Annotated in this window: 47 protein-coding genes and 2 pseudogenes (1 of these 49 cut by a window edge); 32 read left to right on the top strand and 17 right to left on the bottom strand. The window is 69.8% G+C overall.

The features are described from left to right. Window positions 1-300: the 3' end of a threonine ammonia-lyase gene (gene ilvA, locus ACGFU7_RS03595; RefSeq protein ID WP_393691949.1), read on the top strand. The gene continues 930 nt to the left of window position 1, outside the view; only the last 300 of its 1,230 coding nucleotides appear in the window; its start codon lies off the left edge, out of view; its stop codon occupies window positions 298-300. A gap of 131 nt (window positions 301-431) precedes the next feature. Here ilvA and greA read toward each other — a convergent pair whose 3' ends face one another. Together greA and ACGFU7_RS03585 are read right to left on the bottom strand one after the other, a co-directional pair. Then, the gene (gene greA, locus ACGFU7_RS03590) at window positions 432-929 is read right to left on the bottom strand and encodes a transcription elongation factor GreA (protein WP_393691947.1); all 498 of its coding nucleotides are present in this window, start codon (window positions 927-929) and stop codon (window positions 432-434) included. 183 nt (window positions 930-1,112) lie between these two features. Next, window positions 1,113-1,529: a DUF4307 domain-containing protein gene (locus tag ACGFU7_RS03585; protein WP_393691945.1), complete on the bottom strand. Its 417-nt coding sequence runs from the start codon at window positions 1,527-1,529 to the stop codon at window positions 1,113-1,115. 152 nt (window positions 1,530-1,681) lie between these two features. Here ACGFU7_RS03585 and mca point away from each other — a divergent pair, with 152 nt between their 5' ends. Together mca and ACGFU7_RS03575 are read left to right on the top strand one after the other, a co-directional pair. Continuing rightward, the gene (mca, locus tag ACGFU7_RS03580; RefSeq protein ID WP_393691943.1) at window positions 1,682-2,563 is read left to right on the top strand and encodes a mycothiol conjugate amidase Mca; all 882 of its coding nucleotides are present in this window, start codon (window positions 1,682-1,684) and stop codon (window positions 2,561-2,563) included. Window position 2,564: 1 nt separating this feature from the next. Next, window positions 2,565-2,804, top strand: coding sequence for a hypothetical protein (locus ACGFU7_RS03575; protein ID WP_393691941.1), 240 nt, complete (start codon window positions 2,565-2,567; stop codon window positions 2,802-2,804). A gap of 89 nt (window positions 2,805-2,893) precedes the next feature. Here the strand turns inward: ACGFU7_RS03575 and ACGFU7_RS03570 are convergent, their stop codons facing one another. Further along, complete coding sequence (locus ACGFU7_RS03570; protein ID WP_393691939.1) at window positions 2,894-6,193, bottom strand: tetratricopeptide repeat protein; 3,300 nt, start codon at window positions 6,191-6,193, stop codon at window positions 2,894-2,896. 125 nt (window positions 6,194-6,318) lie between these two features. Here ACGFU7_RS03570 and ACGFU7_RS03565 point away from each other — a divergent pair, with 125 nt between their 5' ends. Further along, window positions 6,319-8,349, top strand: a complete 2,031-nt coding sequence (locus ACGFU7_RS03565) for a thioredoxin domain-containing protein (RefSeq protein WP_393691937.1) — start codon at window positions 6,319-6,321, stop codon at window positions 8,347-8,349. A gap of 37 nt (window positions 8,350-8,386) precedes the next feature. On the opposite strand, the gene ACGFU7_RS03560 is transcribed toward ACGFU7_RS03565, so the two are convergent. The 3 genes from ACGFU7_RS03560 to ACGFU7_RS03550 all read right to left on the bottom strand — a co-directional run bounded on the left by ACGFU7_RS03560 (window position 8,387) and on the right by ACGFU7_RS03550 (window position 11,397). Then, window positions 8,387-9,019 carry a TetR/AcrR family transcriptional regulator gene (locus tag ACGFU7_RS03560; RefSeq protein WP_393691935.1) on the bottom strand — a complete coding sequence of 211 codons (633 nt, stop codon included), beginning with the start codon at window positions 9,017-9,019 and terminating at the stop codon, window positions 8,387-8,389. 11 nt (window positions 9,020-9,030) lie between these two features. Beyond that, window positions 9,031-10,548: an MFS transporter gene (locus ACGFU7_RS03555; protein ID WP_393691933.1), complete on the bottom strand. Its 1,518-nt coding sequence runs from the start codon at window positions 10,546-10,548 to the stop codon at window positions 9,031-9,033. Window positions 10,549-10,698: 150 nt separating this feature from the next. After that, window positions 10,699-11,397, bottom strand: a complete 699-nt coding sequence (locus ACGFU7_RS03550) for a hemolysin III family protein (protein ID WP_393691931.1) — start codon at window positions 11,395-11,397, stop codon at window positions 10,699-10,701. A gap of 213 nt (window positions 11,398-11,610) precedes the next feature. On the opposite strand from ACGFU7_RS03550, the gene ACGFU7_RS03545 reads away from it, so the two are divergent. Both ACGFU7_RS03545 and ACGFU7_RS03540 read left to right on the top strand, forming a co-directional pair. Then, window positions 11,611-13,437, top strand: coding sequence for a phosphoenolpyruvate carboxykinase (GTP) (locus ACGFU7_RS03545; RefSeq protein WP_393691929.1), 1,827 nt, complete (start codon window positions 11,611-11,613; stop codon window positions 13,435-13,437). A gap of 229 nt (window positions 13,438-13,666) precedes the next feature. Further along, entirely contained in the window at window positions 13,667-13,855 is a 189-nt protein-coding gene (locus ACGFU7_RS03540) for a hypothetical protein (protein WP_393691927.1), read from the top strand. Window positions 13,856-13,903: 48 nt separating this feature from the next. Here the strand turns inward: ACGFU7_RS03540 and ACGFU7_RS03535 are convergent, their stop codons facing one another. From ACGFU7_RS03535 to ACGFU7_RS03515, 5 genes are all read right to left on the bottom strand, one after another. Further along, window positions 13,904-14,314, bottom strand: coding sequence for a hypothetical protein (locus tag ACGFU7_RS03535; RefSeq protein WP_393691925.1), 411 nt, complete (start codon window positions 14,312-14,314; stop codon window positions 13,904-13,906). Window positions 14,315-14,414: 100 nt separating this feature from the next. Further along, window positions 14,415-15,626, bottom strand: a complete 1,212-nt coding sequence (locus ACGFU7_RS03530) for a pyridoxal phosphate-dependent aminotransferase (RefSeq protein WP_393691923.1) — start codon at window positions 15,624-15,626, stop codon at window positions 14,415-14,417. A 265-nt stretch (window positions 15,627-15,891) separates the two neighbouring features. Continuing rightward, on the bottom strand, window positions 15,892-16,749 hold the full coding sequence (locus tag ACGFU7_RS03525; protein ID WP_393691922.1) for an arylamine N-acetyltransferase: 858 nt from the start codon (window positions 16,747-16,749) through the stop codon (window positions 15,892-15,894). Between the two features lie 98 nt (window positions 16,750-16,847). Beyond that, window positions 16,848-17,594, bottom strand: coding sequence for a two-component system response regulator (locus tag ACGFU7_RS03520; protein ID WP_393691921.1), 747 nt, complete (start codon window positions 17,592-17,594; stop codon window positions 16,848-16,850). Continuing rightward, on the bottom strand, window positions 17,591-21,925 hold the full coding sequence (locus ACGFU7_RS03515) for a HAMP domain-containing protein (RefSeq protein WP_393691920.1): 4,335 nt from the start codon (window positions 21,923-21,925) through the stop codon (window positions 17,591-17,593). The genes ACGFU7_RS03520 and ACGFU7_RS03515 overlap by 4 nt, the downstream gene beginning before the upstream one ends. Before the next feature lie 119 nt (window positions 21,926-22,044). Between ACGFU7_RS03515 and ACGFU7_RS03510 the strand changes: the two genes are divergently transcribed. Continuing rightward, window positions 22,045-23,919, top strand: coding sequence for a SpoIIE family protein phosphatase (locus ACGFU7_RS03510; protein WP_393691919.1), 1,875 nt, complete (start codon window positions 22,045-22,047; stop codon window positions 23,917-23,919). A 63-nt stretch (window positions 23,920-23,982) separates the two neighbouring features. Here the strand turns inward: ACGFU7_RS03510 and ACGFU7_RS03505 are convergent. Further along, window positions 23,983-24,254, bottom strand: a pseudogene (locus ACGFU7_RS03505) (hypothetical protein); the annotation flags it as partial. Between ACGFU7_RS03505 and ACGFU7_RS03500 the strand changes: the two are divergent. The 4 genes and pseudogenes from ACGFU7_RS03500 (at window position 24,164) to ACGFU7_RS03485 (ending at window position 27,212) form a co-directional block, all read left to right on the top strand. Continuing rightward, window positions 24,164-24,838, top strand: coding sequence for a class I SAM-dependent methyltransferase (locus ACGFU7_RS03500; RefSeq protein ID WP_393691918.1), 675 nt, complete (start codon window positions 24,164-24,166; stop codon window positions 24,836-24,838). The pseudogene ACGFU7_RS03505 and the gene ACGFU7_RS03500 overlap by 91 nt on opposite strands. 108 nt (window positions 24,839-24,946) lie before the next feature. Further along, window positions 24,947-25,347 (top strand): annotated as a pseudogene (locus ACGFU7_RS03495) (DUF3626 domain-containing protein); the annotation flags it as partial. Next, entirely contained in the window at window positions 25,332-26,198 is an 867-nt protein-coding gene (locus ACGFU7_RS03490; protein ID WP_393691917.1) for a GyrI-like domain-containing protein, read from the top strand. The pseudogene ACGFU7_RS03495 and the gene ACGFU7_RS03490, both read left to right, overlap by 16 nt. A 153-nt stretch (window positions 26,199-26,351) precedes the next feature. Beyond that, the gene (locus tag ACGFU7_RS03485; protein ID WP_393691915.1) at window positions 26,352-27,212 is read left to right on the top strand and encodes a serine protease; all 861 of its coding nucleotides are present in this window, start codon (window positions 26,352-26,354) and stop codon (window positions 27,210-27,212) included. Window positions 27,213-27,277: 65 nt separating this feature from the next. On the opposite strand, the gene ACGFU7_RS03480 is transcribed toward ACGFU7_RS03485, so the two are convergent. Further along, on the bottom strand, window positions 27,278-28,099 hold the full coding sequence (locus tag ACGFU7_RS03480; RefSeq protein WP_393691913.1) for a TetR/AcrR family transcriptional regulator: 822 nt from the start codon (window positions 28,097-28,099) through the stop codon (window positions 27,278-27,280). Window positions 28,100-28,190: 91 nt separating this feature from the next. On the opposite strand from ACGFU7_RS03480, the gene ACGFU7_RS03475 reads away from it, so the two are divergent. Continuing rightward, window positions 28,191-29,042, top strand: coding sequence for a siderophore-interacting protein (locus tag ACGFU7_RS03475; RefSeq protein ID WP_393691911.1), 852 nt, complete (start codon window positions 28,191-28,193; stop codon window positions 29,040-29,042). 167 nt (window positions 29,043-29,209) lie between these two features. On the opposite strand, the gene ACGFU7_RS03470 is transcribed toward ACGFU7_RS03475, so the two are convergent. Next, window positions 29,210-30,835, bottom strand: coding sequence for an amidohydrolase family protein (locus ACGFU7_RS03470; protein ID WP_393691909.1), 1,626 nt, complete (start codon window positions 30,833-30,835; stop codon window positions 29,210-29,212). An 87-nt stretch (window positions 30,836-30,922) separates the two neighbouring features. Further along, the gene (locus ACGFU7_RS03465; RefSeq protein WP_393691907.1) at window positions 30,923-32,260 is read right to left on the bottom strand and encodes an alanine racemase; all 1,338 of its coding nucleotides are present in this window, start codon (window positions 32,258-32,260) and stop codon (window positions 30,923-30,925) included. A 126-nt stretch (window positions 32,261-32,386) separates the two neighbouring features. Between ACGFU7_RS03465 and ACGFU7_RS03460 the strand changes: the two genes are divergently transcribed. From ACGFU7_RS03460 to ACGFU7_RS03445, 4 genes are all read left to right on the top strand, one after another. Beyond that, window positions 32,387-33,523, top strand: coding sequence for a sugar kinase (locus ACGFU7_RS03460; protein ID WP_393691905.1), 1,137 nt, complete (start codon window positions 32,387-32,389; stop codon window positions 33,521-33,523). Beyond that, the gene (locus ACGFU7_RS03455; protein WP_393691903.1) at window positions 33,520-34,278 is read left to right on the top strand and encodes an IclR family transcriptional regulator; all 759 of its coding nucleotides are present in this window, start codon (window positions 33,520-33,522) and stop codon (window positions 34,276-34,278) included. The genes ACGFU7_RS03460 and ACGFU7_RS03455 overlap by 4 nt, the downstream gene beginning before the upstream one ends. A gap of 6 nt (window positions 34,279-34,284) precedes the next feature. Next, entirely contained in the window at window positions 34,285-34,704 is a 420-nt protein-coding gene (locus ACGFU7_RS03450) for a RidA family protein (RefSeq protein ID WP_393691902.1), read from the top strand. Between the two features lie 126 nt (window positions 34,705-34,830). Further along, window positions 34,831-36,306, top strand: a complete 1,476-nt coding sequence (locus tag ACGFU7_RS03445) for a GntP family permease (protein ID WP_393691900.1) — start codon at window positions 34,831-34,833, stop codon at window positions 36,304-36,306. A gap of 136 nt (window positions 36,307-36,442) precedes the next feature. Here ACGFU7_RS03445 and ACGFU7_RS03440 read toward each other — a convergent pair whose 3' ends face one another. After that, window positions 36,443-39,142: a tetratricopeptide repeat protein gene (locus ACGFU7_RS03440; protein ID WP_393691898.1), complete on the bottom strand. Its 2,700-nt coding sequence runs from the start codon at window positions 39,140-39,142 to the stop codon at window positions 36,443-36,445. Window positions 39,143-39,430: 288 nt separating this feature from the next. Here ACGFU7_RS03440 and ACGFU7_RS03435 point away from each other — a divergent pair, with 288 nt between their 5' ends. Continuing rightward, on the top strand, window positions 39,431-42,094 hold the full coding sequence (locus ACGFU7_RS03435) for an ATP-binding protein (RefSeq protein WP_393691896.1): 2,664 nt from the start codon (window positions 39,431-39,433) through the stop codon (window positions 42,092-42,094). Between the two features lie 66 nt (window positions 42,095-42,160). On the opposite strand, the gene ACGFU7_RS03430 is transcribed toward ACGFU7_RS03435, so the two are convergent. After that, window positions 42,161-43,897: a chitinase gene (locus ACGFU7_RS03430; RefSeq protein ID WP_393691894.1), complete on the bottom strand. Its 1,737-nt coding sequence runs from the start codon at window positions 43,895-43,897 to the stop codon at window positions 42,161-42,163. Between the two features lie 705 nt (window positions 43,898-44,602). Here ACGFU7_RS03430 and ACGFU7_RS03425 point away from each other — a divergent pair. The 15 genes from ACGFU7_RS03425 to ACGFU7_RS03355 all read left to right on the top strand — a co-directional run bounded on the left by ACGFU7_RS03425 (window position 44,603) and on the right by ACGFU7_RS03355 (window position 57,341). Then, entirely contained in the window at window positions 44,603-45,469 is an 867-nt protein-coding gene (locus ACGFU7_RS03425; protein WP_393691892.1) for a hypothetical protein, read from the top strand. A gap of 75 nt (window positions 45,470-45,544) precedes the next feature. Continuing rightward, complete coding sequence (cpaB, locus tag ACGFU7_RS03420) at window positions 45,545-46,252, top strand: Flp pilus assembly protein CpaB (protein WP_393691890.1); 708 nt, start codon at window positions 45,545-45,547, stop codon at window positions 46,250-46,252. A gap of 7 nt (window positions 46,253-46,259) precedes the next feature. Then, on the top strand, window positions 46,260-47,564 hold the full coding sequence (locus ACGFU7_RS03415) for a CpaE family protein (RefSeq protein WP_393691888.1): 1,305 nt from the start codon (window positions 46,260-46,262) through the stop codon (window positions 47,562-47,564). Window positions 47,565-47,567: 3 nt separating this feature from the next. Beyond that, entirely contained in the window at window positions 47,568-48,053 is a 486-nt protein-coding gene (locus ACGFU7_RS03410; protein ID WP_393691886.1) for a TadE family protein, read from the top strand. A 3-nt stretch (window positions 48,054-48,056) separates the two neighbouring features. Then, window positions 48,057-48,458 carry a TadE/TadG family type IV pilus assembly protein gene (locus ACGFU7_RS03405; protein ID WP_393691884.1) on the top strand — a complete coding sequence of 134 codons (402 nt, stop codon included), beginning with the start codon at window positions 48,057-48,059 and terminating at the stop codon, window positions 48,456-48,458. Window positions 48,459-48,527: 69 nt separating this feature from the next. Continuing rightward, window positions 48,528-49,865 carry a CpaF family protein gene (locus tag ACGFU7_RS03400; protein WP_393691882.1) on the top strand — a complete coding sequence of 446 codons (1,338 nt, stop codon included), beginning with the start codon at window positions 48,528-48,530 and terminating at the stop codon, window positions 49,863-49,865. A gap of 9 nt (window positions 49,866-49,874) precedes the next feature. Beyond that, window positions 49,875-50,813, top strand: coding sequence for a type II secretion system F family protein (locus ACGFU7_RS03395; RefSeq protein ID WP_393691880.1), 939 nt, complete (start codon window positions 49,875-49,877; stop codon window positions 50,811-50,813). Window positions 50,814-50,827: 14 nt separating this feature from the next. After that, window positions 50,828-51,715 carry a DUF5936 domain-containing protein gene (locus tag ACGFU7_RS03390; protein ID WP_393692837.1) on the top strand — a complete coding sequence of 296 codons (888 nt, stop codon included), beginning with the start codon at window positions 50,828-50,830 and terminating at the stop codon, window positions 51,713-51,715. A gap of 51 nt (window positions 51,716-51,766) precedes the next feature. Further along, complete coding sequence (locus tag ACGFU7_RS03385; protein WP_393691878.1) at window positions 51,767-53,071, top strand: sensor histidine kinase; 1,305 nt, start codon at window positions 51,767-51,769, stop codon at window positions 53,069-53,071. 52 nt (window positions 53,072-53,123) lie between these two features. Beyond that, entirely contained in the window at window positions 53,124-54,227 is a 1,104-nt protein-coding gene (locus ACGFU7_RS03380; RefSeq protein WP_393691876.1) for a response regulator, read from the top strand. A 245-nt stretch (window positions 54,228-54,472) separates the two neighbouring features. Further along, window positions 54,473-54,706: a hypothetical protein gene (locus ACGFU7_RS03375; RefSeq protein ID WP_393691874.1), complete on the top strand. Its 234-nt coding sequence runs from the start codon at window positions 54,473-54,475 to the stop codon at window positions 54,704-54,706. Beyond that, window positions 54,703-55,308 carry a pilus assembly protein TadG-related protein gene (locus ACGFU7_RS03370; protein WP_393691872.1) on the top strand — a complete coding sequence of 202 codons (606 nt, stop codon included), beginning with the start codon at window positions 54,703-54,705 and terminating at the stop codon, window positions 55,306-55,308. The genes ACGFU7_RS03375 and ACGFU7_RS03370 overlap by 4 nt, the downstream gene beginning before the upstream one ends. Window positions 55,309-55,339: 31 nt before the next feature. Beyond that, the gene (locus ACGFU7_RS03365; protein ID WP_393691870.1) at window positions 55,340-55,957 is read left to right on the top strand and encodes a hypothetical protein; all 618 of its coding nucleotides are present in this window, start codon (window positions 55,340-55,342) and stop codon (window positions 55,955-55,957) included. Between the two features lie 8 nt (window positions 55,958-55,965). Then, window positions 55,966-56,616, top strand: coding sequence for an OmpA family protein (locus ACGFU7_RS03360; protein ID WP_393691868.1), 651 nt, complete (start codon window positions 55,966-55,968; stop codon window positions 56,614-56,616). A 197-nt stretch (window positions 56,617-56,813) separates the two neighbouring features. Then, on the top strand, window positions 56,814-57,341 hold the full coding sequence (locus ACGFU7_RS03355) for a TnsA-like heteromeric transposase endonuclease subunit (protein WP_393691866.1): 528 nt from the start codon (window positions 56,814-56,816) through the stop codon (window positions 57,339-57,341). Window positions 57,342-57,364: the final 23 nt, after the last annotated feature.

Genomic DNA, 57,364 nt, shown 5'->3' with positions numbered 1-57,364 from the left:
TCGGGCGGCAACGTGGACCCGCTGCTGATGCAGCGCATCCTGACCCACGGCATGGTGGCGGCCGGCCGCTATCTGAGCCTGCGGCTGCGGCTGACCGACCGCCCCGGCGCGCTGGCCACGCTGCTGGCCGTGCTCTCGGTGGTCGACGCCAACGTTCTCGACATCGGCCATGTGCGGACCGATCCCCGGCTCGGGCTCACCGAGGTCGAGGTGGAGCTGCAGCTGGAGACGAAGGGCCCGGAGCACTGCGATGAGGTCTCGGCGGCGCTGCACGACGCGGGCTATCTGGTGATGAGCTGACCCTCCCGCGGTACGCGTGTGTCGCGATGTGCTGCGTTCGCGATGCGCTGCGTTACGGTGCCGGCGCCGCCCGGCACGCGGGAAGCCTCCGGCCCGACGGGCCGGAGGCTTCCCGCGTCAGTGGTGTGGGATCAGCCCGCGTAGGGCTTCGCCGTGAGGATCTTCACGGTGGCCGTCTTGCCGTTCGGCAGCTCGTACGCGGCGTCCTCGCCCATCTTCTTGCCGTTCACGCCGGTGCCGAGCGGCGACTGCGGGGAGTACGTCTCGATGTCCGAGCTCGCGTACTCGCGGGAGGCGAGAAGGAAGGTCATCGTGTCGTCCGGGTCGCCGTCGAAGGCGATCGTCACCACCATGCCGGGCTCGACCACGCCGTCGTCGGCAGGTGCCTCGCCGACCTTCGCGTGCTCCAGGAGCTGGGTGAGCTGGCGCACCCGCAACTCCATCTTGCCCTGCTCCTCCTTGGCCGCGTGGTACCCGCCATTTTCCCGGAGGTCACCCTCCTCACGGGCCGCCGCGATCTTTACGGAGATTTCCGTGCGCGCGGGACCAGACAGGTACTCCAGCTCGGCCTTGAGCTGGTTGTACGCCTCCTGCGTGAGCCAGGTGACGTTTTCGCTGGTCTGGGTCACAGGGTGCTCCTCGTCGGTACTGGGAATACAAAGCATCGCCCTACCCGTAAGCATGTGCCTTCACGGGTGGGCGAAACCACGAGCCTAACAATTCGCCGGGAAAAGGGGGAGAAGGTAAACCGTCAGAACTGCGTATGTGCAGGTCAGTGCCTGCAACAGCGATTCAGCGTCGGCGTGCGGCGGTCAATGTGCCGCCCCGCCGTCGTCGGTACAGCCCAGCAGCTCGACGTTGGTCGCCCTGGCTGTCGTACGCAGCGACAGGACGCGGTCGATACGGTCCGTGCGGTCGTCGAAGCGGAAGTCCTTGCGGGCCACGTCGCTGCCGTCCTCGTGCTGCGAGCGCAGCGTGCAGTAGCCCTTGGCGTCTGTGTCCTTGCGCACTTCCAGGTGCACATCGACCCGCTCGTCCGAGACGACCTTGAACTTGATCACCTCGGCGCTGATGCCCTGGCCGCCGACGTAGTCGTAACCGATCCAGCCGATGACCCCGAGAAGAGCGACGCCCAGCACCGAACCGATGATCTTGAGCTTGCGGTCCGCGCGCCGGTCCGCGGAGCGGCCGTAGCGGTTCTCCGGAAGCGCTTCGCGCACCGCAGCCATGATCGTTCCTCCCGTACCGGGGATCGAGGAATTTTCCACCCCCCGGTTCGGTCACTATAGAAGCCTCCCACCCGCCACCCGACCGCCACCCCGAACCGACGTCCCTTCGGGACGACACCTGTCAATGGCGTCCAATTAACGAGGATCGAGTCTTGACTGAGCAGCTGCGACTGATGGCCGTTCACGCCCACCCCGACGACGAGTCGAGCAAGGGCGCGGCCACCATGGCCAAGTATGTGTCCGAGGGGGTGGACGTGCTGGTCGTGACCTGCACGGGAGGCGAGCGCGGCTCCATCCTCAACCCGAAGCTCCAGGGCGACGCGTACATCGAGGAGAACATCCACGAGGTGCGCAGGAAGGAGATGGACGAGGCCCGGGAGATCCTGGGCGTCAAGCAGGAGTGGCTCGGCTTCGTCGACTCGGGGCTGCCCGAGGGCGACCCGCTGCCGCCGCTGCCCGAGGGCTGCTTCGCGCTGGAGGACGAGGAGAAGGCCGCGGCCCGTCTCGTCCGCAGCATCCGTGCGTTCCGGCCGCAGGTCATCACGACGTACGACGAGAACGGCGGGTACCCGCACCCCGACCACATCATGACCCACAAGATCACGATGATCGCGTTCGACGGTGCGTCGGACGCCGAGACGTTCCCCGAGTCGGAGTTCGGTCCGGCCTGGCAGCCGCAGAAGCTCTACTACAACCAGGGCTTCAACCGGCCGCGCACGGTGGCGCTCCACGAGGCCCTGCTGGCCCGTGGCCTGGAGTCCCCGTACGGCGAGTGGCTGAAGCGCTGGAAGGAGTTCGAGCGCGACGAACGCACGCTGACCACGCATGTTCCGTGCGCGGACTTCTTCGAGGTCCGTGACAAGGCGCTGATCGCGCACGCGACGCAGATCGACCCCGACGGCGGCTGGTTCCGGGTCCCGATGGACATCCAGAAGGAGGTCTGGCCGACCGAGGAGTACGAGCTGGTGAAGTCTCTCGTCGATACCTCCCTCCCCGAGAGCGACCTCTTCGCGGGCATCCGCGACAATGCCTGATATGTACGCGACCCAGGCACTGACCCATCTCGTCCCTCTCGCCAAGGAGGTCGACGACAACAAGGTGACCCCCGGCGTTCTCGGCTTCATCGTCTTCGCGGCGCTCGCCGCGGGCGTCTGGCTGCTGATGAAGTCCATGAACCGCCACATGGGCAAGGTCGACTTCGAGGAGGCCCCGGACCCGGAGGCGGCGTCCGGTGGCGCCGTTGCCGCGGGTGCGGGGGCCGCGAAGCGGAAGTAGGCGCGGGGGCGGGTACCGGGGCGTCCGGTACCCGCCTCTCGCCTGGCGCTGGACACGGCGGTTGTGCCCGGCCGGTGTCAAGGATGTCCTCAATCGCCGGACGGGCCGGTTGTGGCCGGCGAAGCCGGATGTGGCCGGACCGCTACGCCCATGACCTCCCGTGCGTGGCGTGTGGGCGTCATGCCCAGGCGCCACGCCTGCCAGCCGTCCTCCAGGTCCACGCCGCGGTTCAGCACCACGGTGAACGCCTCCGCGCAGTCCTCCAGCTTGCCGTCGCGCGTCGGGTGACCGGCCCGGAGCAGGTCGGCCAGTTCCTGCTGGGCCACCGCCGTGCCCACCTCGCTGCCGCCCGGTGACGCGTACGGCAGCAGCGTGCAGCGCAGGAAGCGGGCCCAGTCCGCGCCCCGCGTGTCGCCGTAGGAGTCGAAGAGCTCCGCCGCCTCGCCGCACAGCTCCAGCGCCTGCGGTGCGCGGTTGTTGCCCGCGTCGATCAGGGCCAGCTCCAGGCACGTCCAGGCCTCGCCGTGGGCGACCCCGATGCGCCGGAAGTCGGCCCGGGCGTCGGCCAGGAGCTGGCGGGCGAAGCCGGAGTTGCGGAGGTTTCCGGTCTGCGCGGCCCGCTGGTCGCGGGTGACCCGGCCCGAGTGGTGCCGGGCGCACGCCAGCCCGTACGTGTCACGCATCCGGGAGAACATCGTCCGGGCCCGCTCCAGCTGCCGCACCGCCTGGTCGGTTTCGCCGCTCTCCTCCAGAGCCTGGCCCAGGTAGTACAGCGTCCACGCCTCGCCGCGCGCGTCCTCGTTGTCGCGGTGCCGGGCCAGGGCCTGGTTCAGCTGCTCGACCGCCGGGGCCGGGTCGCCGTCCAGCAGCCGGGCGCGGGCCAGCTGGGTCAGCGCCCACGCCTCACCGCGCTCGTCGCGGGTACGCCCGTACAGGTCCAGGGCCGTACGCAGCGCCTCCTCCGCCCGCTCCACATCGCCCATCCGCAGCAGGGTCTGGCCCAGCTGGAACCGCGTCCACGCCTCGCCGTGCAGCGACTCGCCCTCCCGGTGCAGGGCCAGCGCGGTGTCCAGGAGGGTCAGCGCCTGGGCCAGGTGCGCCCGGTCGCGTTCGACGGCGGCCAGGGCGTGCATCGACCAGGCCCGGTCCTCGGCCTGCTCCTCGGAGGACTGCAGCTCGATCGCCTCGCGCAGCCGCGCCGCCGCCTCGGTCAGATTGCCCTGGTGGTGCAGGGTGATGCCGAGCGAGCAGAGCGCCAGCGCCGTACCCGCCTCGTTCTGCGCCTCGCGGTACAGCCCGACGACCGACGACAGTGTGGTGCGGGCCTTGTCCAGCTCGCCGAGCTGACGGGCCGCGATGCCGGTACGCCACTGCACGGACCGCTCCAGCAGCCCCTTGTCCACGGCCTGCGTCAACTCGCTGATCTCGCCCAGACGGTAGAGGTCGCCGCGCAGCAGGCAGTAGTCGCACAGCGCGCCCAGGAGATCCAGTACGGCCCCCTGATCGACGCCCTCCGCGTGCCGCAGCGCCGACGTGATGAAGCTCGACTCGTCGTCCAGCCAGCGCAGCGCCGAGTCCAGCGAACCGAACCCGTGCGAGCCGAACTGCCCGGCCCGGGTGGACATCTTGCCGTCCACCATGCGGATCACGGCACCGGCCAGCTCCGCGTAGTTCTGGATCAGCCGCTCCTGGGCCGCGGTGCGGTCCGCCGCCGTCTCCTCGTCCCGCAGCCGGGCCAGGGCGAAGCCCCGTACGAGATCGTGCAGCCGGTAGCGAGAGCCCCGCACATGGTCCAGGAGCCCCGCCCCGGCCAGGGCCGTCAGCAGCCGCTCGGCCTCCTGCTCGTCGGCCGAGAGCAGCGCGGCCGCCGCCGCGGCGCCCAGGCTGGCCCGCCCGGCCAGCGCGAGCCTGCGCAGCAGCCGCCGCGCCTGCTCGGACTGGTCGGTGTAGCGCAGCCACAGCGCCCGCTCGACCGGTGCGACCGGGCCGTACGCGGCGAGGTCGGTGGCGAGCGTGCTCCGGGTACGTGGACCGAGCGAGGAGCCCGCTATGCGCAGCGCCAGCGGCAGCCCGCCGCACAGCTCGGCGACCGTGTCCGTCGACTGGGAGTCGTACGGCCCCTCTTCCCCGGCCTGCGCCGCCTCGCGCAGCAGCTCCTCCGCGCCCGCCGCGTCCAGTGCGCCGACCGGCAGCTGATGGACCCGGGCCGGGATGTCGGCGGGCAGCTCCAGGGGCTCGCGGGCGGTGACGAGGACGAGGCTGTCGGAACGCTCGGGGATCAGCGTGCGGACCTGCTCCGCGTCGCCGGCGTCGTCCAGGACGATCGTCACGGGGGTGCCGGTCAGATGCTGGTGGTACAGCTCGCTCAGCCGCCGCACCTGCTGCTCGGCCAAGGCCCCTGGCCGAGCGCTCGATCCCGCCCGGCCGGAGGAGACCCCCTCTCGGAACAGCAGCTGCTCGCGGGGCGCGCCCAGCCGGTTCAGCAGATGCAGCAGCGCGTCACGCGTAGGCAGCGGGGTCTCCCCGGCCACATCGCCGCGCAGGTCCACCACGCAGGCGCCCCGGAACTGGTCCTTCAGGCTGCGCGCCGCCCGTACCGCGAGCGTGGTGCGCCCGGCGCCGGGCGCACCGTGCAGGACGACGACGGTCGGCTTGGTCTCCGTCGACGCACGGCCCTCCCGCACCCACTGCGCGATCTGCGCCAGCTCGGCCCGCCGCCCGGCGAACGGCCCCTCGGCGGCGGGCAGATGACCGAACGACTGCTCAAGCAGCGCGCGCATGCGGGCCGCTGCGCTGCGGTCCCCGCCGCGCAGCGACGGGGCGGTCCGCGACTGCGCGGGGATCTTCTTCGCCGGTGTGCGCGAGGAGGCGGTGAGCATCCGCTGCTGGTCGAGGAACGGGCGGATGCCCCGTACCTCCAGCGCCGCCAGCCACTGCAGCCGCAGCTGTTCGGCGCCGCCCGGCTGCCCGAGCGCACCCGCGCGCCGGTGGGCGGCGGGCCAGTGCGATGCGGTGACCTTGGCGACGGTCGCCGTGGCCCCCGCCACTGCGACGACGGCGCCCGCGCCGAGGGCCGGCCCCGCCGCCGTACCGAACGCGACATCCGCACCGAAGGCGGCGATCGCGGCAACTCCGGTGACCAGCAGGGGAGTTCCCATGGCCGACCGGCTGAACCGCTGCGACAGCGGCTGCTGTCCGGCCTCCGCCGCGTCCAGCGCCTGGAGATACGCGGCGTACTCGTCGGCCGCGCCGGCCGCCAGGGAGTCGAGCGCGGCCCGCCCGCGCGCAGTCAGCGCACCGGCGTCGGCCCGGCCGCCCGACCGCCGTACCTCTTCCTCGACGGCGCGTACCAACAGCCGTTCGGCTTCCGCCCGATGGCTGTCCCGCATGTGCGTCCCCCTCCGGATACGAACAATCCAACTGCCCCTGCTGTCATTGCCGCCCAGTGTCCTGCGTACGGCGCGTCAGCGCGAGAGAGCGATGCGATCAACCGGGCCTGAGAGAGGATGTGGGTATGCCGAATCGCCTGGACCGTGAGACTTCCCCGTACCTCCTCCAGCATGCCGACAACCCGGTCGACTGGTGGCCCTGGTCGCCCGAGGCGTTCGAGGAGGCACGCAGGCGGAATGTGCCGGTGCTGCTCAGCGTCGGCTACGCGAGCTGCCACTGGTGCCATGTGATGGCGCACGAATCGTTCGAGGACGACCGGGTCGCGGCCTATCTGAACGAACACTTCGTCCCGGTGAAGGTCGACCGCGAGGAGCGGCCCGACGTCGACGCCGTGTACATGGAGGCCGTGCAGGCGGCGACCGGCCAGGGCGGCTGGCCGATGACCGTCTTCCTGACCGCCGACGCCGAACCCTTCTACTTCGGCACGTACTTCCCGCCCGAGCCGCGCCACGGCATGCCCTCCTTCCAGCAGGTGCTCGAAGGTGTCGCGGCCGCCTGGACCGACCGGCCCGACGAGGTCGCCGAGGTCGCCGGACGCATCGTCCACGACCTCACCCAGCGCTCCCTCGCACACGGCGGCGAAGGACTGCCGGGCGAACCGGAGCTGGCGCAGGCACTGCTCGGGCTCACCCGGGAGTACGACGAGAAGCACGGCGGTTTCGGCGGCGCGCCCAAATTCCCGCCGTCCATGATCATCGAGTTCCTGCTGCGCCACCATGCCCGCACCGGGGCGGAAGGCGCCCTCGACATGGCCGCAGACACCTGCGCGGCGATGGCCATGGGCGGGATGTACGACCAGCTCGGCGGGGGTTTCGCCCGCTACTCGGTGGACCGGGAGTGGGTCGTTCCGCACTTCGAGAAGATGCTCTACGACAACGCGCTGCTCTGCCGGGCGTACGCACACCTGTGGCGGTCGACGGGCTCGGAACCGGCCCGCCGGGTCGCCCTGGAGACCGCCGACTTCATGGTGCGCGAGCTGCGCACGGCGGAGGGCGGCTTCGCTTCCGCGCTCGACGCCGACAGTGAGGACGGGGCCGGGCGGCATGTCGAGGGCGCGTACTACGTGTGGACGCCCGAGCAGCTGAGGGAGGTCCTGGGGGAGGAGGACGCGGCCTTCGCCGCCGAGTACTTCGGGGTGACGGAGGAGGGCACGTTCGAGGAGGGCGCCTCGGTCCTCCGGCTCATGCGGACGGGCGCCGCGGTGGACGCGGACCGGGCCGCCGACGTACGGGCCAAGCTGCTGGCCGCCCGTGAGCTGCGCCCGCGTCCCGGGCGGGACGACAAGGTGGTCGCCGCCTGGAACGGTCTGGTGATCGCCGCGCTCGCCGAGACCGGGGCGTACTTCGACCGGCCCGATCTGATCGAGCGTGCCACCGAGGCGGCGGATCTTCTGGTACGGGTCCACATGGGCGACGTCGCCCGGCTGGCCCGTACGTCGAAGGACGGGCGGTCCGGCGGGCACGCCGGGGTCCTGGAGGACTACGGCGATGTCGCGGAGGGCTTTCTCGCCCTGGCCGCGGTCACCGGCGAGGGCGTCTGGCTGGAGTTCGCCGGCTTCCTGCTCGACATCGTGCTCCAGCACTTCACCGGTGAGGGCGGGCAGCTGTACGACACGGCGGACGACGCCGAGCAGCTGATCCGCCGCCCGCAGGACCCCACCGACAGTGCGACCCCGGCGGGCTGGACGGCGGCGGCCGGTGCGCTGCTCTCGTACGCCGCGTACACCGGCTCGGAGGCCCATCGCACCGCCGCTGAGGGGGCGTTGGGCGTGGTGAAGGCGCTCGGCCCGCGGGTTCCCCGGTTCATCGGCTGGGGGCTCGCGGTCGCCGAGGCGCTGCTCGACGGGCCGCGCGAGGTCGCGGTCGCCGGGCCGGTCGGCGGTGAACTGCACCGTACGGCGTTGCTGGGGCGGGCGCCCGGTGCGGTGGTGGCGGCGGGGGAGACGGCAGGGACGGAGTTCCCGCTGCTGGCGGACCGGCCGATGGTGGGCGGGGCGCCGACGGCGTATGTGTGCAGGCACTTCGTGTGCGATGCGCCGACGACGGACCGGGAGGAGCTGGCACTGAGCCTCGGATCAAACCCGTCCGACGGCTGAGGACGGAGCCGTCCGGGGACTGAGGGCGAAGCCCCGGCTACAGCGTCAGCCCGCCTTCGAGCGTGTCCAGCGCCTGGTTGATCATCGCGATCAGGTCGCCCTCCTGACCGTGCTCGCCCCAGTACAGCGTCACCTCGCGCAGCGCTCCCAGCACCGCCGCGATGAACACCCGGACCTCCAGGTCGTCGGGGCTGCGGCCGCTGCGGTCGGCGAGCACCCGGGCCAGCACCTTCGCCGTGTCCGACATGGTCTCCGTCATCCGCGCCCGGATGGCGGGGACCTCCACCATCAGCCGGGTGCGCTGCCGCATCTCCTCCTCCTCGCTCGCGACGAACGCCGTCAGCGCCTCGGCCATGATGAACCGCAGCGACTCCAGCGGCGGTTCGTCGGCCGGCCGGTTCCGCAGCTCGGCTTCCATGATCGGGTCGTACTCGTCCGTGAGGACGATGTCCTCCTTGGTCGCGAAGTACCGGAAGACGGTGCTCGGCGACACCTCGGCCGCCTCCGCGATCTGCTCGATCGTCGTCGCGTCGTACCCCTGCTCGGAGATCAGCCGGTACGTCGCCCGGCGGATCGCGATCCTGGTCTTGAGCTTCTTCCGCTCGCGCAGCCCCATCGCGGGCGGCGACCCGGGGGCGGAAACGGAAGGGGTACGAGAGGTGGCGGCCATGGTCGCCATTGTCAGGCATCGACGGGCGCGGGGGCCACGTCCGCTCCCTCCCGGGACCCGGCGGGGAGGTTCGTCAGGAACGCCCCGACCAGCAGCGCCGACACCAGGGCCGTGACAGCGATGACGAGCAGGACCACGCTCATGCCGTGGGCGTACGCCGCGTCCGCGGAGTCGGCCAGCCGCTGCGCGCCGACCTTCGCCGCGACGACATGGGCGGCGACGACCGAGTCCCCGGCGGTGTCCGCGGCGGCGGCCGGTACGCCGGTGGTGTCCAGCCTGCTGCTGTACGCACCGGCGAGCAGGCTGCCCAGCAGTGCGATCCCGAGCGCGCTGCCCGTCTGCCGCACGGTCATCAGCAGCCCCGATCCGCTGCCCGCACGGTCCGCGGGCAGGGTGGCCAGCGCGGCGTCCATCGCAGGGACGACGGCGAAGCCGAAGCCGACCCCGGCGACGGAGAGCCACAGCGCCGTGAAGCCGTAACCGCTCTCGGCCGTAGTACGGCTGCCGAGGAGCGCGGCGAAGGCGAGCACGACCAGGCCCGCCGCCATCGTGGCGCGCGCCCCGAACCGCCGGGTGACGGGGGCGCCCGTCTTCGCAGCGACGATCAGCCCGCCCATCATCGGCAGCATGCGCAGCCCCGTACCGAAGGCGTCATGGCCCAGGACCGCCTGGAGATAGCCGGGCAGGATGAACATCAGCCCCGACATCACGAACATCACGAGCGTCGCGGCGAGCGTGCTCAGCAGGAACGGCCGCTGCCGCAGCAGGGACATGTCGAGCATCGGGCGCTCGGCGCCGCGTTCCCGTACGACGAGCGCGGCGACCAGCGCGGCACCGGCGGCCAGCATGCCCAGCACCAGCGGGTCGCCCCAGCCGCGTCCGGGGGCCTCGATGATCGCGTAGATCAGCGCGCCGAGACCGGTCGCGGTCAGGGCGGTGGAGACGGCATCGACCTTCGGAGAAGCCGGGTCGCTGGTCTCCGGCAGCAGGAACACGCAGGCGGTGATACCGATCGCCACCATCGGGATGTTGATCAGGAAGATCGAACCCCACCAGAAGTGGTCCAGCAGCCAGCCGCCGAGGATCGGGCCGAGCGGCAGCCCGAGCGCGGAGGCGGCCGAGACGATGCCGATGGCCTTGACCCGGTCCTCGGGCGCGCCGAACAGCGACGGCAGCACGGCCATCGCGAGCGGCATCACGAGCGCCGCGCCGATGCCCATCACACAGCGGGCGGTCACGACGGCGGGCACGGCGTCGGCGAGCGAGCCGATGAGCGAGCCGATCAGAAAGATGCCGAGGCCGGTGATGAGCATCCGGCGACGGCCGAACCGGTCGCCGAGCAGCCCGGCCGGGAGCATCAGGGCGGCGAAGACCACGACGTATGCGTCGGCCATCCACTGCTGCTCGCCGGTGGTCGCGCCGAGCTGTTCGGCCATGGTCGGCAGCGCCACGTTGAGGATCGTCATGTCGAATCCGAGGACGAGCATGCTCGCGACCAGCGCGCCCAGGGCCCACCAGCGTCGGTTCATGGGAAAACTCCTTTGAGAGTCACAGTCAAATGAAAGTAACTCTCAAAAGATGGTGAGTGTCAATGTGTTGCCCGCGTCGGGGCCCTGGCATGGCGAATGGCCGCGGCTTTCAAGCCACGGCCATTGCGGGGAGGGGAGGGGACGGGGTGCTCAGCTGTGGTTGTAGGCCACCAGCGAGATGCCGACGTAGTGCACGATGAAGGCCGCCAGGGTCAGCGAGTGGAAGACCTCGTGGAAGCCGAACCACCGCGGTGACGGGTTGGGGCGCTTGATGCCGTAGATGACACCGCCGGCGCTGTAGAGCAGCCCGCCGACGACGACCAGCACCAGCACCGCGATCCCGCCGGTCCGCATGAAGTCCGGCAGGAAGAAGACCGCGGCCCAGCCCATCGCTATGTAGCAGGGCGTATAGAGCCAGCGCGGGGCGCCGACCCAGAACACCCGGAAGGCGATGCCCGCCGCCGCCGCCGCCCAGACCGCCCACAGGAGCGGCGTCCCGGTCGACTCGGGGAGCAGGAGCAGGGTCAGCGGGGTGTAGGTGCCCGCGATGATCAGAAAAATATTGGCGTGGTCGAGCCGGCGGAGCACCGCCTCGCCGCGCGGACCCCAGGTGCCGCGGTGGTAGACCGCGCTCACACCGAACAGCAGGCACGCGCTCAGGACGTAGATGCCGCAGGCGATCCGGCCGCGGACGCTGTCCGTCAGTGCGATCAGCACGATCCCCGCGACGATCACGGCGGGAAACATCCCGGCGTGCAGCCAGCCACGCATCCGTGGTTTCACCGGGACGGTGTCGGACTCGGCTGTTTCCAGCCCGGCTGGCTCGGGCGCGGCGGCGGCAGCAGTCATTCCCGCATCGTACCTACGCCACCGTAGGTAACGGATACGAGTGGCGATGCTCACGTGTGCGGTCCTCTGGACATATGGGCGGATCGGTCGGATGATCAAATGAGTGCGGTCGGCACCGGATGAGCGCCAGTGAGATTCGAAGGGGTCGAAGCATCCGGGTCGCAGCCCCCACGGGGCAACTACCAAACAGACACCCCTCAACAAGGAGCGATCGTGGCGCGCGACATCGCGGCTCCCCTCACTGTCCCCACCAATCACCAGGAGCTCGTCTCCTGGGTGAATGAGATCGCAGCCGTCACCGAGCCGGACCAGGTGGTCTGGTGCGACGGCTCCGAGGCCGAGTACGAGCGCCTGTGCGGGGAGCTCGTGGCCAAGGGCACGTTCACGAAGCTGGACGAGACCAAGCGCCCGAACTCCTACTACGCCGCGTCCGACCCGAGCGATGTCGCGCGCGTCGAGGACCGTACGTTCATCTGCTCCGAGAAGGAGGAGGACGCGGGTCCGACGAACCACTGGAAGGCCCCTGCCGAGATGCGGGAGATCTTCACCGGTGAGAAGGGTGTGTTCCACGGCTCCATGCGCGGTCGCACGATGTACGTCGTGCCGTTCTGCATGGGCCCCGTCGGCTCCCCGCTCTCCGCGATCGGCGTCGAGATCACCGACTCCGCGTACGTCGCCGTCTCGATGCGCACCATGACCCGCATGGGACAGGCCGTCCTCGACGAGCTCGGCACCGACGGCTTCTTCGTCAAGGCCGTCCACACGCTGGGCGCGCCCCTGGAAGAGGGTCAGGAAGACGTTCCGTGGCCGTGCAACACCACCAAGTACATCTCGCACTTCCCCGAGGACCGCGAGATCTGGTCGTACGGCTCCGGCTACGGCGGCAACGCCCTGCTCGGCAAGAAGTGCTACGCGCTGCGCATCGCCTCCGTCATGGCCCGCGACGAGGGCTGGCTCGCCGAGCACATGCTGATCCTCAAGCTCACGCCGCCGCAGGGTGAGGCCAAGTACGTTGCCGCCGCGTTCCCGAGCGCCTGCGGCAAGACCAACCTCGCCATGCTGGAGCCCACGGTCGCCGGCTGGACCGTCGAGACCATCGGCGACGACATCGCCTGGATGCGGTTCGGTGAGGACGGCCGCCTCTACGCGATCAACCCCGAGGCCGGCTTCTTCGGTGTCGCGCCCGGCACCGGCGAGCACACCAACGCCAACGCCATGAAGACCATGTGGGGCAACTCCGTCTTCACCAACGTCGCGCTCACCGACGACGGCGACGTCTGGTGGGAGGGCATGACGGAGACCGCTCCGGCCCACCTCACGGACTGGAAGGGCAACGACTGGACCCCCGCGTCCGACACGCCCGCCGCCCACCCGAACGCCCGCTTCACCGTCCCGGCCGGGCAGTGCCCGATCATCGCGCCCGAGTGGGAGGACCCGAAGGGCGTGCCGATCTCGGCCATCCTCTTCGGCGGCCGCCGCGCCTCGGCCGTACCGCTGGTCACCGAGTCCTTCAACTGGCAGCACGGTGTCTTCCTCGGAGCCAACGTCGCCTCCGAGAAGACCGCCGCCGCCGAGGGCAAGGTCGGCGAGCTGCGCCGCGACCCGTTCGCCATGCTGCCGTTCTGCGGCTACAACATGGGCGACTACATGAACCACTGGATCAAGGTCGGCGCGGACAAGCCGGACCAGTCGAAGCTCCCGAAGATCTACTACGTGAACTGGTTCCGCAAGAACGACGCGGGCAAGTTCGTGTGGCCGGGCTTCGGCGAGAACAGCCGCGTCCTGAAGTGGATCGTCGAGCGCCTGGAAGGCAAGGCCGAGGGCGTCGAGACGCCGATCGGCATCCTGCCCGCCAAGGGCGCCCTGGACACCAACGGCCTGGACCTCTCCGAGTCCGAGCTGGACTTCCTGCTCACGGTCGACAAGGAGGTCTGGCGCGAGGAGGCTGCGCTGGTCCCCGAGCACCTCAACACCTTCGGTGACCACACGCCGAAGGAACTGTGGGACGAGTACCGCGCGCTGGTCCAGCGCCTGGGCTGACGCCCCCGGGCGCACCCCGCGTGGGTGCGCCCCCCGCACACCCCGCGGCCGGGTCCTCCAGACATCCGCCCTGACCTGTGGGGTCAACGGCCCGCCGCGGTACGGCCCCCGGAATCCCCTTACGGTTCCGGGGGCCGCCCTTTCCTGCCCTTTTGCAGCGCACCGACAGAAAGGGCGCCGGCACGCCGACATCGGCAGCCGTCGCGCCCGACGGCACCTTGGCAAGGACGTGGGGGAGGGCAGCAGCGACCCGGCCGGAAAACGTACCGTCGTCTTCAAGGACCTGGAGCGGGGTGGCACGGAGACCAAGGAGGCCGTCGGGCCGGTCCCGGTGCGGGGGCGGCCGGAGTGCGTGGTCGCGGACGCGATGTTCCTGTCGACTGCCTCGGCCGCGACATCCCGGCCGGGAACGCCATGAATGGGTGGCACCCGGTCCACGCGCCTCGACGGCCGTGGACCGGGGCCGTCAGAGGGCGCCGACCAGGTGTGACGAGGCGGCGGGGGCGGTGGCGGCGGAGACCGCCGCCGTGTGGGCGTCCATGCGCTCGGCCGCGAGGATCGCGACGGCCGTGTCGGCGCGGGACGCGGCCACCACCAGTGCGCGGCCCGCGAGGGCATGGGCGCGGCGGTGGAGCGCGAGTGCGGGTGCATCGGTTCGACCGGCGTGCCGGGCGGGCGGCGCGCCGCGCAGCCTGGCCACCTGCTCGGCGATGCGGTCGCCCGCCGCGCCGAGGTCCAGCTCGTCGGTGACCGCGAGAAGTGCGGCCAGGTGCCCGGCGAGCTGGATGTCCAGCTCTTCCTCGCGGGAACGGTGCGGGAAGTCGTCGGCGTGGTCGGCCGGTGTGTGGACCGATTTGGTGCGGATCGGTTCGTACATGGATGGCCTCCTGGTGTTGCTGTGGAACCATCCTACATTGGATTCAGTCTAAAGTTGTCTGCAATCGATTCCGGGACCGACGGGGGCGACCGTCCGCCCGCTACGGCTGGCCGTATCCGTCCAGGAAGTGCGCGATCCGGGTCACCGCGTCCGTCAGATCCTCGGCCGAGGGCAGCGTCACGATGCGGAAGTGATCGGGCTCCGGCCAGTTGAACCCGGTGCCGTGCACGACCATGATCTTCTCGGCCCGCAGCAGGTCGAAGACCATCTGCCGGTCGTCCTTGATCTTGTAGACCTTGGGGTCGAGGCGCGGGAAGAGATACAGCGCACCCTTCGGCTTCACGCAGGTCACGCCCGGAATCTGGGTCAGCAGGTCGTACGCGACATCCCGCTGCTCCAGGATCCGCCCGCCCGGCAGCACCAGCTCGTTGATCGACTGCCGCCCGCCGAGCGCGGTGGCCACGGCGTGCTGCGACGGCATGTTGGCGCAGAGCCGCATATTGGCGAGGATCGTCAGCCCCTCGATGTACGAGGAGGCGTGCGCCTTCGGACCGCAGACCGCCATCCACCCCGACCGGTATCCGGCCACCCGGTAGTTCTTGGAGAGCCCGTTGAAGGTCAGCACCATCAGATCGGGCGCGATCGTCGCGGTCGGGGTGTGGGTCGCTCCGTCGTACAGGATCCGGTCGTAGATCTCGTCGGAGCAGACGACCAGATTGTGGCGCCGGGCGATCTCCGTCAGCGCCCGCAGCATCTCGTCGTCGTACACCGCACCCGTCGGATTGTTCGGGTTGATGATCACGAGCGCCTTGGTGCGGTCGGTGATCTTCCGCTCGATGTCGGCGAGGTCCGGCATCCAGTCGGCCTGCTCGTCGCACCGGTAGTGCACGGCCGTACCGCCGGCCAGCGACACCGAGGCGGTCCACAGCGGATAGTCCGGAGCCGGTACGAGGACCTCGTCGCCGTCGTCGAGCAGTGCCTGCATCGACATCTGGATCAGCTCGGAGACGCCGTTGCCCAGATAGATGTCCTCGACGTCGAGGTCGATCCCCTTGGTCTGGTAGTGCTGCATCACTGCCCGCCGTGCGGACAGCAGCCCCTTCGCATCGCCGTAACCGTGCGCCCCGGAGAGGTTGCGCAGTATGTCTTCGAGGATCTCGGGCGGGCACTCGAACCCGAACGCGGCAGGGTTGCCGGTGTTCAGCTTGAGGATGCGGTGACCGGCTGCTTCCAGCCGCATCGCCTCCTCGAGCACGGGGCCCCGGATTTCGTAACAGACATTGGCGAGCTTCGTGGACTGGATGACCTGCATGTCTGGGAGCTTACGACTGCGTTTCGCGCGCCGCCCGGGCTTTCCCCTCCGGTTGCCCCACCCGGGTAACCCCGGCGCCCCGCCCCGTCTTCCATAACCATGCACCCACCACCCCCGGACCGTGGGAACGCCGGTCGGGACGGGGGCGGGGCTTGGAATGGGCCGGAACGGGGGCGTGACGGACGCGGACGGGTGAGATGCGCCACGTGAGCGGGAGTGTTCGGGGAGTGAGGGGCGTGAGGGGCGTGCGAAGCCGCTTCCCTCGTCACTCCGGCAGCCGTGTGCCCCGGGGGAGGTGGATGTCGAAGTCGGCTGCCAGCACCCGGAGCACCTCGGCGCCGTCTGCCAGTTCCCGTTCCTTGCGCGTGCCGTCGTTGGCCGTGACCACGAGAGTGCGGCCGGTGAGGGACAGGTGGGCGTCCGGGGTGGTGCGCTGGACGTACACCTGGTGCTGGAACGGGGAGCGCGGATTGGTCGCGATGTGCCAGTTGATGACCTCGTAGTCCGGCGCCTCGAACGGTTCCAGCGTGAAGGCGTACTGGGCCTCCCACGCCCCGGCGGCGGTCTGCGCCTGGAGCTCCCACTGCTCCAGCGGCCCGTCGTGCGGGGTGTTCACGAGCCGGTGGCGGCGCGGGGCGTCGTACAGCTCCTCGTCCGCGGCCAGCGGGATCGGCTCCAGCAGCGAGCCGGTGGCGCCGAAGCCGACATCGGCCAGATACGGGATCGGCTCGCCCGGCACCTCGGCCAGCATCAGCATGTGGGTGCGCGGCCGTACGTCCCCGGGCCGGGCCCCCAGCACGACCCGTGCGCAGAGCAGCGTGATCCTGAACCCGAGCGCGGTCAGCGCGGCGGCGAGCAGGGTGTTCTGTTCGTAGCAGTAGCCGCCGCGCCCACCGCGTACGAGCTTCGACTCCAGGTCCGCGACCGCGAGCGAGGGCGCGCTGCCCAGAACGGGGTCCAGGTTCTCGAACGGGATGCCCAGCGCGTGGGCACGGTGCACGGAGCGCAGCACCGCCGCGGTCGGCCGGCGCTCCCCGGTCCAGTCGATGCGGGCGAGATAGGCGTCGAGGTCGAGGCCGGGGGCGGGGCGTTGGCCGCGGTCGGCTTCGCGGTCGGATGTCATGCCTCGACCGTACGCAATCGGGTGGGGGCGGAGTGCCGAGCAGGTCGACCACCCCCGTCGTGCTCTTTCCGGGCCGCCGGGACGATCCGAGCGCGTTCCTATGTTTCGCGGGCCGCCATCAGCCGTCCCACGGCCTGTTCCAGTTCGACGATGCGGTCGGCGAGGTCCGCCCGGCCAGGACTGGGCGCATTTCGTAGCAGGATTTCCGCCTGGGCGAGTTGGCCGACGACCTCAGCGAGCCGGTCGGGCTCTTCCGGGGGTGCCGGGGGTGCCGGGGGTGCCGGGGGTTCCGCGGAGTCCGGAGGGTCCGTGTGGTCCGTACCGTACGACGGCTCGGTGGATGCGCGAGCCGGGTCGGGGGCTGCCGTCGAGATCCCGGGGTGGCCGCCGTCGGCCGTCAGGAGGCGTTTCAACTGTTCCGCCTGGTCGGTGAGTTGGCGGTTCTTGCGGTGCAGGTCAAGGAAGACGTTGACCTTGGTCCGCAGCAGCCAGGGGTCGAACGGCTTGATCAGGAAGTCGGCGGCGCCGACCGTATAGCCGCGGTAGGCGTAGTTCGGGTCGACCGCGGCACCGGTCAGCAGGATGATCGGGATGTCCTTCGTCTGGTCGAGACCCTTGATGTTGGCGGCGGTCTCGAAGCCGTTCATGCCCGGCATCATCACGTCGATGAGCACGACTGCGAACTCCTGGCGCAGCATCGCCTTGAGAGCTTCCTCGCCCGATTGTGCGCGGACCACGTGGGCCAGCGAGCCGAGTACGGCTTCGAGGGCGACGAGATTCTCCTCCATGTCGTCGACGATGAGGATGCTGGAGGTCTCCGATGCTGCTTCCCGTGTCGCCGTCATGATGGCCGCCCTGTTGTGCCGTTGTCGTCGTCCTTGTCGGTGAGGGTGTCGCCGTCGCCCTGGTCCGTGGGAGTGTCGCCGTCGTCCCGGTCCGTGGGGGTGTCGCCGTCGTCCCGGTCAGTGGCGCCGGCATCGTCGGGAGGATCCGGTCGCGGCTCCGGGGAAGTGCACTGCGGGTCGAGGAGCCGGCAGATCACGGACAGCAGGCGGTCGACGTCCACCGGCTTGGGGACGTAGTCGTTCGCGCCGCTCTCGATGGCCTTCTCACGGTCACCGGGCATGGCCTTTGCGGTGAGCGCAATGACCGGAAGGTCCGCGAAACGAGGTGTGCGGCGGATCGCTGCGATCATCTCGTATCCATCCATTTCGGGCATCATGATGTCCATCAGCACCAGTGATACGTCAGGTGTCTCATCAAGGACCTCAAGGCCCTCGCGGCCGTTCTCCGCGTACTTGACGCTGATGCCGACGCGGCCCAGCACATGCGTCAGTGCGAAGACGTTCCGGATGTCGTCGTCGACGATGAGGATGCGACGGTTTGCCAGCACGTCGGCGGGGCGGCCGCTCAGCCAGTCCTTGAGCCGGGTCGTCTCCGGCCAGCTGACGCCGTCGTCGTCGCCGTCGTCGGGCCGGGTTCCGGTGCGGGGCAAGGACTCCTGGGTGCCGAACACATCGATCTGCGCGGGCGTGGACTCGGCCGCGGGCCGGCCGGTCGGGGTGGTGGGTCCGGCGATGGCCCGGATGGTGCCGCTCGCGGGGCGCGGTTCCACCGCGGGGGCGGCATCGGAGGGCGGACTTGTGTAGTGCGTGGGGACGAAGAGAGTGAAGGTGGATCCGACGCCCGGCTCGCTCTCGGCGAAGATCCGGCCGCCGAGCAGGCCCGCCATGTCCCGGCTGATGGAGAGGCCGAGCCCGGTGCCGCCGTATTTGCGGTTGGTGGTGCCGTCGGACTGCTGGAACGCCTCGAAGATCCCGTCGAGCTTCTCCGGCGGGATGCCGATTCCGGTGTCCTTGACGGTCAGAGCGATGACGGCGTCGGCGTCGCGCAGCGTCTCCTCCTCGAAGTCCGAGGGCGTCGCGCGTTCGACGAGCAGTTGGACTCCGCCGGACGAGGTGAACTTCATCGCGTTGGAGAGGAGGTTGCGGAGGATCTGCTGGAGACGCTGCTCGTCGGAGAAGAGTTCGAGGGGTACGTTCTCGCCGACCTTGATGTCGAACGACAGGCCGCGGTCCAGGGAGAGCGGCTGGAACGTCGCCCGTACGTAGTCGAGCAGCTTGATCAGCGGCAGAGTCTTGGGATGCACATCCATCCGGCCTGCTTCGATCTTCGACAGGTCGAGGATGTCGTTGATCAGTTGCAGCAGGTCGGAGCCGGCCCGGTAGATGGTGACGGCAAACTCCACCTCCTGCGGGGAGAGGTGGTCGTCGGGGTTGTCGGCGAGGAGCCGGGACAGCACGAGGAGCGAGTTGAGAGGGGTGCGCAATTCGTGCGACATGTTTGCCAGGAATTCCGACTTGTACTGGGAGGACGTGGCCAGCAGCGCCGCCTTCTCCTCCAGCTCGGCGTTGGTGAGCTGCAACTCGTCGGAGCGCTTGCGCAGTTCGGCGGTGAGGCGCTGGGATTCCGAGAGGAGGGACTCGGTACGGGAGTTGGCGATGATGGTGTTGATGGAGACACCGATGGTGTTCACGAACTGGTCGACGAAAGCGAGGTGGACCTCGCTGAAGCGGCTGAACGAGGCCAGTTCGATGACTCCGAGCACCCGGTCCTCGAAGAGGATCGGCAGGATGACGACGCTGGCCGGTGCCGCGGCGCCGAGGCCGGAACTGATGGTGATGTATTCCGTGGGGACTGCCTCGATGAGGATCCGCCGTTTCTCCGTGGCGGCCTGGGTGATCAGACCCCAGCCGGGGGCGTCGAGGCTGAGCCGGGTACGCCGGCGGCGGCCTTCGGGCTGGCCGGTGCCGTAACCGGCCAGGAGCTCAAGGTCCTCGCCGGGTGACGCACCCGCCTCGGCCAGGAAGAACGCGCCGTACTGGGCGTTCACCAGAGGGGTCAGCTCGCGCAGGATCAGGTCGGCGACCTCGACCAGGTCGCGGTGGCCCTGCATGAGTCCGGCGATACGGGTCAGGTTGGACTCCAGCCAGTCCTTGGCGCGGGTGGTCTCACGGAGGTTCGCCACCATGAGGTTGATGTTGTTCTTCAGGGCGGCGACCTCGCCCTGGGCTTCCACCGAGATGGAGCCGGACATGTCGCCCTGCGTGACGGCGCTGGCGACCTCGGCGATCGCGCGCACCTGGGTGGTCAGGTTCAGCGCCAGCTCATTGACGCTGGTGGTCAGCCGCTTCCATGTCCCGAAGACGCCCTCCACCCGGGCCTGCCCGCCCAGCTGCCCCTCGCTGCCCACCTCGCGGGCCACTCGTGTCACCTCGGAGGAGAACGCGGAGAGTGTGTCGACCATCGTGTTGATCGTGGACTTGAGTTCCAGGATCTCGCCGCGCGCGTCCACGTCGATCTTCTTCGACAGGTCGCCCTCCGCGACGGCGGTGGCGACCTGGGCGATGTTGCGGACCTGGGAGGTGAGGTTGTCGGCCATGAAGTTGACGTTGTCGGTGAGGTTCTTCCAGACCCCCGAGACGCCGTGGACCTGGGCCTGGCCGCCGAGTCGCCCCTCGGTGCCGACCTCGCGGGCCACCCTGGTCACCTCGTCCGCGAACGCCCGCAGCTGCTGGACCATCGTGTTGACGGTGTCCTTCAGCTCCAGGATCTCGCCGCGCGCGTCCACGTCGATCTTCTTCGACAGGTCGCCGTTGGCGACGGCGGTGGTCACCTGGGCGATGTTGCGGACCTGGGAGGTCAGATTGAGCGCCATGCGGTTGACGTTGTCGGTGAGGTCCTTCCAGACCCCGGAAGCGCCCCTGACCTGGGCCTGGCCGCCCAGGTTGCCCTCGGTGCCGACCTCGCGGGCGACGCGGGTGACCTCGTCGGCGAAGGCGGAGAGCTGGTCGACCATGGTGTTGATCGTCGACTTCAGCTCCAGGATCTCCCCCTTGGCCTCCACGGTGATCGTCTTGCCGAGGTCGCCCTCCGCGACGGCGGTGGCGACCTGGGCGATGTTGCGGACCTGGGAGGTGAGGTTGTCGGCCATGAAGTTGACGTTGTCGGTGAGGTCCTTCCAGACCCCGGATACGCCCCTGACGTGGGCGCGGCCGCCGAGCTGGCCCTCGGTGCCGACCTCGCGGGCGACGCGGGTGACCTCGTCGGCGAAGGCGGAGAGCTGGTCGACCATGGTGTTGATCGTCGATTTCAGCTGCAGGATCTCGCCCCGCGCGTCCACGGTGATCTTCTGACTGAGGTCGCCGTTGGCGACGGCGGTGGTCACCTGGGCGATGTTGCGGACCTGGGACGTCAGGTTGGACGCCATGAAGTTGACGTTGTCGGTGAGGTCCTTCCAGACCCCGGATACGCCCCTGACCTGGGCGCGGCCGCCGAGCTGGCCCTCGGTGCCGACCTCGCGCGCGACCCTGGTCACCTCGTCGGCGAACGCCCGCAGCTGGTCGACCATGGTGTTGACCGTGAGCTTCAGCTCCAGCAGCTCGCCGGTGGCCTCGACCGTCACCTGCTGCGTCAGGTCGCCGCGTGCCACCGCCGTCGTCACGACCGCGATGTCCCGCACCTGTGCCGTCAGCCGGGACGCCATCGTATTGACCGCTTCGGTCACATGGAGCCAGTCGCCCGACAGTCCCTGCGCCTTCGCCCGGCCGCCGAGCCGGCCCTCGGTGCCGACCTCGCGGGCGACCCGGGTCACCTCGCCGGTGAAGAGGGAGAGCTGGTCCACCATGCGGTTCACGCCGATGCCCAGGCGCCGCAGGTCACCGCGGAGCTGGCGCCTTCCGTCGTGCAGATCGACGTGCTGGGTCAGATCGCCGTCCGCGACGGCGTCGAGCACCCGGGTGGCCTTGGCGACGGGCACCGCCAGCGCTTCGAGCACCGTATTGGCGGCCTCGATGTTCGTCGTCCAGGTCCCCGAGCCGGGGCTCGCCGAGATCCGCTCGTCCAGCCGCCCCTGCCGGATGATCTCGTGGCGCACCCGCTGGAGCTCCGAGGCGAGATGCGCGTTGCGCGCAACGATCTGCTGGAACACCCCGGCCATCTCGGCCGGCACCCCGTCCGGCAGGGTGGCCCCGCCCCGTTTCTCCGAGTCCTCCACTCGCGCTGTGAAATCACCGTCGCACAGGGCCCTCATCGCGACGAGCAAGGGGCGCAGATCGCTCGTACGAACCCACTGTCCGTCGGGCTCTGTGCCGGGCCGAGTCGGGGCCTGTGCCATGGAACACCCTCCACCCAAGATCCATTGGTGTGCACCAGAGGTTCATTTAGTCACGTATGTCATAGTATAAAGCGCACGAAAGTACTCTTTGTCGGGCGTATTTGGTGTATGCGGGAGGAATGGTGATCCCGTCGTCCGTGCGCGCGAGCGAATCGGTGTCCAGGAATGGGCTGCCCGCGAACCAGCTGGCGGCCGCCCGAGCCCGGGAATTCGTGTACGCGGCGCTCCAGGGGTGGACGGCGCCACCCCCGGACGGGCGCGGGGGCGGGGCGTCGGCCACCGGCGCGGATCCCGAGGCGGGCGCGGCCCCCGCTCGGGTGACGTTCCCCGAGGAGCTCGTCGACGACGCCGTCCTGCTCGTCAGCGAACTGGTCACCAACGCCGTCATGTACGCCGGCACCGACATCGACGTGGTCTGCCGCCTGGAGCGGAACCCGGCCACCCGGGTGAGCGTCGTCGTGGAGGTCGCGGACCGCCACCCCTCCAGAGGGGTACGCGGCGGAGCGGACACCCGGCACGGTGAGCCCGGCTACGGCCTCCAATTGGTGAGCGCGCTCTCGGAGTCCTGGGGCGTGACCTACCGCCGGGCGGAGAAGAGGGTCTGGTTCCGGCTGGAGGCCGCGGAGGGAGAGAGCGCTGCGACGGATTCGGCCTCCTCCGCGCCCGGTAGCGATGCCCGGCCCCATGATGCAGGGGCATCCGTACATCCGCCGCACGCCCACGGGTACGACGCCGGGTGGGCCGACCGTGACGGACCGTCGTTCCTCGCCGAGACCAGCGAACTCCTGGCAGGCCAGCTCGACGAGGCCATGGTCACCGCGCTCGCGGCCCAGATGCTCGTACCCCGGCTCGCAGACTGGTGCGGTATCTGGCTCAGCACGCCGGGGAGGGGCCTGCAACTGTCCCGGGTCTGGCATGCCGACGAGCAGCGCATCACTCCGCTGCGCGAGGAACTGGAGCGGACTCTGCCGCCCGCCGCGCTCCGCACCGGCGGTACGCCCTGGCCGTGGCCGGAGAGCGCCGGCGCCGCCCATGAGGGCGGGTCGGCGTTCGCCTTCCCGCTCATCGCCCGCGATACCGACCAAGGTGTACTGCTGCTCGGCCGGGCCGGGCAACCGCAGATGACCGACGCCGTGGGGCGGATGGTGCAGGATGTGGCCCGCAGGGTCGCGCAGGCCGTATTCACCGCCCGGCAGTACACCCGGCAGCGCAGGATCAGCGCTGCGCTCCAGCGCAGGCAGTTGCCGGCGACGCTGGCCAGGATCGTCGGCGTCGACACGGCGATCGTCTACGAGCCGCACGGCGAGGGGCAGACCGTCGGCGGCGACTTCTACGACATCTTCCCGATGGGCGAGGACCGCTGGTGCTTCCTGCTCGGGGACGTACAAGGAAAAGACCCGGAGGCGATGTCCGTCACCGGCCTGGCCCGGCACCTGGTGAGGCTGCTGGCGCGCGAGGGTCATGGCGTCGAGTCGGTGCTCGGCCGGCTGAACGTCGCCATGGCGGAAGAGAGCGCCGAGGCATTCGCGCTCGGCAGCGAGCAGACAGGCTCCCGCTTCCTGAGTCTGTTGTACGGGGAGCTGACGGTGCACCCGGGCGTGGCCGGAGCCCGCTGCACGGTCGCCAGCGCAGGCCATCCCCCGCCGCTGCATCTGTTCGCCGACGGCAGGGTGGAACCGGCCTCCGAACCCCAGATGCTGCTCGGCATCGATGAGGGTGCCGAATTCCAGGCCGGCACCTTCGACCTCGCGCCCGGTGAGACGCTGTTGTGCGTGACCGACGGCGTCACCGAACGCCGCTGTGGCAACTGGCAGTTGGACGACAACGACGGTCTGGCCGATGTGCTCCGGCAGGGTATGGGGCTGGGCGCGAAGGCACTCGCGGAGTACGTACGGCGCGCGGCACACGACTTCGGGACGGGGCCGGTCGAGGACGACCTCTCGGTACTGGTGCTGCAAGCGGTGGCGGGGGACTGCCCTGCGCGGCGGACCTGAACGTCGCCCGGCAGGCCGAGAGCCCGCTCGGCAGCGGGGATGTGCACGGCAAGCCCGCGCCTACGTGGTGGCGCGGCGGACCTCGGTGAGCGTACGGTCGTCGACGGGTACGGCAGGCCGTCGTGGCCGAGCACTTCGGGGGTGACGCCCTGGGCCGCCTCTGCGCTGCGGTCCGGGTCGCGAAGGAGGGCGAGGCCGGAGCGGGCGTGCATTTCGACGAAGCCGGGGAGAGGGCGAGACCGTCGTGGACTGGCAGACGTGGCACGACCAGTACGACCTCCCCGACTCATGGTTGGCACGCCGGCTGCAGGCGGTCGCGGCCCGGATCCGGGCAGCCCTCGACGCCGCGCCGCCCGGCCCGCTCCGGGTGATCAGCGTGTGCGCCGGTCAGGGGCGCGATCTGATCGAGGTGCTCGCCGACCACCCCCGCCGCGACGACGTGCGCGCGCTCCTGGTCGAGCTGGACCCGCGGAACACCGCCTTCGCCGCGGAGTCGGCGCGGGAAGCCGGGCTGCGGCGGGTGGACGTCGTGACGGGCGACGCCTCGCTCACCGATCACTACCGCGCGATGGCACCTGCGGATCTCGTGCTGGTCTGCGGAGTGTTCGGCAACATCACCGATGAGGACATCGAGCGCACCGTCGGCACCTGCACCCAGCTGTGCGCGACCGGTGGCACCGTCATCTGGACCCGGAACCGTGCCGCGCCCGACCGGGTGCCACTGGTCTGCGACTGGTTCGAGCAGCGCGGCTTCGATCGCCAGTGGCTGTCCGAACCCGATGCGGGGTACGGCGTCGGCGCGCACCGTTTCACCGGTGAGCCGCACCAACTGGCCGAGGGGTACCGCATGTTCGACTTCGTCGGCTACGACGTACTCAAGGCGCGGGCGGGAGCAGGCCCCCGGGCGGACAAGGCCTGATACCGGCGACCGGTCACAATCCGAGTGCGGCGGCGAACCGGGCTCCGGCACACTGCGCTGGTGAACGCAGCCCCTTCCCCGTCGCCGCAGGTGCGGGCCCTGAGCCATGTCGAGTCCCTGGTGCTGGACCCCGGCTACCGGTCCACACCGGTCGAGGAGGCGGCCCGCCTGCTCCCCTGCCGTACGGAGTGGCACGCCGGATTCCGGCTGACCGTCGAGCAGTTGCGCCGCCATCCCGGCTCCGGGGTGCGGAGTTCGTCGGTCTCGGCGCCGAGATCGCGCAGGACGGCATGCTCGACCCCCGCGTCATCGCAGACGCCGCCCGCACCGGCCGGTACGAACTGCAGTCGCTCAAGATGGTCCGGCACTGCCCGGCCCGCTTCGGCGCACCGCCGCACCCGACCCGGCCGACCCGACCGATCCGGGCACAGAATGTCGGGTCCGCCGGGGGCGTGCTTCCTAACGTGAGTGCTCGTAAGGGAAGGAGGCCGGAATGCTGGAGCGGCTGAACCAGGCCGTGGAGCACATCGAGTGCTGCCTCGATCAGCGGATCGAGGCAGCACCGCTGGCGCGGATCGCGATGACGTCGGAGTACCACTTCCGGCGGATGTTCTCGGCGTTGGCCGGGATGCCGCTGTCGGAGTACATCCGGCGCCGGCGGCTGACGCTCGCGGGTGCCGAGGTGCTGGCAGGGGAGCGGACGCTGCTGGAGATCGCGGTGCGCTACGGCTACACCTCGGGGGAGGCGTTCGCGCGGGCGTTCCGGGCCATGCACGGTGTCGGCCCCGGCGAGGCCAGGCGGACCGGTGCGGCTCTGCGGTCCCAGCCCCGGATGTCCTTCCGCCTCGTGGTCGAAGGGAGCAGCAGCATGCGGTACCGGATCGTGGAGAAGGAGGAGTTCCGTGTGGTCGGGAAGAAGGCGCGGGTTCCCCTCGTGCACGAGGGGGTGAACCCGGCCATCGCCGAATTCATCCGGGGCATCGGACAGGAGACGGTGCGGCGCATCGCGGAACTGTCCGACCAGGAACCGGAGGGAATCGTCTCGGTGAGCGACGACCTCGCCGACAGCCGGGCGGAGGGGACCGAACTCGACTATTACCACGCCGTGGTGACCGGTGCGGCCGTGCCCGAGGACCTGGACGCGCTGGTGGTCCCGGCGGGCACCTGGGCCGTTTTCGAGAACTCCGGGCCCTTCCCGCAGGCGCTCCAGTACCTGTGGCGGGATGTGTTCACCCAGTGGTTCCCGTCCAATCCGTACCGGAGCAGGCCCGGTCCCGAGATCCTGCGCACCCGGGTGTCGCAGGACGCCGGACAGGCCGAAGCGGAACTCTGGATCCCGGTGGAGCGGACGGCGGTCTGAGACCGGGAGGTCCGAGGCCTGACGGCCCGACGGCTTGAAACCGCCCCTTGTGGGGGCCCCTCTTGTGCGCCAACATGCGCATGTCAAAACCGAAGGAACTTCGGTCGCAGGGGCCACCTGGGCCCTGCACAGGTCACTAGAGGGGACCCCCACATGAACAAGCCTCTCGTCGGCGCGCTCTTCACTGTTCTGCTGCTCGGGGCAGGAATCGCACCCGCAACCGCGGCCGCCGGCCACGATGCGGCAGCGACCGGCACGGTCAAGACGAAGCTCAGGCCGAAAGCGGTCAACTTCGCCGGGACCGTCGCGCTCAGCAACTGTTCCGGCTCCGTCGTCCGTACGCCCGACTCCCAGCCCTCCGACCCCGCACTCGTGCTCTCCAACGGGCACTGCATGGAGTCGGGATTCCCGGGACCGGGCGAGGTCGTGTTCGACCAGCCGTCCACCCGTAGCTTCACCCTGCTGAACGCCGCGGGCAGCGGAGTCGGCACCCTGCGGGCGAGCAAGATCGCGTACGGGACGATGACCGACACCGACATATCGGTGTACGAACTCACCCGCACCTACGCCCAGATCGAGAGCAGCTACGGCATCAAGGCGCTGGAGCTCAACACCGCGCACCCGGTCCAGGGCACCGCGATCACGGTCGTGTCCGGCTACTGGAAGCGCACGTACGCCTGCAACGTGGACGGTTTCGTCTACCGCCTCAAGGAGGGCGAGTGGACCTGGAAGGACTCGGTCCGCTACACCTCCGCCTGCCAGACCATCGGCGGTACGTCCGGCTCCCCGGTGATCGACAACGCGACCGGCAAGGTCGTCGCCGTCAACAACACGGGCAATGAGGACGGGCAGGAGTGCACGGACAACAATCCGTGCGAGGTCGACGAGAGCGGCAATGTGACGGTGCGCCAGGGCATCAACTACGCCCAGGAGACCTACGGCATCGTGCCGTGCATCGGTACCGGCAACAAGTTCGACCTCGACCGGCCGGGGTGTGCCCTGCCCAAGCCGTGAGCCGGTGAGCCCCGTTGCCGCCGCGATGCCCGGTCGGACATCGCGGCGGCGGCGCGCTCATGGGCTCACCGCGTATCCGCGCGCCGGATCGCCGCCTCGATCCCGTCGAGCAGTACGTCGAGTCCGACGGTGAACGTCTCCCGCGCCTCGCGTTCCAGGTACGGCATCGCCTCCTCGCCGGGCACGGAGGGCGGCGGCTGCGGGGTGCCCTCGCTCTCCATCGCGGTCAGGCTCGGGTAACGGTCCGCGAAGTCGGGCGCCACCTCGCCCAGCAGCGCGGAGCGGGCGAACCACCACTCCTCGTCCGACTCGCCCGTCACCGCCGCTGCCTGCCGCGCCTCGGCGACCGTCCCGGCGCAGCCGCGGACGAAGTGGGACAGCGTGCCGACCAGCCGCCGCAGCAGCGGGGCGTCGAGCCCGGTTCCGTTCAGCAGGCGTACGAGCGTGTCCAGGCCGGCGTACTCGTGCGGGCCGAGGACCGGGCGGGCCTGGGAGACCTGGAGCACCCAGGGGTGGCGGAGGTGGAAGGAGAGGGTGTCCCGCGCCCAATCGGTCAGCCCCGCACGCCAGTTGCCGGTGTCGGCGTACTGGGTGGGCAGCTCGGCATGGACCGCGTCGTACATCAGGTCCAGCAGCTCGCTCTTGCTGGGGACGTACGTGTAGAGCGCCATCGCCGTACGGCCCAGCCGCTCGCCCACCGCGCGCATCGAGAGTGCGGCCATGCCGTCCTCGTCGGCGACGGTGATCGCGGCGGTCACGATCGCGTCCACGCTCAGCCCCGGCCTGGGGCCCGGCCCGGGGCTGCGGCGCGGCTGCTCCGGCTGTTCGGCGCGCCACAGCAGGGACATCGAACGGCGGGCATCGCCCTGTCCGGCAAAGACCACCACTTGCGACTCCTTACGCCATAAAGTAACTTCGCCGAGGTAATTCATAACTCCTTATGGCGTAAACTATCAGTCGCAGAGAGTGGGTGTCGCGATGGGGCAGGCATTGCCCGTTTCGTACGTACGGGTCGTGGGCGTGGAGCGGATCACCCCGCGGACGGCACGCGTCACCTTCGCCGGGGACGCGCTGGCGGAGCTCATGGAAGACCGGCCCGACCAGCAGATGAAGCTCTGCTTCCCGAGGGAGGGGCAGGACGTGCCCCGGCTGCCGGAGCCGGATGCCGACGACACGTACGGCATGCGGTGGTACGAGGCGTACCTCGCGATCCCCGAGCCCGAACGCCCGCTGCTGCGAAGCTTCACGGTTCGCGCGTACGACCGCCGGCTCGGCCTGATGGCCGTCGACTTCGTGCTCCACGGCGACGAAGGGCCCGCCGCCCGCTGGGGCCGGGACGCGCGACCCGGGGACGTCCTCGGCATGGTCGGCCCGTCGTCGATGTACGCCCGGCCGCTTCCCGCCGCCGACTGGCTGCTGCTGGCCGGGGACGAGACCGCGCTCCCGGCGATCGGGACGCTCCTGGAATCCCTCCCGGCCGGGGCGCGGGCGGTGGTGTACGCCGAGGTGGCCGACGAGGCGGAGGAGCAGGTGCTCGAATCGCCCGGTGAGGTGAGCGTCCACTGGGTGCACCGGGACCGGGGCGGGACGCTGACGGACGCGGTGAGGGGCGCCGGGCTGCCCGCCGGGTCCGGTGCCGTGTGGCTGGCCGGTGAGGCCGGGGCGGTGCGGGCCCTGCGCCGCCATCTGGTCGAGGAGCGCGGACTGCCCCGGGCCGCCGTGGAGTTCAGCGGCTACTGGCGGACGAGCCTCACCCAGGACGACGCCCCGACCGAGGAGGACCTGGCCTGGGCGAAGGAGCGGGCGGCGGAGGGGCCGGATGCCGCCTAGGCGCGGCCTGTTCCCCGTACGGCCCGGCCCGCCAGTACCTGGGTCCGGCGGCCGTCCTCGATGACGAAGCGGCCGTCGATCAGTACGTGCGGGATGCCGACCGGCAAGGTGCGCGGTTCCTCGAACGTCGAGCCCGCCGCCTAGGCGGCGGAGGGACCGGATGCCGCCTAGGCGCGGCCTGTTCCCCGTACGGCCCGGCCCGCCAGTACCTGGGTCCGGCGGCCGTCCTCGATGACGAAGCGGCCGTCGATCAGTACGTGCGGGATGCCGACCGGCAAGGTGCGCGGTTCCTCGAACGTCGAGCCCGCCGCCACCGTCGCCGGATCGAAGAGAACCAGGTCCGCGCGGTAGCCCTCGCGTACGTATCCCCGGTCGGCCAGGCGCAGTCGCTTCGCCGGGCGGGAGGTGAGGTGGGCGACGCACTCCTCCAGTGACAGGATGCCCAACTCCCGTACGTACCGGCCGAGATACTGCGGAAAGGTGCCGTACGCACGGGGGTGCGGCTTGTCGCCCTGGAGGATGCCGTCGCTGCCGCCGGTGTGCACACGGTGGCGCATGATCTGCCGGACGTTCTCCTCGTGGCCCACGTGCTGGAGGATCGTCGAGCCGAGCCGGTCGTCGATGAGCAGCCGGCGTGCGGTCACCCAGGGCGCCTCGCCGCGCAGGCGGGCGGACTCGGCCACCGTACGGCCGACATGGCCGGCGAGGCCGGGCACGCTGACGCCCGAGATCTCGATCGTGTCCCACTCGATCGGCACGCCGTGGCAGCCGTCCGAGCCCAGCACCTCCATGTGGTGCCGGATCCGCTCCGCCGTCGCGTCGTCCGCCAGGCGCGTGAGGATCGACCCGGGTCCGCCCTCGCTCGCCCAGCTCGGCAGCATCGCGACGAGGGTCGTGCAGCCGGGCGTGTACGGGTAGGTGTCGAGGGAGATGTCCGCGCCCGCGTCGAGGGCGTCGTCGAGCAGGGCGAGGAAGTCCGGCGCCTTGCCCTTGTTCACGCCGAAGTTCATGGTGGCGTGGGCGAGATGGAGGGCGCAGCCCGCATGCCTGGTGAGCTGCACCATCTCCTCGTACGCGCCGAGCGCGCCCGCCCCGTACGAGCGGTGGTGCGGGCAGTAGTAGCCGCCGTATCCGGCCACCACCCGGCACAGTTCGGTGAGTTCGGCGTCGTTCGCGTACATGCCGGGGGTGTACGTGAGGCCGGAGGACATGCCGACCGCGCCGTCCGCCATGCCCCGGGCGACGAGTTCCTTCATCCGGGTCAGCTCGGCGTCGGTGGCCGGGCGGTCCTCCCAGCCCATCGCGTACATCCGGACCGTGCCCTGCGGGATGAGGTAGGCGGCGTTGACCGCGATGCCCCGGCCGTCGAAGTTGCGGTCCAGGCGGTCCAGGTATTCGCCGACCGTGCGCCAGTCGAAGTCGAGGTCCGAACCGTCGCCGTTCCAGCCGGTGATCGTCTTCCGTACCTCGGCGAGCGTGCGGTCGTCGACCGGGGCGTACGACAGGCCGTCCTGGCCGAGGACTTCGAGCGTGACCCCCTGCGCGGCCTTGGCGCTGTGGTCGGGGTCGCGGAGCAGCGCGAGATCGCTGTGCGCGTGCATGTCGACGAAGCCGGGGGAGAGGGCGAGCCCGTCGGCGTCGAGGGTGCGGCGGGCGGTGGGGCGCGGGCCGGGGGCGTGTTCGGGGTGGATCTCGACGATCCGGCCGTCGCGGATGGCCACGTCGGCGCGGTGGGTGGGGGCGGGGGTGCCGGTGCCGTCTATGACGTGTGCGTTGCGGATGACCAGGTCCATGGGGTGGGCCGCCTTTCAGGGGGTTGTTCGTTCCCCGGCCCACCCCCGGTCCGGGAAGGGGAGGGCAGGGGAACGACCCCGTAGGGATCAGAAGAACGTGCGGATGTAGTCGACGACCGTGCCATCCGCTTCCACCAGCGGAATCAGCTGCCACTTGTCGAAACTCGTGCACGGATGCGACAGGCCCATCCCCACCCAGTCACCCACCTCCAGCTCCGCGCCCGGCTCCGTACGTACCCATGTGTGCTGGTCCGACAGGCCGCTGACCGCGACACCCGTCGCGGGCCGGAGCGAGCCGTCGCGCCCGGACCGTACGACCTGCGCCTGTGGGAGGTCGAGGTCGTACGCCGCGTCCCGCTTGCCCGCGTTGAGGAACGCCTGCTCGGGGGAGGGCCGGGAGACGACCTGGGCCCAGAGCCGGAAGGCGGGCTGCAGGGCCCCCTCCTGCGGGATGCGGTTGAACGGGGTGATGTGGCGGTAGCGGCCGTCGTCGTGCGAGACGTACGCCCCCGAACGCAGCAGCTTGAGCACCGCACCGGAGAGTTCCGGGATCTGGGCGAACACGTCCGCCACCGCGTCGAACCACGCACTGCCGCCCGCGCTGATCACGATCCCCTCGTCGGCCGCCGACGCCGCGAACCGGCCCGCGCGGTCGAAGTCCACGGCCAGCGCGACGAGCCGGCGCAGCCACTCCCGTACCCGCTCGCCGGACGCGTCCGGTACCTCGCCCTCGTAACCGGCCACGCCCACCAGGCGCAGCGTCGAGGCCGCGGCCACCGCATCGGCGACCGCCACGCACGCGGCCTCGGTACGGGCACCGGTACGCGCACCCTCGCCCGCGCCCAGCTCCACGACGACGTCGACGGGGCGGGAGGCGCCCGCCGCCCGCAGCGCCTCGTCCATCAGCTCCACGCCGCGCACCGAGTCGACGTAACAGATGAAGCGGAAGTCCGGATCGGAGTCCAGCTCACCGGCGAGCCAGCGCAGGGCCGTGGCGTCGACGAGCTCGTTCGCGAGGAAGATCCGCCGGATTCCGTACGCCCGGTAGACCCGCGCCTGGTGCGGCACGGCCGCGCTGATGCCCCAGGCGCCGTGCTCCAGCTGGCGGGCGAAGAGCTGCGGGGACATGGAGGTCTTGCCGTGCGGGGCGAAGGCGAGCCCGTGGCGCTCCGCGTACGTCTCCAGAAGGGCGAGATTGTGCTCGACCGACTCGGCGGACAGGGCGAGCACCGGGGTGGTGAAACCGCCCGTGTAGAGATTGCGTCGCTCGGCGGCGAGGGCGCCGACGGTCAGGCCCTCCGCGTCGGGCGGGAGCGCCTTGAAGCGGTGGTCGACCAGCTCGTCGGCAAGTCCGGCCACAGGAAGGTCGGCGGCCAAGGGGGCCTCCTCGATCGAAGTAGTCGTTGCAGCATGTGCAACACCCATTGCGCATATCGCGTAAGGCTGTCTAACATCCGAGCCGACGCCGGGTCAATGCCGAGAGCCGGTGCTGTTCCTCCCTGAACCGCTGCCCCGAATCGACGAACCCGCTGCCCCCGCTAGGAGCCCCGAGTGCCCGGAACCCCGGCCAGGACCGCCGACGCCGCCACGGCCGCCGAAGTCGTGTGCCTCGGCGAGTCCATGGTGACGTTCCTGCCGTCGCAGCCCGGACGCCTTGCCGACGTACCCTCCTTCGGCCGCGGTATCGGCGGCGCCGAGTCCAATGTCGCCTGCGCGCTCGCCGCCGCCGGGCACCGGGCGGCCTGGGTCGGCCGGGTCGGGGCGGACGGGTTCGGGGACCATCTCGTCGAGGCGATCGCCGGGTACGGGGTCGACACCTCCGCCGTGCAGCGCGATCCGGTACGGCCCACCGGGATCTACTTCCGTACGGCGACGGACCGGGCCGCCGATGTGCACGAGGTCGCGTACTACCGGGCCGGGTCCGCCGCCTCCGCGATGTCCCCGGACAACATCCCGTACGAGGCGCTGTTCGCGGGCCGCGTCCTGCACCTGTCCGGCATCACGGCGGCGCTCTCCGCCGACTGCCTGGCCCTGCTCCACGACCTGACCGCGCCCCGGCCCGGCCGCCCGCTGATCTCCTTCGACGTCAACCACCGGCCGGGCCTGTGGCGCGACGCCGACGCGGCCCCGGACGTGCTCCTGGACCTGGCCCGCCGCTGCGACCTGGTCTTCGTCGGCGAGGACGAGGCGGAGGAGGCGTGGGGGGTGAAGGGGGCGGAGGCGATTCGCGCCGTGCTGCCGGAGCCGGAGGTGGTGGTCGTGAAGCGCGGGTCCGACGGGGCGACGGTCTTCTCGGGGCTCCGCCCCGGACCCCGCTCCTCAATCGCCGGAGGGGCTGAAATTGCCCCCGGAGGGGATGAGGTTGCCTCCGGAAGGACTGAAACAGGCGGGGCCGAAGGTGTCACCGCCGTCCCCGCCCTCCATGTGGACGTCGTCGCCCCCGTCGGCGCCGGTGATGCCTTCGCCGCCGGGTTCCTCTCCGCCACCCTCCGCGACCTCCCCGTACGCGACCGCGTCCGGCACGGCCACCTCATGGCCGCCGCCGTCCTCACTGTCCCCGGCGACCTCACCGACCCTCCGGCCCGTGCTCACGCCGACGCCCTTGCCGCACTGGACGACGAGGCCTGGGGGAGACTTCGTCTCGGCCCCGGGTGGACGGGGGGCGACCAGGAGGTACGTACGACATGAGTCAGACCGTCGACCGGGCGCTGAGCATCCTGCCGCTGCTCGCCCAGGGGCCCGCCGACCTCGGGCAGGTCGCCGAACGGCTCGGCGTCCACAAGTCCACCGCGCTGCGCCTGCTCCGTACGCTCCATGAGCACGGGCTCGTCTACCGCCAGCAGGACCAGCGCTACCGCCTCGGCGCCCGCCTCTTCGCGCTCGCGCAGGAGGCTGTCGAGAACCTCGACGTACGGGAGATCGCCCATGCCCACCTCGTCGAACTCAACGAGAGCTGCGGCCACACCGTGCATCTCGCGGTGTACGAGGAGCACGAGGTCCTCTACATCGACAAGGTCGAGAGCCGCTACCCGGTCAGGATGTACTCGCGGATCGGGAAGCCCGTCGCGATCACCGTCGCCGCCGTGGCGAAGCTGCTCCTCGCCGACCTCACCGAGCCCGAGCGGCGCGCCATCGCCGAGAAGCTCGACTTCCCCATGTACACGTCCCGTTCGATCCCGAACGCCGGTGCCTTCCTCAAGGAGCTCGCCGTCGTCCGCGAACAGGGCTGGGCCACCGACCTCGGCGGCCACGAGGAGTCCATCAACTGCATCGGCGCCCCCATCCGGGGGGCTGACGGGCGGGTCGTCGCCGCGATGTCGGTCTCCGCACCCAACGTCGTCGTCACGGCCGAGGAACTCCTCACTCTGCTCCCCCTGGTGCGCCGCACCGCCGACACCATCAGCCGGGAGTACTCCGGCACCAACCCACCCAAGAAAGCCTGAACAGCCATGACCGAGAAGATCGCCCTCACCCCGAGCACCCACACCACGCCGCCCGCGAAGTTCTCGCACGGGGTGAAGAAGGGGAACATCCTCCAGGTCGCCGGCCAGGTTGGCTTCCTCCCCGCAGACAGCGTTTCAACCGGCCAGGCCCCGACCCCCGCCGGTCCGACGCTGCGCGAGCAGACCCTCCAGACCTTCGCCAACGTCAAGGCGATCCTGGAGGAGGGCGGCGCGAGCTGGGACGACGTGATGATGATGCGCGTCTACCTCACGGACGTGGACCACTTCGCCGAGATGAACGAGATCTACAACACCTACTTCGGCGAGCAGAACCTCAAGGCGGCCCCCGCCGCCCGTACGACGGTCTACGTCGGCCTCCCCAAGGGCCTGCTCATCGAGATCGACGCGCTCGCGGTCCTCGGCTGAACCAGCTGATCCACTTGCCGCACCTGCTTCACCGCACCACCGCGCACGGCACGGCGCCCCGCACCACGGGAGCGCCGTGCCGCGCTCCCCCCTGCCCAAAAACGCTCTCCGACAACGGAGTTACCCATGCTGCTCGCCGCAACCCCACCCCCGGCCGAGACGCCACCCCACACCGGTGGACTCCTCCTGCTCATCGACGGCACCGCCGGTCTGCTGACCGTCGCCGCCCTCGGTATCGCGCTCCTCCTCTTCCTGATCATCAAGGTCAGGCTGCAGCCGTTCGTCGCGCTGCTCGCCGTCTCCATAGCCGTCGGCCTGGGCGCCGGTCTCTCCGTCACCGAACTCTTCGGTACGGTCCAGAAGTCCGCCGCCGTCTCCGTCATCGAATCCGGCATGGGCGGCATCCTCGGCCATGTCGCGATCATCATCGGCCTCGGTACGATGCTCGGCGCGATCCTCGAAGTGTCCGGCGGCGCCGAGGTGTTGAGCGCCCGCCTGCTGAACCTCTTCGGTGAGAAGCGCGCCCCGCTCGCCATGGGCCTGACCGGCCTCATCTTCGGCATCCCGGTCTTCTTCGACGTCGGCATCTTCGTCCTCGCGCCGATCGTCTACGCCGCCGCCAAGCGCTCCCGCAAGTCGATCCTGCTCTACGCGATGCCGCTGCTGGCGGGCCTCTCGATGACCCACGCGTTCCTGCCGCCGCACCCGGGCCCGGTCGCCGCCGCCGGACTCTTCCACGTCTCCCTCGGCTGGGTCATCCTGATGGGCGCCGTCGTCGGCATCCCGTCCGTACTCGCCGCCTGGGCTTACGCCGCCTGGATCGGCAAGCGGATCTTCGTCGAGGTCCCCCAGGACATGGCCGAGGCCGCCGAGGAGGCCAAGGCCGCGGTCGTCGCCGAACAGCGGGCCGCCGGGGCCACTCCGCGCGAGGAGCCGGTCGCGCTCTCCACCGTACTCATGATCATCGGCACCCCGCTGGTGCTGATCCTCGCCGCGACGTTCTCCTCCATCGCGCTGGACCCCTCCACCTTCCGCTCCGTCATCGAGTTCTTCGGCAACCCCTTCGTCGCCCTGACGATCGCGCTGCTGCTCGCGTACTACCTGCTGGGCATCCGGCGCGGCTGGTCCCGCAAGTCCCTCGAATCGGTGTCCACTTCGTCCCTCAAGCCGGTCGGCAACATCCTGCTGGTCGTCGGCGCGGGCGGCATCTTCGGCGCCGTCCTCAAGGGCAGCGGCATCGCGGACGCACTCGCCGACACCTTCAACGACGTCGGTCTGCCGGTCATCCTGCTCGCCTGGCTGATCTCCGTGGTCCTGCGCGTCGCCCAGGGCTCGGCGACGGTCGCGATCGTCACCACCGCCGGCATCGTCGTCCCCCTGGTCGAGGGCCAGGACATGTCCCAGGCGCATCTGGCGCTGATCATCATGGCGATCTCGGCCGGCTCGATCTTCGCCTCGCACGTCAACGACGGCGGCTTCTGGATGGTGTCGAAGTACTTCGGCATCACCGAACGCGACACCCTGAAGTCCTGGACGGTCCTGGAGACGGTCCTGTCGGTCGCGGGGTTCGTGGTGGCGGCGCTGCTGAGCCTGGTGATCTGACACCTGTGGCGCGGGGCGCGCGGGAAGCCGTGGCCCTCGTCGCCCCGGCATCCCCTACCACCGGACTCGGTGACGGGCGTCGCCCCGACTTCCCGCAGCCGCAACCCCTGTCGCCCGACCGCACCCCCGGGCACTGTCAGTCCTCGTCGGGGACGGCCACCGCCCCGTTCCGTCCTGTCATCTCCATGAACTCCGGCCCGGCGTCACAGGCCGCCGACGCCAGCGCCTCGGCCCCGCTCCCGTCGCCGGCGGCCCGCAGCACAAGCACCAGATCGTGGGCGCAGGCGGCTTCGTTCCAGCGGTAGTTCCCCCGTGCGTACATCGCCGTCGCCGCCTCCAACTCCCGGCGCGCGTCCGCCGTACGCCCCAGCTCCCGGTACGCGACACCCAGCAGATGCCTGGCCATGGCTTCGGCGTACGCGTCACCTGCCTGTTCCGATGTCGCCGCCGCGCTCTCCAGCGGGGGTACGGCATCCTGCGGCCGGCCATGACGCAGGTGGAGCCAGCCCAGGTCGCGGAGCGTATGGGCATGCCACAGCGTGTGCCCCAGCTCGTCGAAGACCGCGAGGGCCCGCTCCGCCTCGGCGTAGGCGCGTTCCATGAGCCCCATACCGGCCAGCACCCGGATACGGGCATTCAGTACCCGGCCCACCCACAGCCGGTCGCCGATCGAGTCGAAGATCTCCAGCGCCCTGTCGTAACAGTCGAGGGACTCGGTGCGCCGGCCGAGTTGCCGGTAGTTCTTCCCCAGGGTGTACAGGGTCGCCGCCTCCCAGCGACGGTCGCCGAGCCTGCGGTAGTCCGTGAGTGCGCAGTGGATGAGATCGGCCGCCTCACCGAACCGCCGCAGATAGCCGAGGGTTTCACCCAGCGTTCGGCGCAGACGTGCCCGGGACCGGATGTCCCCGATCCGCTCGGTGAGGCGCAACGCCTCGCGCTGACGGCTCTCCGCCTCCTCCGGGCTGCCCTGTGCACGGAGGATCTCGCCCAGGCTCTCCAGGGCGAGCATGAGATGCCATGCGTCATCGAGCGCACGGAACGAGCCGACCGCCTCCGTCATCCGGCCGAGCGCCGCCCTGAAGTCCCCCTGGTCCTGGTCGATCCGAGCCAGTAGCGCGTCACGCCTGGCGTCGGCGTGGGCGTCCCCCGTCGGAGCCGGTACGTCCGCACGGGCGCCGGTGTAGTCATGGGCGAGCAGCCGCAGTGCGGCGCGGGCCCGTCCTCGCGCAGCGTCGGTTCGTGCCCCGTACGACGGCGATGAGGAGAACAGCGTGTTTGGACCGTCCGCCGTGGCATCGAGGTCGTCGAGGAAGTAGGAGGCGCACTCGGCCGTCAGCGCCGCCTCCCGGTCCAGCCCGAGTTCGCGGGCGCGCGTGTGGGCCCACACGAGCCTGTCGGCCTCACCGGCGAACCACTCTCCGGCCCGCAGCCCGTCCGCCTCGGTGGCGGGCCGAAGACCCGGTTCCGCCGCTGCCAGCTCCGGCGCGCGGGAAGCGGCCAGCCGGAGAGCGGTGGCGCAGTACGCCTCGATCAAAGCGCGTTCCGTCGCATCACGCCGGTGGGGCGGCAGCCGGCTGTACCGGTCCGAGGCGAACACTCTGATCAGATCGTGCAGCCCGTACCGGGGGCTGTCCCCGTCATCGCCCACCACCTCCATCATGCAGGTCTCCAGCAGCTGGTCGACGACATCGGAGGCCCGCACCGGATCGGTCAGCATCCCGGCACCGGCGACGTGCCAGTCCGTCAGGCGGCCTGCGGGCAGCATCCCGAGGAAGCAGAGGTGCAGTCGGCATTCCTCGGGGAGATCCTGGTAGGTGAGCAGGAGGCAGGCCTGGAGGCTGTGTTCGTCGGAGTCGCGGCTCAGTTCGCGCAGCCGGGAGCGCTCGCTCTCCAGCCGGGCACACATCCGGCGCAACGTCAGATCGGGGCGGGTGCTCAGCCGGGCCCCGATGATCTTCAGCGCGATCGGCAGACGTCCGCAGAAGTGCACGATGTCGAGGGCCGTGCGGGGGTCCTCGTCGACACGGGACCGACCGGCCCAGAAGGAGAGCACGGCGAGGGCCTCGTCCTCCGCGGGCAGTTCCACCCGGACGGTGCTGCGTCGCACGATGTTGCCGACGGACAGCGCCCGCCGACTGGTGATCACCACGGCACAGCCGGGCCCCGCCGGGATCAGGGGCCCGATCTGTTCTGCCGAGTGTGCGTTGTCCAGGAGCATGAGGACACGCATCGGGCCGGTCAGACTGCGGAACATCGCCGCCCGGTCACTCGTACCGCGCGGAATGTCTGACGACGAGACCCCGAGAGCGCGAAGGCAGCGCTCCAGGGCATGGGCGCTCGATACGGGGGAGCCGCCGTCGCCTCTCAGGTCGATGTGGAGCCGTGCGTCGGGGAATGACGCCTTGACGCGGTGCGCGGCGTGCAGGGCGAGCGTGGTCTTGCCGGTGCCCGCCGCACCATGGACGACGACCACCGCGGCCTGTCCGTGGGCAGGGTCCGGGGTGTTGAGGAAGCCACGGGTCTGGGGCACGTCCGCCAGGGCGTCGCACAGCGCCCGGCTCAGCGTGGTGCGTCCGACGAGAACGGGCTCGCTGGGAAGATCGTCGATGCATGGCCGGGTGGACTGCCCCGCCCCCTCGGCAGGCGCGGAGCGGCGCTGGACGGCGAAGGTAAGTCCGCCGACCAGCAACGCCGATGCGGTCCACCCCGTGACGGCCCAGCTACGGGGCAGCACGCCGAAGACCAGGTCGCCCGCCATGCTCACCGTGGCTCCCGCTGCGACGAGCCCGTGAACGACCAGCGCACGCCGCTCGAAACCGCCCTGTGCGGCGCTCATTTACACACCTCAGTCCGTCGACGAAGCCGCCCGGGTACCCGCCGATGCCTGCGTCGGCACAGCCCCGCAGAGGGGATCGCGGCACGGCCGCCGCCGGCAGCCGTGCCGCTCACCCATCCGCTTCCCCCGCGGATCGCCGCCCCCCGTGCGCGGCGAACCGGGTGGACAGTCTGCGCCGGAACACAGTTGAATTCCGCCGCTGCGGGCGGTTGCGAACAATCCCCGGCCAGAATGAAATCAACCTCCGGCCTGTCAGTGGGCCGACGGACGGGAAGACGTGGGTGACGCGTGGGACGGCAGGAGAGGCCGCTCGACGGGGACCGGGAGCCCCTGATCGAACTTGCCACCGCCTTGAGGGCGTTGCGTGCGGCCCAGGGGAACCCGCCGTACCGGACCCTGGCAGCCCGGGTCCACGTGGCGCCCTCCACGCTCTCCGCGGCGGCCTCGGGGAACCGGCTGCCGACATGGACGGCGCTCAGCGCCTTTCTGCGCGCCTGCGGTGTCACCGATGACTCCGAGTGGCGGGCCCGGTGGACCCGGTTGAGCGGCCGCGACGCCCTGCCCGCCGCCGGGCGGAACACGGCAGCGCCACTTGCTCCGGGCGGGCGCCCCCTCGCACCGCGCACCCCGCACGGGCGTCACGCGCCGGTCCGGCCACCCGGCATCCGTGTCCCCGACGCTCCCACCTCTTTCGTCGGGCGGGTCGACGACCTGCGGCGGGTGCACGAACTGCTGCTGTCCGGACGGATGGTGACCCTCACGGGCCTGGGCGGCGTCGGCAAGACCCGACTCGCCCAGCAGGCCGCCCGCACCGCCGCGCTCCGTCACCGCGACGGGGCGCGCTGGGTGGAGCTGGCCGAGGTGACCGCTCCGGAGGTGGTCGTGCACCAAGTCCTCGCGGCACTCGGCGAGGTGACGGTTCCGGGGGTGCCACCGCTCGCCGGACTCACCGCGCTGTTGTGTGAACGCGATCTGTTGCTCGTCCTCGACAACTGCGAGCATCTGATCCCGGCCACCGGCAGGCTCATCGACGCCGTCCTGCGCGGGGCACCGGACATCACCGTCCTCACCACCAGCCGCCACCCGCTCGGAGTCGGCGGAGAGTTCCTCTACGCCGTACCCCCGCTGCCGCTCACCACCGACCGTGGCGGCGCCCTCGATCTGCTGTGGGCGCGGGCCCGTTCGGTCCGGCCCGATCTGCAGTGGAGCGCCGCCGACCGGGACAGCGCCCGGGAGATCTGCCGCCACCTGGACGGTGTGCCCCTCTCGATGGAGATCGCGGCACGTCGGCTGCGTTTCCTGTCGCCCGCCCAGCTTCTGGAACGGCTCGACTCCGGACTGCACGACCTGGGCAATGCCGACCCCGCGGCCCCGCCCCGACACGGGTCACTGCGAGCCATGCTCGACTGGAGTCACCAGCTGTGCAGCCCGGACGAACAGTGGGCATGGGCGGCGTTCTCCGTCTTCTCGGGCCAGGTACCGGTGGATGCCGCCGAAGCGGTCTGCGCCCCCGTGCCCGACCCGGTCCCGACGGCTCCCGTCCCGGCCACCGCCCGCGGGGCCGTTCTCGACACGCTGGCGGGGCTCGTCGAGCACTCCGTTCTCACCACGGTCCGGACACCGGACGGTGCACATCGGCTGATGATGCTGGAGACGGTCCGGGAGTACGGGCGCACGCTCCTGGCCCACCGGGGCGGCAGCGAACTGGCCGCGCGCAGACATCTCGACTGGTGGGCCGGCTTCGCGAAGAACGCCTGCGGGCGCTGGCACGGACCTGGCCAGGCCGAGCTGATCCATACCGTCCGGGCCGACCTGGCGCCCCTGCGCCGCGCCACCGAGTACGGCCTGACGGAGGCCCGTGATCCGGCCGCCGTCCGCGTGGGGGCGGGACTGGTGGCCGACCTGTGGTGGCACTGCATCGCGGCCGGATCACTGGACGAAGGCCGACGGTGGACCACTCGCGCCCTGGAACGCACCACCGACGCCTCAGCCACCGACGCCGCACGGGGTGACGCCGCACGGGCTGACGCTGCACGGGGTGACGCCGCACGGCCCATTGCCGGGCGGGCCGACGCCGTCCGCGACGACTTCGTGCGCGATGACGCCCAGGACCTCGTACTCCCGCGGGCCTCCGCAGAGGAGACCGACCCGGCGCCGTGTCCCCCCGCCCCCGTACCCGATCACCTGCGCACCAGACTCATGTGGATGCGCGCGTACCTCGACGCGATGTGCGGGGACACCGGCCCCGCCCTGCGGGGCGCGGACCGGGCCGCCGACCGCGCCAGGCTGTCCGGTGACACCGTTGCACTCGCCTGGAGCCTTCTGGTGCAGGGACTGTCCTGTCTGATGCGGGGGGAGCCGGATCGGGCGGTGCGGCTCACGGAGAGGTCACTTGAACACTTCCGCACGGCCGGGAGCGCCGAGGGCCTTCAGCACGCGCTCAGCCAGCTCGGTACGGCCCACTGGCAGGCCGGCGACGTGGACCGGGCCCACGCCCATCTGACCGATGCGGTGGCGGCCGCCGGCCGGTCCGGCGAGGAATGGCACCGCGGCTACACCTTGTGGTCGCTGGCCCTGTTGCTGCTGGCTCGCGGCGAGCCGGCCCGGGCGCGCGTCACGCTGGCCGAGGCCCTGGCCGGTCGGCAGCGCTTCCCGGACCGGCGTTCACCGGTGACGCTGCTGGACGCGCTGGCCCAGTGCGCGCTGGCGGAGCGGCGTGGGCTGCGGGAGGCGGCGGTGCTGCTCGCCGCGTCGGCCGCCATCTGGCCTGCCAGCGAGGCCCTGCTCTTCGGGTACGAGGGCCTGATCGAACGCCGTACCGCCTGCCGTGCCGCGCTGCGCGAGGCCCTCGGAGGGCCGGTGTTCGACGCGGCGGACGCCGAGGGAGCGACGCTCACCCTGGCGCAGGCCGTGGACCGGGCCGTGTGCCACTGTCTGTCTCCTGCCGACTGAACACGCAGCAGCGCCGCCGGGGGAGCGGCGGCGCTGCTGGTCACTGATGCCGGACGGTGGTTATGGTTACGGCAGGCCGTGGACGTGCGGGGCCACCGCGTTCGACCAGGCGTTGCCCGACGTGGCGTCCCAGTTGGTCGACCAGGTCATCGCACCGCGGAGGCCCGGGTAGGTCTTCGCGGGCTTGAACGTGCCGCAGTTGGTGCCGGAGGCCAGGCAATCCAGGGCCGCGTTCACGATCGACGGGGACACGTAGCCGCTGCCCGCGCCACTGGTGGAGGCGGGGACACCGAGGCCGACCTGGGACGGGTCGAGGCCGCCCTCCAGCTGGATGCAGGCGAGCGCGGTGAGGAAGTCCACCGAGCCCTGCGAGTAGACCTTGCCGTCGCAGCCGAGCATCGAACCGCTGTTGTAGTACTGCATGTTGACGACGGTCAGGATGTCCTTGATGTTGAGCGCCGTCTTGAAGTACTCACCCGAGGTGGACTGCATGTCGATGGTCTGCGGGGCCATCGTGATGACGAGGCCGGAGCCCGCCTTGGACGACAGGGACCGCAGCGCCTGTGTCATGTAGGTGGCGTTGAGGCCGTTCTCCAGGTCGATGTCGACGCCGTTGAAGCCGTACGTCTGCATCATCGAGTAGACGGAGTTCGCGAAGTTCGTCGCGGAGGTGGAGTCGTTGATCGAGACGGTGCCGTTCTGGCCGCCGATCGAGATGATCACGGACTTGCCGGCCGCCTGCTTGGCCTTGATGTCGGCCTTGAACTGGTCGACGCTGTAGCCGCCGAGCCCGGCCGAGTCGAGGTTGAAGGTGACACCGCCCGGCGTACCGGTCGCGTCGGCGAAGGAGACCGCGATGATGTCGTAGTTGGCCGGCACATCGCTGATCTTCTGGACGGTGGCGCCGTTGTTGAAGTTCTGCCAGTAGCCGGTCACCGCGTGCTTGGGCACCGAGGTGCCGGGGTTGGGGTTGCCGCCGCCCGACTGGGCCGTACGCCCGCTGACCGTCGCGGACTTGACGGACTCACCGGCCGCGTTGGTGGCGGTCACCGCGAACTGGTACGCCGTGTCGGCGGCCAGACCCGTGATCGTGGCGGACGTTCCGGTGGACGTGGTGGCCTTGGCGCCGTCCTTGTAGACGGTGTAGCCGGTCGCGCCGGACACCGCGTTCCAGGACAGGGCGACGGAAGAGGACGTGGTCGTGCCGACGGCGAGACCGGCCGGCGCGGCGGGGATCTCCGGCGCGGGGTCGGTGCCGCCACCGCCGTCGGGACCGCTGACCGAGATGTCGTCCGCGAAGTAGGCGGCCTGCCCGTACCAGCCGTGCGTGTACACCGTGACCGAGGTGGTGCTCGGGCCGGTCCTGAAGCTGGTGGTGAGCTGGGTCCAGCTGCTGGAGTCGGGGGTCCAGGTCGATACGTCGGTGGTTCCGGTGCCGCTCGCGCCGAGGTACGCGTATCCGCCCTGCACCCAGGAGCTGAGCGTGTATGTCGAGTCGGGCTTCACGGCCACGACCTGGGTGCACTGCGCGTTGTCCTGGCCGGCCGGGGTGGCTTTGAGGGCGGTGGTGCCACCGTGCACGGGGGAGGAGACGGTGGTGCCGCTGCCGCCGGAACAGGTCCAGTTGGCGAGCCCCGACTCGAAGCCCGCGTTCTTGGCGACGTTGACATCGGCGGCCTCGGCGTTGCTGACGAGACCGGTGACGGTCAGCGCGCCGGCCGCGAGGACGGCCACGGCTGCGCCGAGGAGCGGCCGGATGCGGCGCCTGCGGATTCTGTGGCCGCTGACGGGGGAAGGTTCCACTTGCTGCCTCCGTGGGGGAGTTGGGGAAGCCGGGCGGGGTACCTGGGAGTGAGCCGGTGGGGTCGGCCGGCGGTACCCGGACTGTCCGGGGAGTGACGCGGAGATGAAGAGGTGTGGAGTTGAACGACGGTGGCCACCGCTGGCCGATAAGCTGGTCCAGACCAATCAAGTTGTCAAGACCTCTGGCAATGACAGCCGCACGGGCCGCGCTCGCCGGGCCGCTCCGGCACCCCCTCGCGAACCCTCCGTGGACGCCCCGTCAGAGATTCCGCAACGGCCCGGATCCCCCAACGAATTGACGATTTGTTGAGCTTGCGCGCCCCCGTGCGGGTGACGTGGCTCAGGTGCTCGGACAGTGACGACCCGGACCCCGCCGGAGCCCCGTGCGGCAGGTTCCGCATCGTTCCGCATCCGGCCTGACGTGCGGAGATGAATATCCGGCCGCAGGTAATCAGAAGATGGATTCGTAACACTCTGCAGTGGTACAGGAGTTAACGATTTTCGATTTGATCCGATTTAGCATGGAGGTGTTGTGCACACGGCCCACACAAGTTGTCGTACTGACCTCCGAAAAGTGTTCTCTGCCAGGTAAGACGTGGATAAAGTGCTGAGGCAGAACCGCGGAGCAGGAGCGATTGCGGCCGACGTCATGACCGTCGTCTGGCCGGAGCCGAAACGGGGAACAGCGTGCCGACCGCAATAGCAGTGACCAGTGCTGATTTGGTACTACCTCCGACCGACCAGCAGACACCGACAGCCGCCCTGCTGCAGGCACCCGACGCGCAGGCGCTGGAGATGGCCATCGGTGACATGCATGTGCTGCTCGAACAGCACGGCTACGTCGTCGCCGTCTACCCGACCGGCATCGCGCCCGCCCATGAACGCCGGCTCTACTCCGTACGGTCTGTTCTGGAGAGCGACCGCATCGCTCTGCTCAAGGTGGACCTCCCCCCCTTGGGCGTCGCCGTACTCGTAAGGCAGCTACGCCAGTTGTCCATCTGTGACTTCAGTCCGGGAGTGGTCGCCTCCGCCGCCCGGCTGCTGTCCCACTACATCCACGCGGGCGCCCTGCTGAACACCGTCACCAAGTTCGACCGGGTCCCGGTCGACCTCAGGACACACGCCAAGTCGTGGGTGCCGGGCTTCCAGTTCGCCGTGGTCGCGGGGCCGAACCCGCAGCTCGTCAGGGTCGGTCCGAAGGCGGACCTGCCGACCGGCCCGGAATTCGCCACGCATCTGATGATCGCCAAAGGGCAGTCGCAGTCCGAGTGGGTCAAGCAGACCCTCGCACCCGCGTGGCAGGTCCAGTCCATTCACGAGGCCGCGCTTCCTTCCGATTCCTCGGCATGGTGGGGAACCGGAAAACTGGTGGAATTCGCTGCCTATCTGCCAGACATCTCCACCCTGTACCAACTGGTGTCCTCCGTACGTCGAGAGAACTGCCACTGGTGCCGAATGGAGCTCATCGGTGACCGCTGCGGGTTCTGCTCCTCCCCGCTACCCGCAGCCGAGAACCGAATGCACTCCGCCGGTGTCCTCAGCCAGGGAGCGCCCGCACCACCGCAGTCCTAGCGCTTCCGCTTTCCTCCGTAGACGCCCTTCTGTCCGCTGCCCCACGCATCCGATTCGAACGAGGTTGTCCGGCCCATGAACTCCCGCCAGCGCCGCGGCGTGATACTCCTGCTTTTGTCGGTTCTGTGCGCCTTTGGCGCCTTCGCCGGCGTGCTCTCGGTGATCAGCGATGTCAACTCCAAGGTCGGCCCCGAGGTCTCGGCCTACCAGCTGAAGTCCGATGTGGCGCCCTATACCGCCCTGTCGTCCGGGCAGTTCGAGAAGATCTCGATGCCGAAGCGCTGGCTCTCCACCAACGCGGTGACCGACCTCTCCGAGGTGAACGGCAAGATCGCCGTCACCCAGCTGCGCAGGGGCTCGCTGCTCCAGTCCGACATGATGCAGAAGCGCCCCGAACTGCAGCCCGGGGAGCAGGAGATCGCCATCATGATCGACGCCGCGACCGGCGTCGCGGGCAAGATCACCCCCGGCGCCACGGTCAACATCTACGCCACCTTCGCCGGTGAGCGCGACGGTGACCCCTCCCTGTCGAAGGTCATCGTCTCCAACGCCAAGGTGCTGGACGTCGGCAAGCTGACCGCCCTGGAGCCGAACCGGGACGGCAAGTCCAACATGGGCACCGAGGCCGTCCCGATCACCTTCGCACTCAACACACTCGACACCCAGCGCATCGCCTACGCCGAGTCCTTCGCGGAGCACGTACGCCTCGCGCTCCTGGCCTCCGGCAGCGACAGCACCATCAGGCCCGGCGACCGCACCTACACGCTCGACAAGGACAAGTGAGGATCGGATGACCACCAGGATCCTCCCGGCCGTCGGTGACGTCGACGCGGCCAGATCCGTCACCACCCTGCTCAGCCAGCTCCCCGAGGCGGAGCCGGCCGCTCCGGTCGGCGACTCGACGCAGCTCATCGACACCCTCGCCCGGCTCGCGGGCGAGTCGCTCGACGAACTGCCCGAAGTCGTGCTGGTCCACGAGCGGATCGGTCCGGTGCCGGCACTGGAACTGATCCGGGAGGTCTCCCTGCGCTTCCCCGCCATCGGGGTCGTGCTGATCACCGCCGATGTCACCCCCGGCCTGTTCGCGTCCGCGATGGAGTCGGGTGCGCGAGGCGTCGTCACCCTCCCCCTGAGTTACGAAGAACTGGCCAACCGTGTTCAGTCCGCCGCCCAGTGGTCCGTCGGCGTCCGCCGCCACCTGAGCGCCGGGGCCGATGTCTTCACCGGCCCCGGCGGTACAGTCATCACGGTCAGCGGTGCCAAGGGCGGGGTCGGAGCCACCGTCACCGCCGTGCAAATTGCCCTGGCGGCCCAGGCGTCCGGACGTACCGTCGCCCTGGTCGACATGGACCTCCAGGCCGGCGACATCGGCTCGTACCTCGATGTGCAGTTCCGGCGCTCCATCGTCGACCTGTCGACCATTGCCGACATCTCGCCGCGCGTCCTGTCCGACGCCGTCTTCAACCACAGCTCCGGGCTCGCGCTGCTCCTGGCACCCGGTGAGGGCGAGAGCGCCGAGGAGGTCAGCGACCGCTCGGCCCGGCAGATCGTCAGCGCCCTGCGTTCGCGTTACGAGGTCGTGGTGATCGACTGCGGCAGCCAGCTGCAGGGAGCGAGCGCCGCGTCCATCGAGATGGCCGACACGGCGTTGCTGGTCACCACACCCGATGTGATCGCGGTGCGCGGTGCCAAGCGCCTCGTACGGATGTGGGACCGGCTCCAGATCCGCAAGGCGGAGGAGACGGTCACCGTGGTCAACCGGTTCATCCGCAACACCGAGATCCAGCCGCAGCTGATCGAGAAGATCACCGGAACCCGGACGGCGAACACGGCCGTTCCCGCGAACTTCAAGGAACTCCAGAGCGTCGTCGACGCGGGCCGGCTGCACGAGCTCGACTCCAAGAGCACCGTCAAACAGGCCCTCTGGGCCCTTGCGGGCGAGCTGGGCATCGTAAAGGTTCCTGAGAAGGCGGAGAAGAGCGGCGCGAAGAGCGGCGGAATGTTCAAGAACGACCGAGGCTCGATCGGGCGCCCACGCATCGGCAGACGCGACGGCGACGCCCGGAACCGGGCGACGACCAAGGGGGCAAGTTGACCAATGGCACTTACCGAGACGACAGACGTGGAGATACGGGGAAGGCGTTACGGTGATCCATCCCCGGGCCGGGGACTGAGGCGGGGCCGGACGAGGGGTCGGCTGTACGGCCGGTTGCTCGGCCGCGAGCGTGACCGCGGCCAGACCGCGATCGAGTTCCTGGGCGTCACACCGCTGATCATCCTGCTGATGATCGCGCTCTGGCAGTGCGCGCTGATCGGCTACACGTTCTCCCTGGCGGGGAACTCGGCGGACGAGGCGGCGCACAAGGGAGCCATTGCGCAGGGCCTGCGGGGGCAGGAATGCCGGGATGCGGCCGAGAAGCACCTGCCGAAAGCATGGCGGGACGCGCTGAAGAAGACGACGTGCCGTTCCAAGTCCGGCATGTACACGGCCGAGGTCAAACTGCAGGTGCCGGTCCTGGTGCCCGGAATCCTCAACTGGAAGTACCCGGTCACCGGCTACGCGGCCGCGCCGCTGGAGGGCTGAGCGATGAGTATGCGCACGCAGACACCCGGCCGGACGGCCACTACCACTACAACCACCACCCGCCGCGACCGTGGCCAGGTCGCCATCGAGTATCTGGGTTTCCTCCCCCTGCTGCTCCTGGTCGGCCTCCTCGCGATCCAGGCGGGCCTCGCCGCGTACGCCGCCAACCAGGCGGGGACCGGGGCCCGCGCGGCAGCCCGTATGGCCAGCATGTCGATGGGCGGCTGCGACGAGGGGGCGGGCAAGGACGCGATGAGCGACTGGACCGCCCGCCGGGCGCGCATCACAGGGCCTTCCTCCTTCGACGAGGTCACCTGCACCGCCCGCGTCAAAGTGCCTGACATTCTCCCGGGCGTAAATATCTGGGGCTGGGCCGAACGAAGCTCCACGATGCCCCGCACCTGACCCCCGCGGAGCACCGGACCGCTGTCTCACCAGCGGCTCAACAGGCAAGTCGGAACGAGGAGTTACGGAATGAGTCTGCGGGCACGTATGACCGCCCCCGAGAAGAACGGCGGGGCGCGGGAGGACAGCCACATGGTGGCCACCTACCGCGCCAAGCTGCTCGAAGAGATCGACCTGGCGGAGATGTCCTCGCTCGCCGCCGCAGACCGGCGGGCCCGGCTGGAGCGCGTACTCAGCCACATCATCAGTCGCGAGGGACCGGTCCTCTCGACCGTCGAACGCACCCAGCTGATCCGCCGGGTCGTCGACGAGGCACTCGGTCTCGGCATTCTGGAACCGCTCCTCGAAGACGCGTCCATCACCGAAATCATGGTGAACGGACCGGACCAGATCTTCGTCGAGCGCAGCGGCAAGGTCGAACAGCTCCCGATGCGCTTCAGCTCGCACGAGCAGCTGATGCAGACCATCGAGCGCATCGTGTCGACCGTCAACCGCCGTGTCGACGAGTCGAACCCCATGGTTGACGCGCGTCTACCCAGTGGTGAACGTGTCAACGTGATCATCCCGCCGCTGTCGCTGACCGGCGCCACACTCACCATCCGACGGTTCCCGCGGGCCTTCACACTCCAGGAGATGATCAACGTCGGCTCGCTCGACGAGCAGATGCTGATCCTGCTCTCCGGGCTCGTCCAGGCCAAGCTCAACGTGATCGTCTCCGGCGCCACCGGCACCGGAAAGACGACCCTTCTCAATGCGCTCTCCGGCCTCATCCCCGACAGCGAGCGCATCGTCACCATCGAGGACTCCGCCGAACTCCAGCTCCAGCAGAGCCATGTCATCCGGCTGGAGTCCCGTCCGGCGAACGTCGAGGGGAAGGGCCAGATCACCATTCGTGACCTGGTCCGCAACTCCCTTCGTATGCGCCCCGACCGCATCGTCGTCGGTGAGGTCCGTGGCGGCGAATCGCTCGACATGCTCCAGGCGATGTCGACCGGTCACGACGGCTCGCTCGCCACCGTTCACGCCAACAACGCCGAGGACGCGCTCATGCGTCTGCAGACCCTGGCTTCGATGTCCGAGATCAAGATTCCGTTCGAAGCGCTGCACGACCAGATCAACAGCGCCGTCGACGTCATCGTCCAGCTCACCCGGCACGCCGACGGTTCCCGCAAGGTCACCGAGATCGCCGTCCTCGACTCGCACGGCCGCGACCCGTACCGCATCGTGACCGTCGCCCGGTTCGACGCCCAGCCGATGGACGTCGAGGGGCGGATCAACGGCGAGTTCCGGTACCTCCCGATCCCGCGCAAGATCGCCGAGCGTCTCTACATGGCCAGCCAGCCCGTCCCGCAGGCCTTCGGGGTCGCCGCATCCGCCGAACAGCTCGCCACCCGAGAGGCCAACTAGGTACGTGCCATGACGAATCTCCCTCTGCTCACGATCGGCGTCACACTGCTCTGCGGTGTCACGGGCGTCACCGGCCTGCACGCCTACTCCGGCGGTAAGGCCGACCGGGACGCCCTGGTGGACCGTCTTTCGCACACCGGCCACATCCCGGAGACCGGGCGCCGCCGTCGCTTCCGGGGCCTCGACAGCAGGCTGCGCAAGACCGGCCTGGGCCGGAAGCTCGAACTGAAACTGGCCGCCACCGGCCTCGACATCACACCGGGCGAGTTCTTCGTCTACGCGCTCGCCGCCATGGCCGGACTGTGGATGATCGCCTCGTCCATGCTCGCCAGCTTCTTCGGCCCGGTCGCCGCCCTCATCGGCCTCTGGGGCACCAACGCCTTCCTGAACTGGCAGCGGACCAAACGCACCGAGCGCTTCATCAACCAGCTCCCCGAACTCGCCCGCATCCTCGCCAACGCAACCCAGGCCGGACTCGCTCTGCGTACGTCCATCAGCATGGCGGCCGACGAGATGGACGACCCGGCCGGCGAGGAACTGGCCCGGGTCTCCCGACGCCTCGCCGTCGGCGAACCCCTCGAAGACGCGATGAGTGAGCTGACCGACCGACTGCCCTCCCGTGAACTCGTCGTCCTCGTGACCACCCTCGTCCTGTCCAACCGGGCCGGCGGTACGGTCGTCAGCTCCCTGCGTAACCTCACCGAGACGCTGGAGGAGCGCAAGGAGACCCGGCGCGAGGTCAAGACCCAGCTCTCCCAGGTCACCGTCACCGCCTACGCCGTCCCGATGTTCGGCCTGGGCGCCATGCTCCTGATGAACGCGGTCATGCCCGGCGCACTCGACCGCATGACCGGTGCTTTCATCGGCCAGGTCGCGGTGGTCGTCTCCATCGCCCTGTACGCGATCGGATTCATCGTGATCCGCCGCATGTCCCGGATCGACGTCTGATGGGCGGGGCGCACATGGACCTGTTGCTGGCGGGAGTCATGGGGCTCGCGGTGTACGGAGCCATCGCAGGTATCCGCATGTACCGGCGCGACGCGAAGCTCCCCGGTGACCTCGCGATCGCCCTGGAGGTCGGCTCCACCCGCACCGGCGCGGTCGGCTCCGGCATCGACCGGCTCGGCATGCGCTGGGCCCCTGCGGTGCTGCGGATGATGGGCCCCAAGGCCGTCAACAAGAAGCGCCGCCAGATCGACCTGGCGGGCAACCCGGGCGGTCTGACCATCGACCGCTACGCCGCCCGTCGTGCCGTCTACGGCGGACTCGGCGCGCTCGGCGCCTTCACGATGCTCATGCGCGGCCAGATCTTCCTCGCCCTGCTGCTGATCGCCTTCGGTCTGTTCTGGGTCGAGGTCGGCATCTGGTCGGCGGTCCGCGTCCGCCGTGACCACATCGACCGTACGCTCCCCGACTTTCTCGACGTCCTCGCCGTCGTCGTCTCGGCTGGCCTCGGCTTCCGTCAGGCGCTGGGACGCGTCGCCGAGAAGTACGAGGGCCCCTGGGCCGACGAACTCCGCATCACCCTGCGCCAGATGGACATGGGCGTCAGCCGTCGAGAGGCCTTCGAGCAGCTGCGCAAGCGCAATGACTCGGAGCAGGTCGCGATGTTCGTGACCACGCTCCAGCAGGGCGAGGAGCTCGGCGCGCCGATCGTGGAGACGCTGATCCAGATCGCCAACGACATGCGGCGCACCGATGCCCAGAACGCCCGCCGGAAGGCGTCCAGGGCAGTCCCCAAGGCGACCTTCGCAGTCACCACCTTCCTCCTTCCCGGAACGTTGGTGCTGCTGACGGTCGGCTTCGTCTACGGAGCCAACATCGACTTCGGCTTCCTCACGGGCGGATGACGTGAACGGCGCGGACGGTGGGCAGGACGGTCGGAGGGAGGTGGCAGGCTCATGTCGTTCCAACTCGGCGGCATCCATTCCGGACTGAATGCGGAGGTACGTCGGGCCATAGCCGATCCTGGTTCGCGCCCGGCGTTCGCGATCCAGCTGAACGCGCTCCAGGCGATGTGCCGACAGGTCTTCGGCTTCCGGCTCGCGATGATCGCCATAGCCACACCGTTCGCGATCGGCCACACCGCCTCGGGCCCGGCCTCCTGGCTGATCGGCTCGGCCATCCTCGTCACCTTCATGGGCTCGTACGTCCTGTTCCGCGACTGGGAGCGCTTCGGCCCCGTACTCCTTCGCCACCCCTGGCTGCTCGGCATAGACGCCTTCTTCGGTGCCTTATTGCTGATCACCGCCAGCCCCGAGTCCACCCTCGCGTACGTCACCGTGTGCACCCCGCTGCTGGCCGGACTCGTCTACGGCTGGCGGGGCGCGGCGGTCTTCGCCACACTCCAGACCGTCATCGTCCTCGGCGTGTACGGCACCGACCCGAAACTGCAGCCCGCCGACGCCACGGCGCTCCTCCTCCCCGGCTTCTGCATCATCGCGGGAGCCGTCGGCGTCACCCTGCGCAACCTGCTCCTCCGCTTCGGGACGGCCAGCCAGGCCCTCACCGAGACCAGGGCCCGCCTCGCCGTCAACGAGGCCGTGGAGGGCGAACGCACCCGGCTTGCCCGGGAGATGCATGACTCGGTCGCCAAGACCCTGCACGGCCTGGCGCTGGCCGCCGACGGCCTGGCCGGCTCGTCCGACCGCATGGACCCGCTCACCGTCAAACACCAGGCCGAACTGGTCGCCCGCGCCGCCCGCCGCGCCGCGGCCGAATCCCGCGAGCTCCTCTCCGACCTGCGCCGCGAGTCCGGACTCGACGGCGGCGTGGACGTCGTACGAGAACTCCGGGCACGCGCCGACGATTTCACCCGCCGAAACGGGCTCCCGGCCACGTTCCGCCTGCTCAGTGAGAACCCGGTCCCGAACGTCCCCCAGGTGGTCGCGCGACAACTGCTCACCGTCGCGTCCGAGGCCATGGAGAACGCCCACCGCCACGCCCAACCCACCTACCTCGTCGTGCTGGCCGGCGTGAAGGGCGATGTCCTGCGCGTCAGCGTGTACGACGACGGACGCGGCCTGCCCCCGGGCACCACGCTCGACGACCTCCGGCATGCCGGGCACTTCGGCCTCGTCGGCATGGTCGAACGCGCCGCATCCATCGGCGCCCGCATCCGCATCGGAAAGGGCCAGGCGGCCAAGGGAACGGAAGTTCGCCTGGAACTCCCGATCGCCGCTCTCCATGCACAACAACTCAACTGAACAGCTCCAACTCCACCCTCACCCCCCATAAAACCCTGAGAGGAGGTCGCAGATGCCGGACGACGTCTCCCGCGCGTCGGGCCAGAACTGGGCAGCACAGAACCACGTCTCCCAGCACACGTCCTCGCACGTCACCCCGCTCAACTCGGAGCCCAGCTCCAACGCGTTCCCCGCCCCCGTCCCCCAGCAGTCCGCGGCATCCGAGTCCATGCCTCCCTTCCCCGCGGCACTGCCCACGCCCGTCCCGGGCGCCCTGCGGGTCGTCGTCGCCGACGACAACCCAGTGGTCCGGGCCGGCCTGGGCGTCCTGCTCTCCGGCCGCGACGACATCGAGGTCGTTGCCGAGGCCGCAGACGGCCGCCAGGCCTACGAGATGGCCGTCCAGCACCGCCCGGACGTCGTCCTGCTCGACGTCCGCATGCCCGGCGTCGACGGCATCTCCGCCCTGCCCCACCTCGTACAGGTCGCACCCGTCATGATGCTGACCTACAGCCGCGAGAGCGAGATCGTCCACGAGGCGCTACGCCTGGGCGCGGGCGGCTATCTGGTCCACGGCGAGTTCACGGCCGACCAGTTGGTGCAGGCCGTACGCGACACCAAGAACGGCCGTGCCCACTTCACCGCCACCGCGGCCAACGCCCTCCTGGCCCATATGCGCCAGGGCCCCGGACCACAGGGGCGACCGCTCCCGGAGGGCCTCGGCGCGGCCCTGACCACGGGCGTTCCCCACCCGGGCCCCGGCTACGACGGCTACGCCCCGAGCCCGGTCCAGCAATACGGTGCGCCTGCACATGCACCCAAGCCTGAACCGGCTCCACCTGCGGCGCGACCGGCTCAACCACCACAGGGTCTTTCGCAACTGCAACCAGTTGTGGCACAGTCTTCCTTGACCGGGAGGCCGGGTGTGGCTCTCAACAGGCAGCAGTACGGGCTGAGTTCACGGGAGGTGGAGGTCATGGAGCTGATCGCGTCCGGCATGAGCAATCAGCAGATCGCCGCCACCTGCTTCATCAGCGAGAAGACGGTCAAGAACCACATCAACCGCATCTTCACCAAGCTGCACAGCGCAAGCCGCAGTGAGGCCATCGCCCGCTGGCTCGGCACGGCGCCCGCGGCGGGACCAGGGGCACGCGGGGCCGGTGGTCATCGTGGCTGAGCGGGGGAGCGGGACTGCGGTGGTACGTGACGGGCGTGGGGCCCGGCACGTACTGGCATCACAGGCCCAACTGACGCTTTGGGCCCGGGAATGGGCCCTGGGGCCCTCCGGCGATCAGGGTGTTCCGCCGTATGTTTCTCATGTCGCCAGCGGCACCGGCCAGGAGGAAGCCGGTACCGCAGGCGACACCCAAGAAACGTGCGAGTCGGCCGGCTACCGGTCGGCCGAATCCGGAGGGGAACCCCATGTCGAACATCACCCTGAAGACCGCCGTCCGCGTCAACGGCTGGGCCAACACCGCGGTCAGCGCCATCCAGAAGCGTTACGACGCCAAGGACCGCGGCCAGACGGCGTTCGAGTACCTGGGCATCATCCTGGTGGTCGTGGCGATCATCGGTGCGATCATGGCTACGGGTATCGGTGGCGCGATCTCGGGTCGGATCTCGGGGCTCGTGAACTCCATCACCGCGGGCTCGTGATCGAGCGCAGTCGCCGCGACGCAGGGCAGGCCTTCCCCATCTATGTAGTGATGGTGGCGGGCCTGCTCTTCCTCGTGTTCGCATTCTTTGCTGTCGGCAAGGCCTCGGCCCTACGCAATGGAGCCCAGGGTGCGGCGGACGCTGCCGCACTGGCTGCTGCCAAACAGACTCGTGAGGATTTCGAAGCCCCGTTCCTCGCGTCGCTCCCCGGGAACATGCTGGAGCAGTTCCTTCAAGCCCACGCGGTTACCGGGTGCCCTGCGGCTCAGGGAATTGCCGCAGCGAATCAGGCGGATGTCAACTACTGCCGGCCGACGCTCGGTGGCTACCGAGACCGGATCACGGTTGAGGTCGAGGGCCGTAAACCGGTGGACTCGTCGGTGCTTCCCGGTTCGGAGAAAACAGTCGCGAAGGCCACGGCCACTGCCATTGTCGAGTTCCGTTGCACCTGGAAGGCCCTGGACTTCAACGATGACGGTGTCCAGGACTTGTACATCTTCACGTGCGGGGACGCAGGGATGGTCGAAATTTCGCCGGGCAGTCCCCCGCCCTGGTCCCAGGTGAGCAAGATTCTCTACGACGTGCACCTGGTCGACAATTGACAGCGAACGACGAGTAAAGGAATCCGAACCCATGAGCATTCGGCGCTCCACCAAGTCCCGAAGGGCAGTGGCAGCCGTCTCGCTGGCGGCGGCAATGGCCCTGGCCGTCGTCGGTTGCGGCACCGATGGCGGTGGCGGAAAGACCAACGACGCCGGTTCGTCGCCGTCCTCCACTCCGTCCAAGCCCTCGGAAGAGGACAAGGGGGCGAAGCAGGAGGACACTGCGGCCGGAGACAACGTGGACCCGAATGTGAAACTTGCTCAGGTCAATGGTCGCGACGGGCTGACTCTTGTCGTCAATGAGGTAAAGCGCGATAGTGGCGGGTTCGTTACTGTCAGCGCCGTGATCAAGAATGGCGGGGACGGTATTCGCAGTGGCGGCCAGTGGTCGGGCAGCGAAAGCACCATAGTGGCCGAGAATCCGAATTCTGTAGCAGGCGCGACGCTCGTGGACAAGGTCGGTAAGAAGCGCTACTACATTCTCCGGGATACGGATGGACGATGCCTCTGCACCACCGGGCTGACAGCGATTCAACCCGGTAAGTCGATTTCCATCTTTATGCAGTTCCCGGCGCCTCCGGAAACCACCACTGAAGTCGACTTCACGCTGCCGACGTTCGCCACTGCCTCGCTGAAGATTTCTGGGTGATGGCCGACATGACCCACACCCTGACACGCCGCAGGCCAACGCGGATTGCGGTCCATGTCGTCGCAGCCGCGTTGCTCACGGCCAGCGCCACCGTCTTGGGGGCAGTGAGCGCAGTCGCCGACGACGGCCCGAGTGTGCCCCCCGGCACCGAGGCGACGTCAGTGCCTCCGGTGAAGCTCGACCCCAACGATCCCGATCTGAAGATGCCCGAAGGCGGCACGCTCGCCCCGGCCAAGGTTCTCGACATCGTGCAGGTGGTCGAGGACGAGGGCGGCGACGAGCGTCGCGAGGACAGCAACGCGAACATCAAGTTCGCGCTCCAGGCCGAGGTCCTCTTCGGCAAGGACAGTGCCAAGCTGAGCTCCGCCGCCAACTCCCGTATCGCGGCCATCGCTGCCGAGATCAAGAAGCAGAACGCCACCAAGGTGCGCGTCTTCGGCTTCACCGACAACCTCGGCTCCTCGGCCCACGGCGACGTGCTGTCCAAGCAGCGCGCCAACGCCGTTCAGTCGGTGCTGGTCAAGCAGCTGGGATCGAACGTCACCTTCGATATCCGCGGTTACGGCGAGCAGTACCCGATCGCCGACAACAGCACGGAAGAGGGCCGCAAGAAGAACCGCCGCGTGGAGGTCTCCTTCCCGCGCGGCACCTCTTCCTGAGGCACCCGAGCCCAGGCAAGGTTGTAGGGTTCTCAGATTTCTTGGCCGAATCTCAGAGGGGATGGCCAAGTGGTGGCAGATATGCCGTAGTTCTGAGACTGCCAGTTCAGGCGGTTCACTCGTTTGGGTGGCCCGGACTTCGGTTCAGGCCACCCAAACATTGATCGTTGGCACCGTGGTCTCACAGGCGAACGCCTGTGAACCGGGTGTGCAGGACGGGAATTGCTGCTGCGACCGTGAGTGTTCGCCGTCAAGACGGCAAGGCTGTGGAGGATCGGGCGTGGGAGACCACGTCCATTGAGCTTCTCGGGGCGGCAGTTCCGTGGAGGACGGTCCGCTGGCACAAGGGGCAGCGCCACTACTCAGGGACCTACTGGTCCGCGACGGTAGACGACCACGTGATCTACGAGTCGCGTCTGGAGCTCGGGCGTCTCCTCTTTGCTGACTTCGATCGCAGCGTGCGTCACATCGTTGCGCAACCCTTCCTGCTGAAGGCCGTGCTGGAGGGGAAGGTGCGCAAGCACATCCCGGACTATCTGCTGCTCACCGAGCAGGGCCCTGTGGTGGTGGACGTCAAGCCGCTGCACCGGGTGTCGAAGCCCGAGGTGGCCTTTGCCTTCGGCTGGACCCGTCAGCTGGTGGAGTCGCGGGGGGGTGCCCCTATGGGTTTCGTCAAGCGGTGGGTAACGTCCGTGACGGCTGGTCTTGAGCCGGGGAAAGCCTGATTGACCAGGGGCAACGGCTTTGA

It is taken from the genome of Streptomyces sp. NPDC048473 (assembly GCF_043200155.1).
Taxonomy (GTDB): domain Bacteria; phylum Actinomycetota; class Actinomycetes; order Streptomycetales; family Streptomycetaceae; genus Streptomyces.
Note: the sequence above shows the minus strand (reverse complement) of the source record. Positions and strands in the feature narration are given on the sequence as shown.

Excerpts from the sequence above, each read along its gene's own strand:
- ACGFU7_RS03585 (WP_393691945.1), bottom strand. The coding sequence starts at position 1,529 with ATGGCTGCGGTGCGCGAAGCGCTTCCGGAGAACCGCTACGGCCGCTCC.
- ACGFU7_RS03575 (WP_393691941.1), top strand. The coding sequence starts at position 2,565 with ATGTACGCGACCCAGGCACTGACCCATCTCGTCCCTCTCGCCAAGGAG.
- ACGFU7_RS03570 (WP_393691939.1), bottom strand. The coding sequence starts at position 6,193 with ATGCGGGACAGCCATCGGGCGGAAGCCGAACGGCTGTTGGTACGCGCC.
- ACGFU7_RS03565 (WP_393691937.1), top strand. The coding sequence starts at position 6,319 with ATGCCGAATCGCCTGGACCGTGAGACTTCCCCGTACCTCCTCCAGCAT.
- ACGFU7_RS03560 (WP_393691935.1), bottom strand. The coding sequence starts at position 9,019 with ATGGCCGCCACCTCTCGTACCCCTTCCGTTTCCGCCCCCGGGTCGCCG.
- ACGFU7_RS03555 (WP_393691933.1), bottom strand. The coding sequence starts at position 10,548 with ATGAACCGACGCTGGTGGGCCCTGGGCGCGCTGGTCGCGAGCATGCTC.
- ACGFU7_RS03550 (WP_393691931.1), bottom strand. The coding sequence starts at position 11,397 with ATGACTGCTGCCGCCGCCGCGCCCGAGCCAGCCGGGCTGGAAACAGCC.
- ACGFU7_RS03535 (WP_393691925.1), bottom strand. The coding sequence starts at position 14,314 with ATGTACGAACCGATCCGCACCAAATCGGTCCACACACCGGCCGACCAC.
- ACGFU7_RS03530 (WP_393691923.1), bottom strand. The coding sequence starts at position 15,626 with ATGCAGGTCATCCAGTCCACGAAGCTCGCCAATGTCTGTTACGAAATC.
- ACGFU7_RS03525 (WP_393691922.1), bottom strand. The coding sequence starts at position 16,749 with ATGACATCCGACCGCGAAGCCGACCGCGGCCAACGCCCCGCCCCCGGC.
- ACGFU7_RS03520 (WP_393691921.1), bottom strand. The coding sequence starts at position 17,594 with ATGACGGCGACACGGGAAGCAGCATCGGAGACCTCCAGCATCCTCATC.
- ACGFU7_RS03515 (WP_393691920.1), bottom strand. The coding sequence starts at position 21,925 with ATGGCACAGGCCCCGACTCGGCCCGGCACAGAGCCCGACGGACAGTGG.
- ACGFU7_RS03510 (WP_393691919.1), top strand. The coding sequence starts at position 22,045 with ATGGTGATCCCGTCGTCCGTGCGCGCGAGCGAATCGGTGTCCAGGAAT.
- ACGFU7_RS03490 (WP_393691917.1), top strand. The coding sequence starts at position 25,332 with ATGCTGGAGCGGCTGAACCAGGCCGTGGAGCACATCGAGTGCTGCCTC.
- ACGFU7_RS03485 (WP_393691915.1), top strand. The coding sequence starts at position 26,352 with ATGAACAAGCCTCTCGTCGGCGCGCTCTTCACTGTTCTGCTGCTCGGG.
- ACGFU7_RS03475 (WP_393691911.1), top strand. The coding sequence starts at position 28,191 with ATGGGGCAGGCATTGCCCGTTTCGTACGTACGGGTCGTGGGCGTGGAG.
- ACGFU7_RS03470 (WP_393691909.1), bottom strand. The coding sequence starts at position 30,835 with ATGGACCTGGTCATCCGCAACGCACACGTCATAGACGGCACCGGCACC.
- ACGFU7_RS03465 (WP_393691907.1), bottom strand. The coding sequence starts at position 32,260 with ATGGGTGTTGCACATGCTGCAACGACTACTTCGATCGAGGAGGCCCCC.
- ACGFU7_RS03455 (WP_393691903.1), top strand. The coding sequence starts at position 33,520 with ATGAGTCAGACCGTCGACCGGGCGCTGAGCATCCTGCCGCTGCTCGCC.
- ACGFU7_RS03450 (WP_393691902.1), top strand. The coding sequence starts at position 34,285 with ATGACCGAGAAGATCGCCCTCACCCCGAGCACCCACACCACGCCGCCC.
- ACGFU7_RS03445 (WP_393691900.1), top strand. The coding sequence starts at position 34,831 with ATGCTGCTCGCCGCAACCCCACCCCCGGCCGAGACGCCACCCCACACC.
- ACGFU7_RS03440 (WP_393691898.1), bottom strand. The coding sequence starts at position 39,142 with ATGAGCGCCGCACAGGGCGGTTTCGAGCGGCGTGCGCTGGTCGTTCAC.
- cpaB (WP_393691890.1), top strand. The coding sequence starts at position 45,545 with ATGAACTCCCGCCAGCGCCGCGGCGTGATACTCCTGCTTTTGTCGGTT.
- ACGFU7_RS03415 (WP_393691888.1), top strand. The coding sequence starts at position 46,260 with ATGACCACCAGGATCCTCCCGGCCGTCGGTGACGTCGACGCGGCCAGA.
- ACGFU7_RS03410 (WP_393691886.1), top strand. The coding sequence starts at position 47,568 with ATGGCACTTACCGAGACGACAGACGTGGAGATACGGGGAAGGCGTTAC.
- ACGFU7_RS03405 (WP_393691884.1), top strand. The coding sequence starts at position 48,057 with ATGAGTATGCGCACGCAGACACCCGGCCGGACGGCCACTACCACTACA.
- ACGFU7_RS03400 (WP_393691882.1), top strand. The coding sequence starts at position 48,528 with ATGAGTCTGCGGGCACGTATGACCGCCCCCGAGAAGAACGGCGGGGCG.
- ACGFU7_RS03395 (WP_393691880.1), top strand. The coding sequence starts at position 49,875 with ATGACGAATCTCCCTCTGCTCACGATCGGCGTCACACTGCTCTGCGGT.
- ACGFU7_RS03390 (WP_393692837.1), top strand. The coding sequence starts at position 50,828 with ATGGACCTGTTGCTGGCGGGAGTCATGGGGCTCGCGGTGTACGGAGCC.
- ACGFU7_RS03385 (WP_393691878.1), top strand. The coding sequence starts at position 51,767 with ATGTCGTTCCAACTCGGCGGCATCCATTCCGGACTGAATGCGGAGGTA.
- ACGFU7_RS03380 (WP_393691876.1), top strand. The coding sequence starts at position 53,124 with ATGCCGGACGACGTCTCCCGCGCGTCGGGCCAGAACTGGGCAGCACAG.
- ACGFU7_RS03375 (WP_393691874.1), top strand. The coding sequence starts at position 54,473 with ATGTCGAACATCACCCTGAAGACCGCCGTCCGCGTCAACGGCTGGGCC.
- ACGFU7_RS03365 (WP_393691870.1), top strand. The coding sequence starts at position 55,340 with ATGAGCATTCGGCGCTCCACCAAGTCCCGAAGGGCAGTGGCAGCCGTC.
- ACGFU7_RS03360 (WP_393691868.1), top strand. The coding sequence starts at position 55,966 with ATGACCCACACCCTGACACGCCGCAGGCCAACGCGGATTGCGGTCCAT.